The 56,547-nt window shown below is 64.9% G+C and carries 51 protein-coding genes and 1 pseudogene (2 of these 52 cut by a window edge); 21 read left to right on the forward strand and 31 right to left on the reverse strand.

Annotated features, from left to right (window positions below):
• Both GDN70_RS07465 and GDN70_RS07470 read left to right on the forward strand, forming a co-directional pair.
• On the forward strand, positions 1 to 827 hold the 3' portion of the coding sequence (locus tag GDN70_RS07465) for an alpha/beta fold hydrolase (RefSeq protein WP_152102346.1). It extends 202 nt beyond the left edge of the window; only the last 827 of its 1,029 coding nucleotides appear in the window; the start codon falls outside the window, past its left edge; the stop codon is at positions 825 to 827.
• On the forward strand, positions 824 to 1,771 hold the full coding sequence (locus GDN70_RS07470) for a fatty acid desaturase (RefSeq protein WP_152102347.1): 948 nt from the start codon (positions 824 to 826) through the stop codon (positions 1,769 to 1,771). The genes GDN70_RS07465 and GDN70_RS07470 overlap by 4 nt, the downstream gene beginning before the upstream one ends.
• 56 nt (positions 1,772 to 1,827) lie before the next feature.
• Here GDN70_RS07470 and GDN70_RS07475 read toward each other — a convergent pair whose 3' ends face one another.
• On the reverse strand, positions 1,828 to 2,076 hold the full coding sequence (locus GDN70_RS07475) for a hypothetical protein (RefSeq protein WP_028142163.1): 249 nt from the start codon (positions 2,074 to 2,076) through the stop codon (positions 1,828 to 1,830).
• Between the two features lie 138 nt (positions 2,077 to 2,214).
• Positions 2,215 to 3,195 carry a YafY family protein gene (locus tag GDN70_RS07480; RefSeq protein ID WP_028142162.1) on the reverse strand — a complete coding sequence of 327 codons (981 nt, stop codon included), beginning with the start codon at positions 3,193 to 3,195 and terminating at the stop codon, positions 2,215 to 2,217.
• 88 nt (positions 3,196 to 3,283) lie between these two features.
• On the opposite strand from GDN70_RS07480, the gene GDN70_RS07485 reads away from it, so the two are divergent.
• Positions 3,284 to 3,928 carry a glutathione S-transferase family protein gene (locus GDN70_RS07485; protein WP_152102348.1) on the forward strand — a complete coding sequence of 215 codons (645 nt, stop codon included), beginning with the start codon at positions 3,284 to 3,286 and terminating at the stop codon, positions 3,926 to 3,928.
• Between the two features lie 189 nt (positions 3,929 to 4,117).
• On the opposite strand, the gene GDN70_RS07490 is transcribed toward GDN70_RS07485, so the two are convergent.
• From GDN70_RS07490 to GDN70_RS07505, 4 genes are all read right to left on the reverse strand, one after another.
• Positions 4,118 to 4,903: an enoyl-CoA hydratase/isomerase family protein gene (locus GDN70_RS07490; RefSeq protein WP_038971314.1), complete on the reverse strand. Its 786-nt coding sequence runs from the start codon at positions 4,901 to 4,903 to the stop codon at positions 4,118 to 4,120.
• 12 nt (positions 4,904 to 4,915) lie between these two features.
• Positions 4,916 to 6,022 (reverse strand): cyclic nucleotide-gated ion channel, encoded by a 1,107-nt coding sequence (locus tag GDN70_RS07495; protein WP_038971315.1) that lies wholly within the window; start codon positions 6,020 to 6,022, stop codon positions 4,916 to 4,918.
• Positions 6,023 to 6,179: 157 nt separating this feature from the next.
• Positions 6,180 to 6,398, reverse strand: coding sequence for a hypothetical protein (locus tag GDN70_RS07500; RefSeq protein WP_028142158.1), 219 nt, complete (start codon positions 6,396 to 6,398; stop codon positions 6,180 to 6,182).
• Positions 6,399 to 6,618: 220 nt separating this feature from the next.
• Complete coding sequence (locus GDN70_RS07505) at positions 6,619 to 8,064, reverse strand: TAXI family TRAP transporter solute-binding subunit (protein ID WP_028142157.1); 1,446 nt, start codon at positions 8,062 to 8,064, stop codon at positions 6,619 to 6,621.
• A 404-nt stretch (positions 8,065 to 8,468) separates the two neighbouring features.
• Here GDN70_RS07505 and GDN70_RS07510 point away from each other — a divergent pair, with 404 nt between their 5' ends.
• Positions 8,469 to 8,816, forward strand: coding sequence for a DUF3307 domain-containing protein (locus GDN70_RS07510; RefSeq protein ID WP_049801962.1), 348 nt, complete (start codon positions 8,469 to 8,471; stop codon positions 8,814 to 8,816).
• A 272-nt stretch (positions 8,817 to 9,088) separates the two neighbouring features.
• A complete protein-coding gene (locus GDN70_RS07515) occupies positions 9,089 to 9,487 on the forward strand; it encodes a hypothetical protein (RefSeq protein ID WP_028142155.1) in 399 nt (132 codons plus the stop codon).
• Here the strand turns inward: GDN70_RS07515 and GDN70_RS07520 are convergent.
• A complete protein-coding gene (locus tag GDN70_RS07520; RefSeq protein ID WP_028142154.1) occupies positions 9,484 to 9,807 on the reverse strand; it encodes a YkgJ family cysteine cluster protein in 324 nt (107 codons plus the stop codon). The two genes, GDN70_RS07515 and GDN70_RS07520, sit on opposite strands and share 4 nt — an antisense overlap.
• A gap of 18 nt (positions 9,808 to 9,825) precedes the next feature.
• Positions 9,826 to 10,524, reverse strand: a complete 699-nt coding sequence (locus tag GDN70_RS07525; RefSeq protein ID WP_026202551.1) for a YafY family protein — start codon at positions 10,522 to 10,524, stop codon at positions 9,826 to 9,828.
• 112 nt (positions 10,525 to 10,636) lie between these two features.
• On the opposite strand from GDN70_RS07525, the gene GDN70_RS07530 reads away from it, so the two are divergent.
• Positions 10,637 to 10,897: a hypothetical protein gene (locus GDN70_RS07530; protein ID WP_018321420.1), complete on the forward strand. Its 261-nt coding sequence runs from the start codon at positions 10,637 to 10,639 to the stop codon at positions 10,895 to 10,897.
• Positions 10,898 to 10,935: 38 nt separating this feature from the next.
• Entirely contained in the window at positions 10,936 to 11,664 is a 729-nt protein-coding gene (locus tag GDN70_RS07535) for a glutathione S-transferase family protein (protein WP_152102349.1), read from the forward strand.
• A 151-nt stretch (positions 11,665 to 11,815) separates the two neighbouring features.
• On the opposite strand, the gene GDN70_RS07540 is transcribed toward GDN70_RS07535, so the two are convergent.
• The 9 genes and pseudogenes from GDN70_RS07540 to GDN70_RS07585 form a co-directional block, all read right to left on the reverse strand.
• Complete coding sequence (locus GDN70_RS07540) at positions 11,816 to 12,967, reverse strand: ABC transporter substrate-binding protein (RefSeq protein WP_038950093.1); 1,152 nt, start codon at positions 12,965 to 12,967, stop codon at positions 11,816 to 11,818.
• Between the two features lie 89 nt (positions 12,968 to 13,056).
• Positions 13,057 to 13,476 (reverse strand): thioesterase family protein, encoded by a 420-nt coding sequence (locus GDN70_RS07545; RefSeq protein ID WP_028142151.1) that lies wholly within the window; start codon positions 13,474 to 13,476, stop codon positions 13,057 to 13,059.
• A 12-nt stretch (positions 13,477 to 13,488) separates the two neighbouring features.
• On the reverse strand, positions 13,489 to 14,250 hold the full coding sequence (locus tag GDN70_RS07550; RefSeq protein WP_028142150.1) for an SDR family NAD(P)-dependent oxidoreductase: 762 nt from the start codon (positions 14,248 to 14,250) through the stop codon (positions 13,489 to 13,491).
• Between the two features lie 27 nt (positions 14,251 to 14,277).
• The gene (locus GDN70_RS07555; protein ID WP_152102350.1) at positions 14,278 to 16,161 is read right to left on the reverse strand and encodes a feruloyl-CoA synthase; all 1,884 of its coding nucleotides are present in this window, start codon (positions 16,159 to 16,161) and stop codon (positions 14,278 to 14,280) included.
• Positions 16,158 to 16,967 carry a crotonase/enoyl-CoA hydratase family protein gene (locus tag GDN70_RS07560; protein ID WP_095424653.1) on the reverse strand — a complete coding sequence of 270 codons (810 nt, stop codon included), beginning with the start codon at positions 16,965 to 16,967 and terminating at the stop codon, positions 16,158 to 16,160. The genes GDN70_RS07555 and GDN70_RS07560 overlap by 4 nt, the downstream gene beginning before the upstream one ends.
• A gap of 262 nt (positions 16,968 to 17,229) precedes the next feature.
• Positions 17,230 to 17,687 (reverse strand): annotated as a pseudogene (locus GDN70_RS07565) (DUF3237 domain-containing protein).
• Positions 17,688 to 17,699: 12 nt separating this feature from the next.
• Entirely contained in the window at positions 17,700 to 19,019 is a 1,320-nt protein-coding gene (locus GDN70_RS07570; protein ID WP_038971320.1) for a TRAP transporter large permease, read from the reverse strand.
• Between the two features lie 2 nt (positions 19,020 to 19,021).
• Entirely contained in the window at positions 19,022 to 19,531 is a 510-nt protein-coding gene (locus tag GDN70_RS07575; protein WP_018321429.1) for a TRAP transporter small permease, read from the reverse strand.
• Between the two features lie 225 nt (positions 19,532 to 19,756).
• Positions 19,757 to 20,773: a TRAP transporter substrate-binding protein gene (locus GDN70_RS07585; RefSeq protein WP_028142145.1), complete on the reverse strand. Its 1,017-nt coding sequence runs from the start codon at positions 20,771 to 20,773 to the stop codon at positions 19,757 to 19,759.
• A 263-nt stretch (positions 20,774 to 21,036) separates the two neighbouring features.
• On the opposite strand from GDN70_RS07585, the gene pobA reads away from it, so the two are divergent.
• Both pobA and GDN70_RS07595 read left to right on the forward strand, forming a co-directional pair.
• Positions 21,037 to 22,206, forward strand: coding sequence for a 4-hydroxybenzoate 3-monooxygenase (pobA, locus tag GDN70_RS07590; RefSeq protein WP_152102351.1), 1,170 nt, complete (start codon positions 21,037 to 21,039; stop codon positions 22,204 to 22,206).
• Positions 22,207 to 22,427: 221 nt separating this feature from the next.
• Positions 22,428 to 22,847, forward strand: coding sequence for a PaaI family thioesterase (locus tag GDN70_RS07595; protein ID WP_028142143.1), 420 nt, complete (start codon positions 22,428 to 22,430; stop codon positions 22,845 to 22,847).
• Between the two features lie 153 nt (positions 22,848 to 23,000).
• Here the strand turns inward: GDN70_RS07595 and GDN70_RS07600 are convergent, their stop codons facing one another.
• Complete coding sequence (locus tag GDN70_RS07600; protein ID WP_152102352.1) at positions 23,001 to 23,885, reverse strand: LysR family transcriptional regulator; 885 nt, start codon at positions 23,883 to 23,885, stop codon at positions 23,001 to 23,003.
• Between the two features lie 120 nt (positions 23,886 to 24,005).
• Here GDN70_RS07600 and GDN70_RS07605 point away from each other — a divergent pair, with 120 nt between their 5' ends.
• A complete protein-coding gene (locus GDN70_RS07605) occupies positions 24,006 to 24,635 on the forward strand; it encodes a pyridoxamine 5'-phosphate oxidase family protein (RefSeq protein WP_028142141.1) in 630 nt (209 codons plus the stop codon).
• A 176-nt stretch (positions 24,636 to 24,811) separates the two neighbouring features.
• On the opposite strand, the gene GDN70_RS07610 is transcribed toward GDN70_RS07605, so the two are convergent.
• Genes GDN70_RS07610 through GDN70_RS07620 form a run of 3 tightly spaced genes read right to left on the reverse strand, consistent with a single transcriptional unit; the run spans position 24,812 to position 28,357 of the window.
• Positions 24,812 to 25,543: an ABC transporter ATP-binding protein gene (locus GDN70_RS07610; protein ID WP_152102353.1), complete on the reverse strand. Its 732-nt coding sequence runs from the start codon at positions 25,541 to 25,543 to the stop codon at positions 24,812 to 24,814.
• On the reverse strand, positions 25,540 to 27,309 hold the full coding sequence (locus GDN70_RS07615) for an ATP-binding cassette domain-containing protein (RefSeq protein WP_050995605.1): 1,770 nt from the start codon (positions 27,307 to 27,309) through the stop codon (positions 25,540 to 25,542). Before GDN70_RS07615 ends, GDN70_RS07610 begins: the two co-directional genes overlap by 4 nt.
• A 7-nt stretch (positions 27,310 to 27,316) precedes the next feature.
• Positions 27,317 to 28,357 carry a branched-chain amino acid ABC transporter permease gene (locus tag GDN70_RS07620; protein WP_038950085.1) on the reverse strand — a complete coding sequence of 347 codons (1,041 nt, stop codon included), beginning with the start codon at positions 28,355 to 28,357 and terminating at the stop codon, positions 27,317 to 27,319.
• A 176-nt stretch (positions 28,358 to 28,533) separates the two neighbouring features.
• Here GDN70_RS07620 and GDN70_RS07625 point away from each other — a divergent pair, with 176 nt between their 5' ends.
• Entirely contained in the window at positions 28,534 to 29,070 is a 537-nt protein-coding gene (locus GDN70_RS07625) for a MarR family winged helix-turn-helix transcriptional regulator (protein WP_038950084.1), read from the forward strand.
• A gap of 119 nt (positions 29,071 to 29,189) precedes the next feature.
• Here GDN70_RS07625 and GDN70_RS07630 read toward each other — a convergent pair whose 3' ends face one another.
• From GDN70_RS07630 to GDN70_RS07670, 9 genes are all read right to left on the reverse strand, one after another.
• Entirely contained in the window at positions 29,190 to 30,473 is a 1,284-nt protein-coding gene (locus GDN70_RS07630) for a glycerate kinase (RefSeq protein WP_028142137.1), read from the reverse strand.
• A gap of 198 nt (positions 30,474 to 30,671) precedes the next feature.
• On the reverse strand, positions 30,672 to 31,901 hold the full coding sequence (locus GDN70_RS07635; protein WP_152102354.1) for an ABC transporter substrate-binding protein: 1,230 nt from the start codon (positions 31,899 to 31,901) through the stop codon (positions 30,672 to 30,674).
• 238 nt (positions 31,902 to 32,139) lie between these two features.
• Positions 32,140 to 33,366: an ABC transporter substrate-binding protein gene (locus GDN70_RS07640; RefSeq protein WP_028142135.1), complete on the reverse strand. Its 1,227-nt coding sequence runs from the start codon at positions 33,364 to 33,366 to the stop codon at positions 32,140 to 32,142.
• Between the two features lie 121 nt (positions 33,367 to 33,487).
• On the reverse strand, positions 33,488 to 34,723 hold the full coding sequence (locus tag GDN70_RS07645; RefSeq protein ID WP_028142134.1) for an ABC transporter substrate-binding protein: 1,236 nt from the start codon (positions 34,721 to 34,723) through the stop codon (positions 33,488 to 33,490).
• 30 nt (positions 34,724 to 34,753) lie between these two features.
• The gene (locus GDN70_RS07650) at positions 34,754 to 35,773 is read right to left on the reverse strand and encodes a branched-chain amino acid ABC transporter permease (protein ID WP_028142133.1); all 1,020 of its coding nucleotides are present in this window, start codon (positions 35,771 to 35,773) and stop codon (positions 34,754 to 34,756) included.
• 2 nt (positions 35,774 to 35,775) lie between these two features.
• On the reverse strand, positions 35,776 to 36,654 hold the full coding sequence (locus GDN70_RS07655; RefSeq protein ID WP_028142132.1) for a branched-chain amino acid ABC transporter permease: 879 nt from the start codon (positions 36,652 to 36,654) through the stop codon (positions 35,776 to 35,778).
• A gap of 13 nt (positions 36,655 to 36,667) precedes the next feature.
• Positions 36,668 to 37,381, reverse strand: coding sequence for an ABC transporter ATP-binding protein (locus tag GDN70_RS07660; protein ID WP_018318824.1), 714 nt, complete (start codon positions 37,379 to 37,381; stop codon positions 36,668 to 36,670).
• Entirely contained in the window at positions 37,378 to 38,175 is a 798-nt protein-coding gene (locus GDN70_RS07665; RefSeq protein WP_028142131.1) for an ABC transporter ATP-binding protein, read from the reverse strand. Before GDN70_RS07665 ends, GDN70_RS07660 begins: the two co-directional genes overlap by 4 nt.
• 66 nt (positions 38,176 to 38,241) lie before the next feature.
• Positions 38,242 to 39,108 (reverse strand): IclR family transcriptional regulator, encoded by an 867-nt coding sequence (locus GDN70_RS07670; RefSeq protein ID WP_028142130.1) that lies wholly within the window; start codon positions 39,106 to 39,108, stop codon positions 38,242 to 38,244.
• A 131-nt stretch (positions 39,109 to 39,239) separates the two neighbouring features.
• Between GDN70_RS07670 and GDN70_RS07675 the strand changes: the two genes are divergently transcribed.
• From GDN70_RS07675 to GDN70_RS07720, 10 genes are all read left to right on the forward strand, one after another.
• A complete protein-coding gene (locus GDN70_RS07675) occupies positions 39,240 to 41,336 on the forward strand; it encodes a 3-hydroxyacyl-CoA dehydrogenase NAD-binding domain-containing protein (RefSeq protein WP_091955910.1) in 2,097 nt (698 codons plus the stop codon).
• A 220-nt stretch (positions 41,337 to 41,556) separates the two neighbouring features.
• Complete coding sequence (gene pimA / locus GDN70_RS07680; RefSeq protein WP_152102355.1) at positions 41,557 to 43,239, forward strand: dicarboxylate--CoA ligase PimA; 1,683 nt, start codon at positions 41,557 to 41,559, stop codon at positions 43,237 to 43,239.
• A complete protein-coding gene (locus GDN70_RS07685; protein ID WP_028142127.1) occupies positions 43,236 to 44,423 on the forward strand; it encodes an acetyl-CoA C-acyltransferase in 1,188 nt (395 codons plus the stop codon). The genes pimA and GDN70_RS07685 overlap by 4 nt, the downstream gene beginning before the upstream one ends.
• A 150-nt stretch (positions 44,424 to 44,573) precedes the next feature.
• Positions 44,574 to 45,764, forward strand: coding sequence for a pimeloyl-CoA dehydrogenase large subunit (gene pimC, locus GDN70_RS07690; RefSeq protein ID WP_028142126.1), 1,191 nt, complete (start codon positions 44,574 to 44,576; stop codon positions 45,762 to 45,764).
• Between the two features lie 130 nt (positions 45,765 to 45,894).
• Positions 45,895 to 47,037, forward strand: coding sequence for a pimeloyl-CoA dehydrogenase small subunit (gene pimD, locus GDN70_RS07695; RefSeq protein WP_038950076.1), 1,143 nt, complete (start codon positions 45,895 to 45,897; stop codon positions 47,035 to 47,037).
• 127 nt (positions 47,038 to 47,164) lie between these two features.
• Positions 47,165 to 47,938 (forward strand): SDR family NAD(P)-dependent oxidoreductase, encoded by a 774-nt coding sequence (locus tag GDN70_RS07700; RefSeq protein WP_038971353.1) that lies wholly within the window; start codon positions 47,165 to 47,167, stop codon positions 47,936 to 47,938.
• Between the two features lie 176 nt (positions 47,939 to 48,114).
• Positions 48,115 to 48,438, forward strand: a complete 324-nt coding sequence (locus tag GDN70_RS07705; protein WP_240536329.1) for an endonuclease domain-containing protein — start codon at positions 48,115 to 48,117, stop codon at positions 48,436 to 48,438.
• A gap of 272 nt (positions 48,439 to 48,710) precedes the next feature.
• Complete coding sequence (gene glpK / locus GDN70_RS07710) at positions 48,711 to 50,216, forward strand: glycerol kinase GlpK (RefSeq protein WP_038971327.1); 1,506 nt, start codon at positions 48,711 to 48,713, stop codon at positions 50,214 to 50,216.
• Positions 50,217 to 50,398: 182 nt separating this feature from the next.
• A complete protein-coding gene (locus tag GDN70_RS07715) occupies positions 50,399 to 50,992 on the forward strand; it encodes an N-acetyltransferase (protein ID WP_152102356.1) in 594 nt (197 codons plus the stop codon).
• A gap of 307 nt (positions 50,993 to 51,299) precedes the next feature.
• Positions 51,300 to 51,929 carry a glutathione S-transferase family protein gene (locus tag GDN70_RS07720; RefSeq protein ID WP_152102357.1) on the forward strand — a complete coding sequence of 210 codons (630 nt, stop codon included), beginning with the start codon at positions 51,300 to 51,302 and terminating at the stop codon, positions 51,927 to 51,929.
• A gap of 831 nt (positions 51,930 to 52,760) precedes the next feature.
• Here GDN70_RS07720 and metH read toward each other — a convergent pair.
• Positions 52,761 to 56,547: the 3' portion of a methionine synthase gene (gene metH / locus GDN70_RS07730; RefSeq protein WP_095424663.1), read on the reverse strand. The gene runs 65 nt beyond the window's last position; only the last 3,787 of its 3,852 coding nucleotides appear in the window; the start codon falls outside the window, past its right edge; the stop codon is at positions 52,761 to 52,763.

Genomic DNA, 56,547 nt, shown 5'->3' on the forward strand with positions numbered 1-56,547 from the left:
CGCGCTACTTCATCGTCATCCCGAACCTGTTCGGCAACGGCCTGTCGTCCTCGCCGTCGAATACCGCGGCGCCGTTTCCCGAGGTGACCTATCACGATGCGATTACGGTCCAGCATCGGCTCCTCACCGAGCGTTTCGGCATTTCAAAGCTGGCCCTCGTCTATGGCTGGTCGATGGGCGGCATGCAGGCGTATCACTGGGCGGCGCTGCACCCCGACATGGTCGAGCGTGCAGCCGTGGTCTGCGGCAGTGCCCGCTGCGCGCCCTACAATTACGTTTTCCTTGAAAGCGTGAAGGCCGCGCTGACCGCCGATCCCGCCTTCCGCGACGGCCGCTTCGCCGAGAAACCGGTCGCCGGCTATCGTGCCATGGGGCGGGTCTATGCCGGCTGGGCGATGTCGCACGGCTTCTACCGCGATGAGCTCTGGCGCGAGGCCGGCTTCACCTCGCTGGAAGATTACCTCGTCCGCGTCTGGGACGCGACGTTTGCCCGGCGCGACGCCAATGATCTGCTGGCACAGATCGGCATCTGGCAGAACGGCGACATCAGCCGCTGTGCGAGCTTCGCTGGCGATTTCGATCGGGCGCTGGCGGCGATCAAGGCGCACATGCTGCTGATGCCGGGCGCGACCGACCGTTATTTCGATGTCCGCGACAACGAGGACGAGCTCGGCCGACTGGTCAACGCGAAATCCGCGGTGCTGCATCCGATCCCGTCGCTGCATGGCCATCGCGCCGGCAATCCCGTTGGCAATCCGCGCGACCAGGCCTTCATCAAGGCCGAAATCGCGGACCTACTTGGCAAGCAGGCAGGCAACCGATCATGACCGACACAGCCGTTTCAGAGTCCGGCCATCGCCTGAAGCCGCTAACGCCCGCCATGCTGCGCGAATTGTCGGCCCGCTCCGATGTCAGAGGCGCAGCGCAGAGCCTCGGCCATTATGGCGTGATCGTGCTGGTGGGCACGCTGATCTGGAAGGTTTCGTCGACCTGGGGCGTGCTCTGGGCGCTGCCGCTGATGGCGGTGCAGGGCTATGTCGTCGCCTTCCTGTTCATGGCGGTGCACGAGACCGCGCACAAGACCGCGTTCAAAAGCCGCAGCCTCAACCTCGTCGTCGGTTATCTCTCGGCCTTCCTCATCGGATTGCCTTACGAATATTACTGCCTGTTTCACTGGGATCATCATCGCTACACCCAGGATCCGGACAAGGATCCCGAGCTGATCGTCGGGGTGAAACCGACATCCGACACGCAGCTCGCGATCGCCTATAGCGGCCTGCTCCAGGTCGCCGGCCGTCTCCGGCTGATGCTCGGCCATGCGGTCACCGGAAAGGTCACCGTGCCCTGGATCCCCGAAAACAAGCGCGCCGTCATCGTGAGAGAGGCGCGTATCTATGTCGCGGTCTATGTCCTGCTGCTCGCGCTCTCGCTGTGGTTCTCGTCAGCGCTGCTGCTCTGGGTCTGGCTCGTCCCGCTTGTTATTGGGCAGTTGTTCCTGCGGCCCTATCTCTATGCCGAGCATACCGGCTGCGAGCGCACTCGCAGTGCTTTTCAGAACACCCGCACCACCTACACCGCTGCGGTGGTCAAATGGTTCGCGTGGAACATGCCCTACCATGTCGAGCACCACGCCTATCCCTCGATACCGTTTCACGCACTGCCGAAGCTGAACGAGATCGTCGACGGTGAGATCGTTTATCGCGGCCGCGGCTACATCCATACGACGCGCGAAACCTGGGCCTGGTTTCGCCGGAATCTGAGGAGCCGTTAACCAAACGCAAAACTCCGGCCGCAGCGCGACCGGAGCTTTGTTTGGAAGGCGAGATATCAGTAGATTCCGTACGCGCAGACATTCACGACGCGGACGCGCATGCCATGGCGGGTCCGAACGAGGCGCTCCTGGTAGCAGTTGCTGACGCCGGTGTTGACGTAGACGCCGCCGAAGCCCCAGCCCGGACCCCAGCCATGACCCCAATGGTGATGGTGGAAACCGCCAGCCGAGGCGGCGGTGGGCGCGAGAGCGGCAACGCCGAGCGAACCGGCGGCGATCAGGCCGAGAGCAAGCTTACGAAACATCTTCATTCTCCAGTGTGGCGCTAAGGCCGTTGTTGTGTCCCTGCATCTCGGTCGGGCCGAGACGCGAATGCGTTCACCCGGGAGGAGGAGAATCGTGTTTCAGGAATGTTTCGTGGGCTGCGGCGAAAGATGCCGGCCTCATGTTTTCCGCGCCGCGCGATAGCGCGCGGCCATCGCCTGCGTCAGTTCCGCCATCTTGTCGCGGAGGTCGGCGGGCTCCAGCACCTCGGCCTCGGGGCCGAGCCGCAACAATTCGGCCGCGGCGTGCCAGGACGTCTTGCCAGCAGGCACGCGCGCAATGCGCCAGCCGTCCACATCAGCGGTCTCCTCGAGCTGCGTGCGCGCCTTGATGTACGGCTGGCTCAGCGCGTCGAGCAGCTTGACGCCGAACGGCGACAACCGGACGATCGCGACATTGGGATGCATCTCGGCCTCGAGACGCAGCGTCGCGGCCTGCCAATAGGCGGCGAGATCGAAATCGGCGGGACGATCGAAGCCTTCGTCAAGCGCCGTGCAGTCGAGCACGCGCGCGACGCGATAGGTGCGCACGCTGGCGTCGACCTGGCCGGCGAAATACCAGCTCCCGCCCTTCAGCACGAGGCCGAGCGGCGCGAGGCGACGCTGCTTCTCCGCGCGCCAGCTCCGGTAGCGGATCTTGATCAGTGTCCCGCGCAGCACCGCGCCGGCAATCGTGCGCAGATGCTTCGGCTCTTCGGCCTCGCCGAACCAGCCCGGCGCATCCAGATGAAAGCGTTCCTGCATCCGGCTGGCATCCTGGCGCAGATGGACGGGCAGCGCCGCCATCAGCTTGTTCTGCGCGGCGATCATTGCCGCATCAAGCCCGAGCGCCGCCGCCGGGCCCGGCAAGCCCGCCAGGAACAGCGTCTCGGCCTCGCTCTGCGACAGGCCGTTCAGCCGCACGCGATAGCCGTCGAGCAGCCGATAGCCGCCCTCCGCGCCACGGTCGGCGTAAACCGGAACGCCGGACGCGGCGAGCGCGTCGATGTCGCGATAGATCGTGCGGACCGAGACCTCGCAGGCCTCCGCGAGTTCGGGCGCGGTGACTTGCCCCCTGGCCTGGAGGGTGGTGAGGATCGACAACATTCGGCTCGCGCGCATGGATTGCTTAAACCATACCTGACACAGGATGTCAGGTATGGCCCGCTACAAGCTGCCCCACCGCCCGCTGGCCCGATGGAGACCTGCCATGACCGATCCGAACCGCATCACGCTGTATTACTCGCCGCAAAGCCGCGCCACCGGCACGCGGGTGCTGCTGGAGGAGCTGGGCGCGCGCTACGATCTGCATGTCCTCAACATGAAGGCCGGCGAGCAGCGTCAGCCCGCTTTTCTCGCCATCAATCCGCTCGGCAAGGTCCCGGCGATCCGCCACGGCGATGCCCTGGTGACCGAGCAGGTCGCGATCACCATCCATCTCGCCGATCTCTTCCCGCAGGCAGGTCTGACGCCCGCCCTGAACGATCCGCTGCGCGGTCCTTATCTGCGCTGGATCGCCTATTACGGCTCATCCTTCGAGCCGGCGCTGATCGACAAGTTCATGCAGCGCGAGCCGGCGCCGATCACGCAGTCGCCCTATGCCGACTACGACACCATGCTCGGCGCGCTGGAAGCGCAGCTGTCGAAAGGGCCCTATTTGCTTGGCGAGCGGATGACGGCCGCCGATGTGTTGTGGGGCGTGGCGTTCAGCTGGACCATGATGTTCGGCATCGTACCGAAGAAGGACGTGTTCGTCCGCTATGCCGAACGCATGACCGCGCGGCCTGCATTCCAGCGCATCAATGCGGCGGACGACGAGATGGCGGCGCTGCATGCGAAGGCGGTTGGGGGCTGAGCAGGCGCCTCATTCTCCGCTGTCGTCCCGGGGCGCGCGTAGCGCGAACCCGGGACCCATAACCACAGGGAGATATTTTCCGAAGACTCGGAGTTAGCAGCCCGGCGCGGTAACCACTCCCTGTGGTTATGGGTCCCGGATCGGCGCGCGCTTAGGGCGCGCTTGTCCGGGACGACAGCGAGAGAAATTTCAAAACCTCGGCGCTCTCTTCTCCGCGAACGCCTTGATGCCTTCCTTGATCTCGTCGCCGCGCATGCTGTCGCGGTGGCGCTGGTCGGCGGCGTGGTCATCGAGCTCGCCGCGGGCGAATTCGTTGATCGCGCGCTTCATGCCGCGCATCGCCTGCGGGGCATTGCCGGCGAGGATGTTGGCGAGCTTGTCGACCTCCTCGTCGAGGAATTCCACCGGTACCATTGCGGTGAGATAGCCGATGCGCAGCATCTCCGGCGCGCTGATCTTCTGCGCCGTCAGGAACAGCTTCTTCGCATTGTCGACGCCGAGCCGGGTGACGTAGCGTTTGATGCCGCTCCTGTAGTAATGCAGCCCGAGCCGCGCCGCCGGCATGAACATCTCGGCGGTGTCGACGCCGATGCGGAAATCGCAGGCGAGCGCGAGGTCGGTCGAGCCGCCATAGACGCCGCCGTTGAGCCGGCAGATCGTCGGCACGCCCAGATCCTCCAGCCGGTTGACGACTACCTCGAACGCAGAGCCCGCGCTCTGCTGCTCGTTGGCGCTGACGGCGCGCTCGGCGACCGAATTGAGGTCATACCCGGCCGAGAAGGCGCGTCCGGTGCCGGTCAGCACCAGCACGCGGATGGCTGGGTCGGCCTCGATCAGGTCGAACAGTCTGACGAGGTCGTCGAGGTCTTCGGCCTGCAGCCGGTTGAGATGCTTGGGCCGGTTGAGGCGGATGGTGGCGCGGGCGCCGTCACGTTCGAGCACGGGGCCGGTGGCTGCGTCGGTGATGTCCGACATTCTTGTCTCCTTTTATCTGTTTTCGAGCGCGCGGCGTTTCGCCTCGGCGTCGATGGTCTCGGCGAGATCGGGATGCCGTGCCATCAGCACGCGGAAGTCGACGAGGTCGAGCACCAGAAGCCGCGACACTTTCGTGGTCGAGACGTTGGCGCCGCGCTTGTTGTTGCCGAGCAGCGCCATCTCGCCGAAGAAGGCGCCTTCGCCGAGCTGGACCTTCTTGCCGGGCAGTTCGACCTCGACCTCGCCCGCGGCGATGAAATACATGCAATCGCCCTGCGCGCCCTTGCGAATGATCATGGTGCGCGCCGGCAGCTCCATGGTCCGCAGCATGTGGGTGACGTCGGCAATCGCAGCGGGCCCGAGCGCTGCGAAGAATGGCACCTTGCTGACGGATTCCCAGGTCTTGAGGAAATTGTCGCGCCGCGTCTCGGCGGCAAATCCGGTCGCCAAAATACCGGTCCAGAGGCCGAACACGCCGAGGCCGGAGATCATCACCGCGGCCGCCACGATGCGGCCGAGCGGCGTGACCGGCACGACGTCGCCGTAGCCGGTGGTCGTGAGTGTGACGACGGCCCACCACAGCGCGGCGGGCACGCTGCCAAAAGTCTGCGGCTGCACGTCCCGCTCCAGGAAATATTCGGCGACGGAGGCGAGGAAGACCACCATCAGGAAGATCACGAGCACGCTGACCAGCGGGCCCGATTCCAGCACCAGCACGCGGCGAAGCTGCCGCAGGCCGGGGATGCCAGGAACCACCTTCAGCACCCAGAGCACGCTGAGCAGCCAGGCCGTCTCCGGCTCGGCGCCGAAGAGAAGCGCGACCGGCACCGCCAGCGCCCCGATCGCATCGACCAGTCCGGCGGAGGAGGACATGTACAGCGAGAGCCGCCCCTGCTGCGTCATGTGGCGCAGCCGCACCAGCCATTCGAACATGAAATAGGCGAGGCAGGTCCAGAGCAGGGCGTTGAACCAGCCGTGCGCCTCCTGGGCGCGCTTGTCCGACAGCAACACCATGCTGAGCACGCCGACGGTCACAGCCACATAGGCCGCCTTGGTCATGTTGCGGCCGGCCGTGGCGGCCGCGAACTGGGCCAGAGCGGAAATCAGCGGCTTGGACATGCGGAAAGGCGGCTCGATCTTGAGACAAGTCTTCGGGTCCCGGCGGGGACGCCGGTGTCAAAGTGCCCGCCCGGGCGGGGGCCGTCAACGACGGGCAGGCTGGGTGAACGGCGCTGCTGCGCCTGCCGGTCCGTGCCGCCGTCGCTGGCGTGGTGCCTTACCTGAAATGCGGCGGCTCGTCGTAGCCACGGCGGCTGCTGAAGAACAGCAGCACCATCAGCCCGACGCCGACAATGACGGAAAACCCCGCGCCCAGTGCCAGCGCCACATAGCCTTCCGTCGGGATCGGCTCACCTTCGACCGCCATTGCGGAATAGGCGAAGTAGCCGGCCGCCGCCAGCATTCCCAGAAGGACCATGATGAGGAGTGCACGCATGCTGCGGTCTCCGGTTGCAACCGGAAACCAACGGTTGCAGATGGGCTGGGTTCCAGACGAGCGGTCGTCACGATCTCTCTCTCGTGCCCCGGGCGCAGCGCAGCACGGAGTGATGCGCTGCAGAGCCGGGGCTCATCCAGCGCAAGCTGCGGTTCCTGGGTCCCGGCTCGGCGCCGCAACGCCTTCGGCATTGCAGCGGCGGCGCCAACCGGCGCGGCCGTCAGGCGCTCTGGGCAGTCTTCACCACCACGACATTGCTGTCGTCGTGCTGGGCAGGGCCGCCGCCCTGCACCGTCTTCTCGGTTTCGCCGGCATGGCGTTTCAGATAGTCGCGGCGCATGCCGATCTCGTCGCGGACGAACTCGTAACCGAGCTTGAAGGTGTCGAGCCCGTCGGTACTGATCGTGCCGTCCCTGAGACCGATGACGGCGCCGCGCAAGATGCCCTCCAGCTCGTCCTGGAGACATTCGAGCTGGTCCAGAGAGTGGGCGTGCTCGATCCGCTCGCCGATGTCGAGGATGGCGGTGGAGAGCTCGCTGGCCTTCTCCGGCGCGATGCGGGTGATCTTGGCGTAGATCGCCGCGAAGATCGAGCCGATGACGCTGAGCGCGGCGGCGCCCAGATACATCAGGTCGCTGTACTTATCCATGAACGATTTGGTGTCGTCGTTGATGTAGTCGGCCGCCCCCTGGTGCGCCATCACGAAGGCGTCCTTCTCGGTCGAGGCCGGCTCAATTCTGCTGGCAAAGCCGTTGTCGAGCCCGAGCGCGGATTTGTTCTCGTAGATGGTGCGTGCCAGCTCGCCCGCCGTGGATGGGGACATCCTGGATTGCGTGACCAGCAGCCATTCGAGCCCGACCGTGTCGAGGTCGTCGTCGGGAATTTGCGGCGAGGTCGACAGCGTGCCTGCTGTCAGCGTCTCGCTGGAAATGCCCGGGAGCTTGCGCGCCAGCGCCTTGGCCTCGTCGATCGCGTTGAGCGTGAAGCCGCCGCGCTTGGCGACCTGCTCATAGGCCTTGTCGCGCACCGCCCTGGAGGCATGAACGATGGCGATCACCGCGCCAAAGCCGTTTGACGGCGCAAACAGCTTGTCGAGCGTCGTGCCCTGCGGCGCCATCTGGATCCTGGCGGCGTCCGGACCGTCGGGGATGTCGAGGATGCCGCGGACGAAGGCGAGGGAGGATTCGTTCTCGGCGAGAACGGCGACCTTCTTTTTCTTCAGCTCGGCGATCGACTTGATCTTCTTGTTGCCGGGACCGAGCAGAAGCACGAGGTCGTGCTCGAGGATCGCGAGCGTGCGCGCCCGCAGCGGCACCTTGGCGTCGGTACGCAGCACGGCAAGATCGGCCTGCTTGCGGTCGAACTGCGCGAGCGCCTTGGCGTTGTCGGCGTTGTTGACGACCTTGATCCGGAAGCGCGAGGCGTTGCTCTTCAGCAGGGCGGCGAGCTTTGCCGCGAACAGCGCCTCGTCGCTGTTGGGAGCGCCGACGGCAAAGGTCAGCGTCTCCGAATTGTGCAGCATGGCACGGCCGCCCCAGACGGTGGCGAGCGACAGCAGCAGGGTCAGCACGACGTAGAGGAAGACCTGTTGCTGATTGGTCTTGATCACCTTGGGGCGCCGCGGCGGCGGCTCGATCGGGGATGCGGTGGGGCCTTCAGTACTCATGGCAGCACTCTGGCCTTATTCTCCGGTGACGGACGGCTCGCGGACGTGATCGCGGCGGGCGCCCTGCAATTCCTAAACGTCTGAAAAAAGAATGATATTCTGTACCGGCAATGATAGCGCGCCGGGACCGGAATGCAAATTTCGAGCCGAGGGTAACCTTACTCGACGCGGACGCGGCGAAAGGTCATCCTATCACCGGTTAGCCACACTTGGCGATTTTCCGGTTCCCCCCGGCTGCATTCCGCCGCGGGAGATGTCATAAATCGAAGGTCCCGGCGATTTGACCGGTCCAAGAAGAAGTTGCGCTGAACGCTCCAATTTTTCTTGTCACCTCAATGAGGGCGTCGGCTTTGTCGTTTCCACCCATGTCATCGGCGATTCCGGTCGAAGCGCTCATTGGCTGGATGTTGCTGCTCACCTTCAAGCACATCATCGCCGATTTCGTTCTCCAGACGGCCTGGATGGCGCACGGCAAGGACCAGAAGCACGGCTGGGCCCTGCCGCTTCTGGTGCATTGCCTGATTCACCTTGCGGTTGCGCTGCCCTTGATCCTGATCGTCGCGCCGAAATTCTGGTTCGTGGCCTTTATCGACTTCGTGATCCACATCACGATCGACCGCGCCAAGGGACTGGTCTCGGCGAATTTCGGCGTCGACCTTGCGCATCCCTGGTTCTGGACCCTGATCGGCGTCGACCAGGCCCTGCACCATCTCACCGGCTTCGGCCTCTCCATCTTCATGGCGGCGAACTGAGGGGAGTGGCCTCGGGGCGACGGTCGGGCCTGTATGGTTCGAGACGGCGCTACGCGCCTCCTCACCATGAGGGGATAGTCTGTCAGCAGTTCCAGACCTCATCCTGTGAGGAGCCCGCCGAAGGCGGGCGTCTCGAAGGATGGCCGCGGAGAGCTCCCCGCCGCCTCCGATTCGCGGCCCACGCGCAAGCACCCCGGGTGACTACCGGGCAGCGTGGTTAACCTTTCATTAGAGAATTGCGCTGCATCTTCCGCACACGAGGGAGAACTGCAATGTTTTCAAGCCGCGACACTTTTGAGAGCGATTTCTGCCCGGTTCGCGACGAGCTCCTTGGCGAGATGTATCGCGCCAGCGAGGGTGGCCTGCCGAGGCTGGTTGAGAGTGTTTCTCCTGACGCGCGCGCCAGGCTGGCGCTGTTCTGCTATCGCCGCAGCCATCTGCACTCGTTGGCGGTCGCGATCGCAGGGAGCTGCAACGAGCGCGACCTGATCGAAAACGGCGGCCGCGTCGGCTCGACGCTCTATGCGCTGTCGCGCGAAGGCACGGCGAAATCCTCGCCGTCGCTATCGGGCGGGCGCAAGCCGATCACGCTGTCGACCAAGCCGCTCTCGGTGCTCGCACCGCTGGACGACGAAATCGACGACGAAATCGGCGAAGCCGTTCCGGCCTAACTTGCTTCGATAGCCGGAAGCCCGAACTTCCGCCGCGCCATCGCGCATTCGGCGTCGCCGGGCATGCAGGTGCGGCACACCTCCGGCCGCATCGCATAGATGCCGCATGCGGTCGCGTTTCCGATATCCCCTTGCAAGGCCGAACAGCGATCGCCCTCGCAACGCATGCCGGATTGGCGGTCGTTGACCAGCGCTTCCGGAATCGCGGCAAGCTCTTCGTCGCTCTCGATCGAGAAGCGCGGCCAGTTCGCCGAATAGCCGCAGCAGGCGCCGCAACTCTGGCAAAAGCTCGACAGATCGACGGGGGAGTTCTCTTCCATCGTCCTCACATGTCCTTGTCAGGTGTCTTTGGGCGGGCCCCAGACCAGGCTCTGCCGCCATCTCGCGCGCAGCACGTCGCGCCGCTCCGGATATCTCTCGTCGAGATAGTTGGCGTCGACCACGCGGTCGGTGCGGAAGCTGCGGAAGTCGCCGCGTAGCTCGCACCAGGCTGCCAGCAGGCGCACGGCTTCGAGGTAGCCGACCGAGATCGGCCAGATCATGCGCTCGCTGGCGCGGCCCTGCTCGTCGCGATAGCGCAGCATGATCTTCTTGCCTTCGTGGATCTGGGTGCGCGTGCGTACCATGTCCAGGCGGTCCGGCTCCCTGTTCCAGCTCGGCCGAGCCCGGCTCGCCGGCTCCAGCACGAAAGGACGCAGGCGCTCGGGCACGGTGTCGGCGATCTTGGCCATCAGATCTTCGGCCGCGCGCGCGAGTGCCGAATCGGCATGGCCGGCGACCCATTGGGCGCCCAGCACCGCCGCCTCGATCTCGTCGGGCGTCAGCATCAAAGGCGGGAGATCAAATCCCTTTTCCAGGATGTAGCCCATGCCGGCTTCACCGCGAATCGGCACGCGCTGGCCGATCAGCGTCGCGATGTCGCGATAGATCGTGCGCTTCGAGGTCTCGAGCTCGGCCGCGATGGCGTCCGCCGTCAGCGGCTTACGCGTGCGCCTCAGCACCTGGATGATTTGAAACAGCCGGTCGGCGCGTCTCATGCTGGTCCCTTGTCGGTGATCTTTTCAGAAAGCGGCGCGCTGCTGCTGACAGGATGTTGGCAGCAGGGAGGTTCTATACCGGGACAACACATCGACTGAAGAGGATTTGTCCATGATCATTCCGACCCATTTCGGCCCGGCTATTCCGATGTTGCGGGCACAGGCGTGGTCCGCATCGGCGTTCGGCCGCCTCGTTTCGCTCGATCTCATGGCCGTCGACCTCCGGTTTGCCCTTGCGAGCGTGGTGGCACGCCCGCTGATCCAGGCCGCGGACGCGCTGGTCCGCCATGTGATGGGCCGTGCCTGGCGGGGGGCCCGTTTCGCAGAAGATATCACGGCTGCTGCCACCATGGTGGCAGCAGCCCGGCACTAGGTTCCGTCAACTTTTTCGGTGGTTCAGGAGAAGCTTTCATGATCACGCTCTACGGATTTGGCACCGGCTTCGGCCTGCCGGAAATCAGCCCCTTCGTCACCAAGACGGAGGTGCAGCTCAAGATGGCGGGACTGCCCTACCGGAAGGAGCGGGCAATGCCGCCCGCCTCGCCCAAGGGGCAGCTGCCCTTCATCGACGATGGCGGCGAGGCGGTGGCCGATTCCACCTTCATCCGCGCCCATATCGAGCGCCGATACGGCTTTGATTTCGATGCCGGGCTGTCGCTGACCGACCGCGCGCAGGCCTGGGCGTTCGAACGGATGATCGAGCACCACATCTACTGGGGGCTGGTCGGGGCGCGCTGGGTCGATCCGGTCAATTTCGCCAAGGGGCCTGCGCATTTCTTCGACGGCGCGCCGGAGCACAACCGCGAGAAGCTGCGCGAGGATGCGCAATTCCGCGTCGCCGAGAACTATCTGCTCTCGGGCCTCGGCCGCCATGGGCCCGATGACGATGTCGAGCTCGCTGTGCGCTCGCTGTTCGCGCTCTCGGTGCAGCTCGGCGACAAATCCTATCTGATGGGCAACAAGCCTTGCGGCGTCGACGCCACCGCCTTCGGTATGCTCGCCGGCATCCTCTCGCCGTTCTTCGAATCGACCCTGCGTGAGCGTGCCGAGGGCTTTCCGAACCTCACCGCCTATGTCGATCGCATGATGGACAACTACTACCCCGAATTCGCCTGGACCCCGCTGCGGCAGGCGGCTTGAGGCCGCCGTATCCGCGGGCTCGGTGCCCCTCTCCCGCAAGCGGGAGAAGGGGCGCACCGGCGCCTGGGGCCCGCAGCTCGATCTCAAATCCGAAAAACAAAAGAGCCGGCCCATCGGGCCGGCTCTCGTTGTCTCTCAACTTTCGCCGTGTCTATTTCACCAGCGAGTACTTGCCGTTCTTCACCGTCAGCAGGATGCGCGAGCGGTCGTCGAGGCCGTAGCGGTCCTTTTCGGTGAAGTTGTAGACGCCCTGGCTCGCCGCCAGCTCCTTCTCCGTCAGCAAGGCCTGGCGGATCGCTTCGCGGAATTCCGGCGTACCGGGTTTTGCGGTCTTCAGCGCGGTCGGGATGATGCGCTTGAGGATCTCAAAGGCGTCGTAGGAATGGCCAGCGAACTGGCTGCGGCTGTTCGGGCCGTACTTTGCCTCATACGCGGCGTTGAGCGCGAGACCCGGCTTCTTGGTGGCGGCTTCGTCCGGCTGGTCCTCGGGGTCCATCACCGGACCCGACGCCATCAGCACGCCTTCGGCCGCTTTGCCGGCGATGCGGATGAAATCCATGCTGGCGGCGCCGTGGGTCTGATAGATCAGGCCCTGATAGCCGCGTTCGCGCAACTCGGTCTGCGGCAGCGCGGCCGCGGTGCCCGACGCGCCGACCAGGATCGCATCCGGGTTGGCGGCGACCAGCTTCAGCACCTGTCCGGTCACCGACGTATCGGGACGGGCGAAGCGCTCCTCGTCGACGATGGTCATGCCCATCGGCACGGCCTGGGCTTTAAGGTCGTTGAACCAGAGGTCGCCATAGGAGTCGGAATAGCCGATATAGCCGAGCGTCTTCACGCCCTTGCTCTTCATGTGCTCGTACAGCACCTTGCCCACGATCGGGATCGGCTGCGGCATCGCCACCGACCACTTCATGCGCTCGGGCGTGATCGGGAAGGGCGCCAGGCCGAAATGCGGAATGCCGGCTTCGTTGGCGACGTTGGAGACCGCGATCGTCGGCGGCGTCAGCGCCGAGCCCATGATGATGTCGGCCTTGGATTCGGTCACGAAGCGGCGGGCGTTGGTGGTCGCGGTGGTGGGATCGCCGCCGTCGTCGAGCACGATCACCTTCAGCGGCACGCCGCCGATTTCCTTCGGCACGAATTCCAGCGCGTTGCGCTCGGGAATGCCGAGCGCGGCGCCGGGGCCGGTCGTGGTGGTGGTGATGCCGATGGTGATTTCGCTGGTCTGGGCCAGCGCGGGCAGCGCCGGCAGGGCAAGCGTCGCCGCGGTGATGGCGGCGGTCAAGTAAAAGCGTTTCATCTATTCCTCCCTTTACGTGTTTCTTTGAAAGCAGAAATCGGGGGGTAATTCAGCCCCCTCTTTTGGCGATGCGGCGATTAGCTCCGGACTTAACTCCCCGTGAATTTGGCTACCATTTCCGCCGGGAACGGTGCCGATTTCAGCTTGTCGGGGTTAACGGGATCGCGACCGACCAGGACGCGGGTCTCAAAACCCTCGATCGCCAGCGCGTCACCCTTGTAGACGTTGTGCTTCACCTCGAAGCTCGAACGCTTGATGCTCTCGATCTTCGTCTCGATGGTGATCCAGTCGCCATAGGTCGAGGGGATGTAGAACTTGGACCGCGTGTCGACCATGGGGATGCCCACCAGGCCGTACTTGCGGACCAGATCCTGCTTGGAGAATCCGGCGACCTCGAACAGGGTCGAGGTCGAATCGTCGAACATCGCGAAATAGCGCGGGTAGTAGACGATGTTGGCGGGGTCGCAATCGCCCCACTGGATCTGTACGTCGCGCCGGTTCACGAACATGTGTCGCGCGCCTTATTTCGGTGCCATACGCAGCGAGCCGTCGAGGCGCACCACTTCGCCGTTCAGGTAGGAGTTCTCGACCATGTGCAGCGCGAGCGCGGCGAACTCGTCGGCATGGCCGAGCCGGCGCGGGAAGGGGATCGCGGCGGCGAGCGAGTCCTGGGCTTCCTGCGGCAGGTTCGCGAGCAGCGGGGTCAGGAACAGGCCGGGCGCGATGGTCAGCACGCGGACGCCGAACTGCGCCAGCTCGCGCGCGATCGGCAGCGTCATGCCGACGATGCCGCCCTTGGAAGCCGAATAGGCGGACTGACCGATCTGGCCGTCATAAGCGGCAACGGAGGCCGTGTTGATGATGACACCGCGCTCGCCGGTCGCCTGCGGCTCCAGCTTGGACATCTCGGTGGCGGCCAGGCGCAGCATGTTGAAGGTGCCGATCAGATTGACCTTGATCACCTTGTCGAAATCGGCGAGCGCCATCGGGCCGTCGCGGCCGACGACGCGCTTGGCAACGCCGATGCCGGCGCAATTGACCAGCACGCGCGGCGCGCCAAGAGCCTTGGTCGCCTGCGCGATCGCAGCTTCAGCGGAAGCGGCGTCGGAGACGTCGCAGGTAATCGCCACGCCCTTGATCTCGGCGGCAACGGTCTCGGCGAGCTTGGCATTGAGATCGCAGACCGCGACCTTGGCGCCCTGCGCCGCAAGTTTTCGCGCGGTGGCGGCGCCAAGCCCCGATGCGCCGCCGGTGACGATGGCTGCCTGATCTTTCAACAACATGGCGTTCTCCTGTGGCTTATGTCCGGGTTAGCCGACCGATATCACACGGTCCGATGGATTGGCAGCGTAGAGCTCCTCGATCAATTCGATGCGGTGCTCGAGCACGGCGCGCTGGTTGATCGAACCCTTGTCGGTGACTTCGCCCTTGTCGATCGAGAGCGGCGCGTCCATCAGGATCGCGCGCGTGATCCGGGTCGAGGAACCCGTGGCTTGGCTGAGGAAACGGGTCAGGCGCTCGCGAAAAGCCTCGCGCACCAGCCGGTCGCGTGTTGCGACGACGAGATCGTCGGTCGGCAGCGTCGGATTGATCAGCCGGCAGCCATCGAGGTCGAGCACGACCAGCGCCGAGACCTCGTCACGATTGATGCCGGCGATGACGACGTCGCGCACCAGCGGGGCGCAGGCCGCCGTGAGGCGCGCGCGCAGCGGGCCGACGCTGACCCAGGTGCCGCTGGCGAGCTTGAAGTCTTCACCGACACGGCCGTCGAAATCGAAGCCTGCGTTGAGATCATCGGGATCGGCGGGCTTGAGCGCATCACCCATCATGTAAAATCCTTCCTCGTCGAAGGATTTTGCGCTGATGTCGGGCTGGCGCCAGTAGCCGGGCATGACGTTCGGCCCCTTGGCGCGCACTTCCAGCTTGCCGTTGTTCGGCACCAGTTTCGCGTCGTTGCCCGAAACAGGCAGGCCGACATGGCCGGAGCGGCTGGTGCGCGGATTGACCGACATGAAGAACGGCGCGGTCTCGGTCGCACCGAGCCCGGTCAGCATCGGAACCCGATAACCTTTTTCCTTCACCGCGAGCTCGTCGAGGCTGTTCCAGATGAATGGCGACAGCGCGGCGCCGGAGAAGAACATCGCGTGCAGCCGGTCGAAGAACTTTGCTCGCAGGCCCTGGTCGTCGCGCAAATAAGGTAGCAGCGATTCATAGCCCTTCGGCACGTTGAAATAGACCGTCGGCGAAATCTCCTGGAGATTGCGCACGGTCTCCTCGATGCCGCCGGGCATCGGCTTGCCGGCGTCCAGATACATCGAGCCGCCGTTATAGAGCGTCAGGCCGATATTGTGGTTGCCGCCGAAGGTGTGATTCCAGGGCAGCCAGTCGATGATGACGGGCGGCTCGTCCTTGAGGAAGGCGAGCGTCTCGCGCAACATCACCTGGTTGGCGCAGATCATGCGCTGGGTGTTGATGACGGCCTTGGGATTGCCGGTCGAGCCCGAGGTCAGCAGGAATTTCGCGATCGTGTCGGGGCCGATCTTGCCGTGGACATCGTCGAGATCGGCGCGGATCGGCGTTGCCATGAGGTCGGCGAGCAGGGTGACGTCGCGGCCTGGCACCTCGCCGTAGGACGCGGCGATCTCGGTCCCGAGCGAGACGTTGGCGGCAAGCGCATCGGCGAACTTGTCGGCATCCTCGGCGAAGACAAGGCCGGGCGTCAGCAGCTTCATCAGGTAAGAAAGCTTGCCGTAATCCTTCGACACCAGCGAGTAGGCCGGCGACACCGGGCAGAACGGAATACCGGCATAGAACGCGCCGAACGCCAGCAATGCGTGGTCGATCGAATTGCCGGAGAGGATGACGACCGGCCGCTCCGCCGACAGGCCGCGCGCAATCAGGCCGGACGCAATGTGACGGCTCGCGACCAGCAGCTCGGCGTAAGTGATCTTGCGCCAGCCGCGGCCGCCTTCGCGCTCGGCCATGAAGACGCGGTCGGGCGAGGTGCTGGCCCAGTGATGCAGGCGGTCGGTGAGGCGAACGGGATAGTCGCCGAGCGCCTGTTTCGGCCGCAGGTAAATCGTGCCGTCGTCGCGGCGTTCGATGTCGACGACGGGATCGCCGAATGAAATGGGCCGCAGCGGGAAAGTGCTCGCGCCGCGCTCCATGCTGGAAGAGGACGGCTGCGCGCTCATGACTTGGGCTTTACCTTTGCGGTCTTGTGTTCGAGGAATTCGCGGATCCTGCGCTTTGCCTCTTTGTCGCTCTGCGCGACGGTCGCCATCAGCGATTCCATCAGCAGGCCGGTCTGCGGATTGGCCTCCGCGATCATCGGCAGCGCCTGGAGAACGGCGAAATTCGTCAGCGGCGCGTTGGAGGCGACCTTGGTCGCAAGCTCCATCGCCTTGCCGAGCCCGTTGCCGGCCTCCGTGACATATTGCGCGAAGCCGTAGGAGGCGCCTTCGGTCGCGCTGTAGACGCGGCCCGTCAGCATCATGTCCATCATCCTGGCGACGCCGATCAATCGTGGCAGCCGCACCGAGCCGCCGCCGCCGACGAAGATGCCGCGCTGTCCCTCCGGAAGCGCGAAATAGGTCGAGGGCTCGGCGACGCGGATATGCGCCGAGCAGGCAAGCTCCAGCCCGCCGCCGATCACGGCGCCCTTCAGCGCCGCGATCACGGGGACCCGGCTGTACTGGATGCGGTCGAACACCCGGTGCCACATCTGGGAATGCAGCAGGCCGCCGGTCGCGTCATGCTCGGTCAGCTCGGAGAGGTCGAGGCCGCTGGAGAAATGGTCGCCGATGCCGTGGATGACGACCGCGCCGATATCCTCGGGCAGGGACGCAAAACACTCGCCGATTTCCAGGATGATGCCGTCGTTGAGCGCATTGCGCTTGGCCGGCCGGTTCAGACCCACGGTCAGAACCCGGTCCGCCCTCTCGATCCTCAATAGCCCGGAGGCGCCCGCGTCAGCGGTTCCGGCGTTTCCCTGTGTCATTTGCGTCCTTGTCAGAATAGTTATGTTGTATAACGAATTTCGGGGGAGTCAAGGTGGGGCGGCAGAATGCTGCTCCGCACACAATGTCGTCCCTGCCTAGCGCGCAATCGCGCACGGGACGCAGGGAGCCTTAACCCCAGGGAGAGATCTGGCGGAGACCCATTGTTCGGTATTCCGACCGCCGGCAACCGATAGATCACGCGGTATGGGTCCCGGCTTTCGCCGGGACGACGAGCGGAGAGCGTTGAAAGGCCGCCGCCCTTCACATCACCTGATGCACGTCGATCACGACGCGATCCGCATGGCGCGCGGCTGAGCCGACGAAAATGTGCTGCATCAGCCAGCGATAGTTCTCGTGCCCGGTCTCGAACCGCGGCACGGTGCGGAAATAGATCAGCTCGGGATCGACCGGCTCGCCGCGCTTGAGCTTCTGCAGCAGCTCGACCGGTCCGAAGCGCATGCCCTTGTTCTCGACATAGACAATGGCGCCGTCGTCGGTCTCGAAGGCGTACTTCGCCTCCAGGTCGATCAGCTCGTTGGGGCGGATGGTCTGGAAGTCGGCCCCGAACGGCAGCACCTTGCCTGATATCGCGCCCGTGACCTCACCGCCGATGATCGGGATGATGCGGCGAACACCGATGCCGGTCTCGCCGGCGCGACCTCGCCGATTTTGGCGGTGATGGTGAAGACGTACTTCGTCTCGAGCGTCGGTGTCGTCATCGCTTCACCCTGTCAATTCGCCATCATCCGCGTCGGCAGCCAGGTCGCCAGCAGCGGGAAGGCGATCAGGATCACGAGGCGGATCAGGTCGGTGACCACGAACGGAATCACGCCCTTGAAGATCGTGGAGAAGGAGACGTCCTTCACCACGCTCTTGATGACGAAGACGTTCATGCCGACAGGCGGGTGGATCAGGCCGAGCTCGACGGTCATGACGATGATGACGCCGAACCAGATCGGGTCGAAGCCGAGATGCGTGATGACGGGGAAGATGATCGGCACGGTGAGGATGATCATCGCCATGGCGTCCATCAGGCAGCCGAGCACGAGATACATCACCATGATCAGCGCCAGCACGCCGTAGCTGCCGAGACCGAGGCCGGTGAGGAATTCGGTCACTTTCTGCGGCGTCTGCGTCACCGTGAGGAAATAGCCGAAGATCAGCGCGCCGATCAGCACGGTGAAGACGGCGGCCGCGGTGCGCGTCGCCTGGAGCAGCGAGGCCAGGATCTTCTCGCGGTCGAGGCGGCCCGTCAGCACGCCGATGATGAACGCGCCGGCGGCGCCGACGCCGCCCGCCTCCGTCGGCGTGAAGCGCGGCAAATAGGGCAGGCCGTAGAGGCCGCCGATCACGAAGATGAACAGCAGCGCCGGCGCCCAGATCTCCTTCAGGCCGGCAAAGCGCTCGCGCCACGGCGTCACCTTGCCCTTGGGCAGGAAGTCGGGACGGAAATAGCCGATCAGGAAGATCGTGATCATGTACATGCTCATCGCCAGCAGGCCCGGGATGATGCCGGCGATGAAGAGCTTTCCGATGTCCTGCTCGGTGATGATGCCGTAGACGGCGAGCACCGTGGAGGGCGGCAGCATCGCGCCCAGCGTGCCGCCCGCCGCGATCACGCCGGTGGCGAACGATTGCGGATAGCCGAAACGGCGCATCTCGGGATAGGCGACGGCCGAGAAGGTCGCGGCGGTCGCAACCGACGAGCCGCAGATCGCGGCAAAGCCGCCGCAGGCGCCGACGGTGGCGATGCCGAGGCCGCCGCGCAAATGCCCGACGAAACCGTTGGCGGCGCGGAACAGCTCGCGGCTCATGCCGGAATTGGACACGAACGAACCCATCAGCAGGAACATCGGGATGACGCCGAAGGTGTAGTCGGTGACCGTGCGCATCGAGGTCTGGCCGACCAGCTTCAGGGCGGCCGTCCCGTTGACGAGATAGGCGAAACCGGACACGCCGACGAGGCCCATGGCCATGCCGACGGGCACGCGCAGCAGCATCAGGACAAACAGGGAAACGAAGCCGATTACGGCGACGGCATCGGTGCTCATGATTACTCCGTCGCCTTCAATTTGGGATCGTGCATATCTTCGGGGTGGAAGATCAGGCGGTAGGTGCGGATCGCGATCAGCAGCACGGCGCAGACGTCGCCGACCCAGGCGATCGCGAAGAACGGCCAGGTCGGCATGTGCATGTCGAAGGTCAGGACGTTGTCGTTGTAGGTGCCGCGCACCTTGTCGAACAGCGTCCAGGTCTGCACGGTCACGACGAACAGCAGCACCAGGGTTGCGAACACGTCGATCCAGCGCTGATGGCGCGGCCCGACATTGCCCCAGACGAGGTCCACCGTGATGTGGGTGCCGCGATAGGAGGTCGCGGCGATGCCCCAGAAGATGAGGATGCCGAGCAGCATGCGGCCGATGTCGAACGAATCAGGGATCGAATAATTCAGCGTGTTGCGGAGCAGCACCGACAGGAAGATGTCGAGCGCGACGATGCCGACGAAGCCGGCCGCGATCCATTCGATCGTGTCGATGATGCGGTCCATCCAGGAGCGCTTCATGGGTGTGTCCTATCGAGTGTCGTCATTCTCGCTCTCGACTCCGGCGGCGGCTCTTGCCTCTCCCCGCGTGCGGAGAGAGGCCGCATCGCATCGGAGATGCGATGCGGGTGAGGGGGACTCTCCGCGAGTCCATCTGTCACTCTTTTTGCGGACGCAGCCCCTCACCCCAACCCTCTCCCCGTAAGGACGGGGAGAGGGGGAGGAAGGACCGATCGCGTCGCGGCGTCACTCCGCCAACGCGTTGTACTTCTTCAGCGACGCCTTCAGCTCGCTAAGCGCCGCGTCCGGATCGGCGCCGGCCTTCTTGGCGCCCTCGGACCAGGTCTTCACCAGCGGCTCGGCGGCCTTCTTCCAGACGGCGGTCTGCTCGGGCGCCAGCTTGTAGACCTCGTGGCCGGATTCCGCCTTCACCTTGTCGATGCCCGCATCCTCGAACTTGCCCCAGTGCTCGCCGACCACGCCCGCCATTTCGACCGAGCAGTTCTTGTCGATCGCGGCCTTCTGCTTGTCGGACATCGCGTTGTACTTGTCCTTGTTGATCACGAACACGAAGGTCGTGGTGTAGAGCGGCGCCTCCATGTCGTATTTGGTCACCTTGTCGATGCCGAACAGCACCAGGGAACCCCAGGGGAAGGTGACGCCGTCGGCGACGCCGCGCTCGATGATGTCGCGGACCTCAGGCGCCGAGGACTGCACATTGGTGCCGCCGAGCGAGGTCACGAAGTTCGCCATGGTGGCATGCGCCGGGCGGATCTTCATGCCCTTTACGTCTTCAGGCAGCACGATCTTCTTGGTCTTGGAATGGAAGGAGGAGGGCGAGTGGACGAAGGCGAGACAGTATTTGACGTCCTTCATCTCCTTCTCGGCATATTTGCGATACCAGGCGTCCAGCCCCATCGAGCCGCCCTTGGCGTCCGAGATCAGGAACGGCAGCTCGCCGGCGCCGACGATCGGGAAGCGGCCGGGCTGGTAGCCGGGATTGACATAGGTGACGTCGGCGATGCCGTCGCGCGCCATGTCGTAATGATCGAACGCCTTGCCGAGCTGCTGGGCCGGAAACACCTTGCCCTTGATGGTGCCGCCGGAATCCTTCTCGACCGCGGCAGCCCAGTCTTCCAGCGACTTCTGCAGCGGATGCGAAGCCGGCACCCAGTGCGAGATCTTCAAATCGAAGGTCTTGTCCTGCGCGAAGGCAGGCGTCACGCTTGCGGCCAGCAGCAACGCCAGACAGGCTTTCCTCATCACACGTCTCTCCCTGTTTTCGATGGCGGGCTTCGATGGCCCGGTCTCGTTAATTAACATGTTATCTAATCGGCTGGCGCGTTCAAGCCGGAACTGGCGCGCACTTCGCCGCGCCGTCTGCGTCAGCCATGCTGCATGGATTTGTCGCTGCCCGGCGACGGCCCTCCCCTTTTGCCCAACCGTTATATGATATAATTATCGTGCGCGGAGCAACGCGACAAGCGAGCCGCGAGCAAAGCCTACAGGATCGGAAGGAGCAAGTATTGCGGACAAAAGTCGCAATCATCGGGGCCGGACCGGCCGGATTGTTGCTTGGGCAACTGCTGCACGCTTGCGGCATCGACAATGTCATTCTGGAGCGGCAGAGCCCGGATTACGTGCTCGGTCGAATCCGCGCCGGTCTGCTCGAGGAGGGAACCGTCGCGCTGCTCGATCAGATCGGCGCCGGGGCGCGGGCGCATGCCGAAGGCCTGGTGCATGAAGGCATCGAGCTCGCCTTTTCCGGCCGCCGTCACCGCATCGACATGAAGGGTGCGACCGGCAAGACGGTCATGATCTACGGCCAGACCGAGGTCACGCTCGATTTGATGAATGCGCGGAAGGCCGCCGGTCTGATCTCGGTTTATGAGGCCAAGGACGTTCAGCCGCATGATTTCGACGGCAGTCACCCGCGCGTAACCTGGGAGAAGGACGGCGTCACCCACACGCTCGATTGCGACTTCATCGCCGGCTGCGACGGCTTTCACGGCGTCAGCCGCGCCAGCGTTCCGACCTCGGCGATCGAGGAGTTCGAGCGGGTCTATCCCTTCGGTTGGCTCGGCATCCTGTCGGAGACGCCGCCGGTCAGCCATGAGCTGATCTACTCCAACCACGCGCGCGGCTTTGCGCTTTGCACCATGCGCTCGACCAGACGCAGCCGTTACTATGTGCAGTGTTCGCTCGACGACCATGTCGACCAATGGCCGGACGAACGCTTCTGGGACGAATTGAAGCGCCGGCTCGACCGGGAGGCGGCCGACAGCCTCGTCACGGGCCCCTCGATCGAGAAGAGTATTGCGCCCCTGCGCAGCTTCGTCGCCGAGCCGATGCGCTTCGGCCGGCTGTTCCTGTGCGGGGACGCCGCCCACATCGTGCCGCCGACCGGCGCCAAGGGACTGAATCTCGCCGCCAGCGACGCACATTATCTGTCGGGCGCGCTGCGCGAATTCTACGACGAGAAATCCAGCGCCGGCATCGACGCCTATTCCACCACGGCGCTGGCGCGGGTCTGGAAGGCGGTGCGCTTCTCCTGGTGGATGACCTCGATGCTGCACAAATTCCCCGACACCGGCACCATCGGCGCGCGCATCCAACTCGCCGAGCTCGACTACGTCACGCAGTCGCAGGCCGCGATGACGTCGCTGTCGGAGAATTATGTGGGGTTGCCGTTTTAAGACAGTCCGTAGGGTGGGCAAAGGCGCTCTTGCGCCGTGCCCACCACCTTCCCATGATTGCGAACGCGCGTGGGCACTCTTCGCTTTGCCCACCCTACGGCGCCGTCATTGTGGCGCCTTCCGTTTCAAACACTCGCGCAAATTCCGTTTGAAACTTTGTAATTGATGCAACCGTCACGTCTATCGCGTTCAATGCCGGCGACCAGCAACGCGAGACCGCCATGACCTCTCCCGACATCCCCACCGGCTTCGAGCCGCATTTCCGCAAAGCGCCGCTCACCGATCCCTGGGAGCCGCTCTATTCGAAGAAGTCCGACAAGGGCGTCACCGTGGGGCTGCGTCTGGCGACGCCGCACACCAACGCGCGCGGGCTGATTCACGGAGGGCTGATCGCCGCGCTGGCCGATGCCGCCATGGGCTATAGCTGCGCCCAGGCAACGGGCTGGACCACGTCGTTCGTGACGATCTCGCTGTCGGTCGACTATGTCGGCGCCGCCGAGATCGGCCAATGGCTCTCGGTCGAAGGTGAGGCGATCAAGACCGGCTCTACGATCTGTTTTGCACAATGCCTGGTCAAAGCCGACGATGCCGTGATCGCGCGCGCCAGCGGCACGTTTCGGGTGGTGCCGAAGAAGGGGTGACGCTCTCGCTCTCCGTGTCCCGGACGCGGTGCGGCGCGAAGTGCCGCTCCGCAGAGCCGGGAGACCCATGCCTCGGCATGATATCGCGCCGCCTTTTGGGCCCCGGCTCAGCATCGCATCACTGCGTGCTGCGATGCGTCCGGGGCACGAGAGCTACCCAAACCTCCACTCCGCCGTCTCCACCACGAGATCGACGAACGCGCGCACCTTGGCCGAGAGCAGCCGCGAGGTCGGGTAGATGATGTGGATCGGCAGCGCCGGCTGCTCGTACTTCGCCAGCACGATTTTCAGCCGTCCGCGCTTCAGCCCCTCGGCGGCCTGATAGGCCAGCACGCGCGTCACCCCGCCGCCGGCTTCGGCATATTGCAGGGCGGCGTCGGCGCTGTTGCTGATGAAGCGGGGCGATGGCGTGACCTCGATGTCGCGGCCGTCCTGCACGAAGTGCCAGCTGGCGAAGGGCCCGAACTGAATGGTCTGGTGTCCGAGCAACGCCTCCGGCGTCTTCGGCTCGCCGTGGCGTTTCAGGTAGCCCGGCGTCGCCACCACGATCCGCCGCATCGCGCCGACCTGGCGCGCCACCAGCGAGGAATCGGCGAGATGACCGATCCGCACCGCGACATCGACGGCGTCCTCCACGAGATTGACGAGATGGTCGGACAAGCGCAATTCCCCGCCGACCTCGGGATAGCGCTTGAGATAGTCGGTCATGACCGGCCCGACATGCAGCCGGCCGAAGCCGACCGGGGCCGATACCACCAACCGTCCGCTCGGCCGGTGGCGCTCCTCCCGCGCGGAGCCGTCGGCCTCCTCGACATCGGCGAGGATGCGCCGCGCGCGCTCCAGATAGCGCGTGCCGACGTCGGTCAATCTCACCTGCCGGGTGGTCCGCTGCAACAGCCGGGCGCCGAGATGCTCCTCCAGCGCCGCGATCAGCCGCGTTACCGCCGAGGGCGACAGGTGCAGCTTGCGCGCCGCCGGCGCAAAGCCGCGCAGATCGGCAACGGTGACGAAGACGTGCATGGCTTCGAGGCGGTCCATCTCATTATTGCGTATATCGCAACGATGAAGTGTCAAGCCGGTAGATTGTTTTGGCCGCCGGGAGGTACATTTTATCGAGGATAAACGCAGACATGCGCCGGGATTTCAGGAGATGTTCCGATGACGGCAACTCACACCTACGCCAGCGACGTGGCGTTCACGCCGGCGGTGAAATCGATCCAGACCCGAAAGGGATCACGCGAAGGCTATGCTCACGCCGAGCAGCGCGGCTGGCGCACCGAGGTCGATGAGAATCTCGCGTCGTTCCTGGCTGACGCCGACAGTTTCTATTTCGCCACTGCCTCGGCCGACGGCCAGCCCTACATCCAGCACCGCGGGGGTCCCAAAGGGTTCTTGAAAGTGCTGGACAAGCAGACGCTGGCCTTCACGGACTACGCCGGCAACCGGCAATACATCACGCAGGGAAACCTGTCCGAGAATCCCAAGGCCTACATCTTCGTGATGGACTACGCCCATCGCCGCCGGGTCAAGATCTGGGGCGAGGCGCGCGTGGTCGAGGACGACGAGGCGCTGACGACATCGCTGATGCCGAAGGGTTACCGCGCGCGGCCGGAGCAGGTGATCCTGTTCAAGATCGCAGCCTGGGACACCAATTGCCCGCAGCACATTCCGCAGAAGTTCGACGCAGGCGATGTGGCAGCGGCGTTGGCGGTGAGGGACGCGAGGATTGCAGAGTTGGAGGCCGAGGTGGCGGCGTTGAAGGGCGGTAAGGTGACAGGAGCTACGTAACGCCGCGCGCTTACCCTCCCCTGGAGGGGGAGGGTCGGTCGCGCGGAGCGCGAGCGGGGTGGGGTGATCTCTCAACACGGGCAGTGTTCTACGCGGAGGGACCGTCACCCCACCCCGCTTCGCACATCGCTGCGCTCTTTGCGAAGCGACCCTCCCCCTCCAGGGGAGGGTAAGAATCAGATCACGCTCTCACCTTCGTGCTGGAAGCCGAGATAGCTGGCCGCAACCCGCTCGTTCGCGGCGATATCGCTGGCCTTGCCGGAGAGCACGAACTCGCCGAGCTCCATCACATAGGCCTGGTCCGCGATCTTCAGCGCGGCCTGCGCGTTCTGCTCGACCAGCAGCACCGAGACGCCGCTGGCGCGGAGTTCGGTGACGATGCGGAAGATGTCGGCGACGATGATCGGGGCGAGGCCGAGGCTCGGCTCATCCAGCATCAGCAGCTTCGGCTCGAACATGAGCGCGCGCCCCATCGCGAGCATTTGCTGCTCGCCGCCGGAGAGCGTGCCGGCGAATTGCTTGCGACGCTCCTTCAGTCGCGGAAACAGCGTGTAGACGCGTTCCATCGAGGCTCTCGCCTTGCTTCGCTCGATGCGGAAGGCGCCGAGCTCGAGATTGTCCTCGACATTCATGGTCACGAACAATTCGCGGTGCTCCGGGACGAGGCCAAGTCCCATCGCGACGCGGTCCTCGATGTCGAGCCTGGCGAGATCCTGGCCGGCAAAGGTGACCCGGCCTTTCAGCGGCAGGATGCCCATGATGGCGGAGAGCAGCGTGGTCTTGCCGGCGCCGTTGGCGCCGACGATGGTGACGATCTCATTCGCGCCGACCTCGAGCGAGACCGAGCGCACCGCCTCCACCTTGCCATAGGCGACATGGGCGTCGGTGACCGACAACAGCGCGCTCATGCCGCCACTCCGAGATAGGCCTTGATCACTTCGGGATTGGTCTTGATCGTGGCGGGGGTGCCTTCGGCGATCTTGGTGCCGAAATCGAGCACCACGATGCGGTCGGCGAGGTTCATCACGAAGCCCATGTCGTGCTCGACCAGGAGGACGCTCATGCCGCCGTCGCGCAAGTCCCGCAGCAGCTTGGCGAGCTGCTGCTTTTCCATGTGGCGCAGGCCGGCGGCCGGTTCGTCGAGCAGCAGCAGCATCGGATCGACGCAGAGCGCTCGGGCGATCTCGACGATGCGCTGCTGGCCGAGCGAGAGGCTGCCTGCGAGCTGATGCATCTGGTCGGCAAGGCCGACACGCTCGATCTGGCGGGCGGCCTCCGCGAGCAGTTTGGCTTCGTCGGCGCGGTCGAGCCGCAGCATCGAGGCGATCGGCCCGGAATGGCCGCGCAGATGCGCGCCGATCGCGACGTTCTCCAGCACGGTCATGTCAGGGACCAGCTTCACATGCTGGAAGGTCCTGCTGATGCCGAGCTTGACGATCTCCTGCGGCGGCGCCTTGTCGACCTTCTTGCCGAGCACCGAGACCGAGCCTGACGTGGCCGACAGCACGCCGGTGATCAGGTTGAAGGTCGTGCTCTTGCCGGCGCCGTTCGGGCCGATCAGCGCGACGATCTCACGAGCCTGGACGTCGAAGGAGACGTTGTTGACGGCGACCACGCCGCCGAACTGTTTTCGCGCCTTGTCGACCTGGAGCAGGATATTGGACTCGCCGGGCGCGCGCGGACGCTGCTCCAGCTTCAGAGAGGTGTCCGGCTTCTTGCCGCTGGTCCGCTCCGGCAGGAACGACATCAGCCAGGGCCAGAGGCCGCCGGGCGCAAGTTGCAACAGCGCCACCAGCATGATGCCGAACACGATGGTCTCGACCTGGCCGGAGCCGGGCAGGATCAGCGGCAGATAGCTCTGCAGCACCTCTTTCAGGACCACGACGATCGCCGCGCCCAAAACGCCGCCCCAGACATAGCCGGCGCCGCCGACCACCGCGATGAAGAGATATTCGATGCCGGCCTGCGCGCCGAACGGCGTCGGGTTCACCGCGCGCTGGAGATGCGCGTAGAGCCAGCCGGAGAGGCCGGCGAGCACGGCGGCATGGATGAACACCAGCAATTTGGCGCGCGGCGTGTGCACGCCGAACGCCTCGGCGGCGACATGGCCGCGCCGTAGCGCGCGGATGGCGCGTCCGGTGCGGGAATCCAAGAGGTTCATCGTCAGCAGCGCCGAGAGGATCACGGCGACCCAGATCGCGTAATAGATCGAGCCGGGCGAGAGCATCTTGAACGTGCCGATCGACAGCGGCGGGATCGCCGAGATGCCGTCGTTACGGCCGAGAAACTCCAGCTTGCTGAAGAGATAGAACAGCCCGAGCCCCCAGGCGAGCGTGCCCAGCGGCAGATAATGGCCGGAGAGACGGACGGTGATCAGCCCGAGCAGCACCGCCAGCGATCCGCTGACCAATAGCGACAGCGGCAGCGTCAGCCAGGGCGACAGGCCGTAGGCCGTCGACAGCACCGCGGTGGTGTAGGCGCCGAAGCCGACGAAGGCTGCCTGTCCGAACGAGGTCAGGCCGCCGACGCCGGTCAGCAGCACGAGGCCCATCGCGACGAGGGCCGCGAGGCCGATATTGTCGAGCAGCACGATCCAGAACGGCGGCATGCCGGGGACGAACGGAATCACGGCCATGACGGCTGCGAAGACGATGATGGGAAGGCGGCTCTGCATTTCAGCCTCAGTCCTTCTCTTCTTCGACGGCGGGCGCGGCGAGCGAGCGCAGCAGCAACACGGGGATCAGCAGCATGAAAACGATCACCTCCTTGTAGTTGGAGGCATAGAAGGACGAGAACGCCTCGACGAGGCCGACGACCAGCGCCGCGGCGGCGGTGAGGGGATAGCTGACGAGGCCGCCGATGATCGCGGCGACGAAGCCCTTCAGGCCGATCAGGAAGCCGCTGTCATAGTAGAGCGTCGTGATCGGCACGATCATGATGCCCGACAACGCCCCGATGACGGATGCCAGCAGAAAAGCGATCTGCCCCGACAGCGTGGTGCGGATGCCGACGAGCCGCGCCCCTAACCGGTTCACGGCGGTTGCGCGCAGCGCCTTGCCGTAGAGTGTCAGGCCGAAGAACAGCCAGAGGGCGACGATGAAGGCGATGGTGATGCCGTAGACGGTGAGGCTCTGGCCGGTGAAGCGCAGCGAGCCCGCGGTGAACGCGCCGGACAGCACGGCAGGTCCGCGCTGGCCTTCGGCGCCGAAGAACAGCAGGCCGAGGCCCTGCAGTGCCAGATGGACGCCCACGGATGCGATCAGCAGCACCAGCACGGAGGTGTGTGCCAGCGGCTGGAATGCGACGCGGTAGAGATAGAGGCCGATCATTGCCACGATCATCAGCGACAGCGCGATCGAGACCGCGACCGGCGGCTTCTGGGCTGCGAAGTAAACCGTCAGCGCCAGCACGATGGCTGGCAGCACGATATTGGTGAGGACGCTGCGCACGATCAGGCGGCCGTGCAGCGCCTTGCGCGCGACGAACAGGTCGAAGGCGAAAGCGCCGATGCCGAGCGCCAGCGCGAGCTTTGCCGTGCCCGGCATCTGGCCCGCGGCCAGCGAGGCGTAGGTCAGCGCGCCGTAGGTGACGAATTCGCCCTGGGGAATGAGGATGACGCGGGTGACGGCGAACACCAGCACCAGCGCCAGGCCGAGCAGCGCATAGATCGCGCCATTGGTGATGCCGTCCTGCACCAGGAACAGCATGATGGTGGTATTCAAGACCGGACGCTCCCCCTAAAGATTACGGACCGGTCCCCTCGATCGCGGTGGACGGTCCGCTCACAGCCATTGAAAAACGCATGCGATATTTGATATGGTCCATAACAATTATCAAATATAACATCAAGGGTGGGAACGATCCCTCCCGAATTTAGCGGGATTACGAGCACGAGGCGATGACCGTTTCCAAAGCCGCTGAAAAGTCCTCCGAAAAGCCTGCCGACTCGGCCAAGGGCCGCAAGGATGCGGCCGAGGCGCAAGGCCAGGGGGCCGCTGGCGAAGCGCTCCAGCTCGGCGAGCTCTCGGAACAGCTCGGCTATGTGCTGAAGCGGGCGCAGCTCAAGGTGTTCGAGAACTTCCTGCGCTGCATGGCCTCGCTCCAGCTCACGCCGGCGCAGTTCTCCGTGCTGCTGCTGGTCGAGAAGAATCCCGGCCGTAACCAGACCGAGATCGCCTCCACCCTCGGCATTCTCAGGCCGAACTTCGTGGCCATGCTCGACAATCTCGAGAGCCGCGACCTTTGCGCGCGGATCCGCTCCACCAACGACCGCCGCTCGCACATCCTGGTGCTGACCGACAAGGGCAAGGCGGTGCTGGCCCGCGCCAAGAAGCTGGTCGCCACCAAGCACGAGGCCCGGCTGAACGAGTTGCTCGGGCAGGCCAACCGCGAAGCTCTGATCGCGATGCTCGCGAAGGTCGCGAACGAGTTCTGAGGCGGCGCTCCACGTCCGCGTCATGCCCAGGCTTGGCCCGGTGTCCACGTTTTTGGGCAGCGAGGGAAGGCGTGGATGGCCGGGTCAAGCCCGGCCATGACGGGGGAGAAATCTCAGCCTCAATCCACCAAAATCACCCTGATGTCGTTCACGTTGGTCAGCGTCGGGCCCGGTAGCAGCAGGTCGCCGGTCGCCTCGAAGAACGTCGTGGCGTCGTTGTTGTCCAGGTACGCTTGCGGCTGAAGCCCCTGCGCCTTCATCTTTGCGAAGGTCGTCGCGTCGATCAGCGCGCCGGCGGGGTCGGTGGGGTTGCCGGCGCCGCCGTCGGCGCCGTCGGTGTCGCCGGCCAGCGCCGAGATGTCAGGCGTGTCCTTGAGCAGAGCGGCGAGCGCCAACGCGTATTCCTGGTTCGGCCCGCCACGTCCATTGCCGCGCACCGTGACGGTGAGCTCGCCGCCGGAGAGGATCGCGAGGCGCTTGCCTTGCGCGCGCGCTTGCAGCGCCAGGCTGGCGTGAGCGGCGGCGACCTCGCGCGCCTCGCCTTCGAGATCGGCGCCGAGGTCGATGGTCTCGTAACCGGATTCGCGCGCGAGCTTCACCGCGGCGTCGAGCGACTGCTTGGGCCGCGCGATCAATTCGAAATGCGCGCGCGAAAAGGCGGCATCGCCGGGCTTGCAGCTTTCGTTGGCGGGATCGTCGAGCGCGCGGCGCACGGCATCGTCGATGTCGAGCTTGTATTTCGCGACGATGGCGCGCGCATCGGCCAGCGTGGTCGGATCAGGCACGGTCGGGCCGGAGGCGATCGCGGAAGCGTCGTCATGCGGCACGTCGGAGATCGCGAGCGTCACGATCTGGGCGGCGTTCTTGCCGGCACGCGCAAGGCGTCCGCCCTTGATCCGCGACAGGTGTTTGCGCACGACGTTCATCTCACCGATCGGCGCGCCCGAGCGTAGCAGCGCCTTGTTGACCGCCTGTTTCTGCGCGAAGCTGATACCGTCGCTGGGCGCGATCCAGTTCGCCGAGCCGCCGCCGGTGAGCAGCACCAGGAGCAGATCGTCCGGCCCGGCCTCGCCTGCGAGCGCGAGCGTGTCGGCCGCGCCCTTGAGGCCAGCCTCATCCGGCACGGGATGCCCGGCCTCGACCACGCGGATGCGGCGCGTCGGCACGCCGTAGCCATGGCGCGTGGTGGCGATGCCGACGAGCCGCTCCGGCGCCAGCTTGAGCGTGTCGAGATAATGCCGTTCGGCTGCCGCGGCCATGGCGCCCGCGCCCTTGCCGGCGGCGAGGCAGATCACGCGTCCTCTTGGCGCGGGCCCCAAATGCGGCGCCAGCACCACATTGGGATGGGCAGCGGCAACGGCGGCGTCGTAGAGCGCGCGGAGCAGGGGACGGCGGTCGGTCATGACGATGGCCTTCGGCAGACGGAACAAACTGGCGACACACGCCGCCGTTCACCTGCCTAGCGCATCGGCGGCCAAAGCGTAAGCCGGCTGTGTCATCATTCGAATATGCAATCGCGTGATCATAATCGCCGCGTAGCAAGAAGCCCTCCGCGATGATTTCGCGGAGGGCCCTTTTGAACACTGCGATCCAGCTGGAGGCTAGCCGCCGGCGTCAGCGCTGATGACGTCGCCGAACAGATCCCACTTCTCGCCCTTGAACCTCATGAGCTGAAGCGAGCTGATCGGTGCGAAGTCGTTCGCGCCGGTGTTGATCTTGATGCCGGGCAGCAGCACCTCGGTGCGGAAGTCCTTCAGGCTCGCCGCCTGCTTCATGACGTTCTCGCGCGTGAGATTGTCGCCGCACTTCTTCAGCACTTCCACCAGCGTCTGCGCCACGCCGTAACCGACGATGGTGCCGCCGTCGAGCTTGTCACCTTCAGGGAAGTATTTCGTCATGAACTCCAGGAAACCCTTCATGCCGGCGTCGTCCTTCCACTGAGGATCCGACACGTCCTTCAGGTAGGCAGCCGAAATGATGTCCTGCGAATTCTCGAAGCCGGCGGGCTTGATTACGCTGCCGACCGAGGCCGAGACGTTGTTGAGGAAGTGGGTCGGCTTCCAGCCGATTTCGGAGATCTTCTTGATCGCCTGGGCCGCGAACTTCGGTGTGGTGATGTTGATGAAGACGTCGGCGCCGGTCGCCTTCATCTTCACGATGTGATTGTCGATCGTCGGCTCGGAGGTCTCGTAGCTTTCCTCCAGCACGATCATGCTCGCGGCCTTGGCGCCGAGCCCGTCTTTCAGGCCCTTCAGGTAGTCCTTGCCGTAATCGTCGTTCTGGTAGAGCACGCCGATCTTGGCATTCGGCATCTCCTTCAGGATGTATTTCGCGTAGATCTGCGTCTCGCTCTGGTAATTGGGCTGCCAGCCCATGGTCCAGGGGAAGTTCTGCGGATCATTCCATTTGGTGGCGCCGGTCGCGACGAACAGCTGCGGCACCTTCTTCGAGTTCATGTATTTCTGAATGGCCGAGTTCGGCGGCGTGCCGAGTGAATTGAAGATCAGCAGAACCTCGTCGCTCTCGACCAGCTTGCGTGCCTGCTCCACCGTCTTCGGCGGCGAATAGGCGTCGTCGTAGGAGACGAAATTGATCTTGCGGCCGTTGATGCCGCCCTCTTCGTTGATCTTCTTGAAATAGGCGGCTTCGGTCCGCCCGATGATGCCGTAGGCGGAGGCCGGTCCGCTGTAGGGCATGATGTTGCCGATCTTGATCTCCGTATCGGTCGCGCCGGTATCGTATTTCTTCTGGGCCGATGCGGTGGAGGCCGAGGCCGCAATGAGCGCAAGCGCCAGCGATGCGGCTGCAAGTTTGCCGGTGACAGCGGGCATTCCTATCTCCCTATTTTCTTGGTGTGTATGCGCCCCTTTTCTTGTCTCGATTTTCTTGGCGACGCTGCCGCAATTCAATACGATTTGGCTGATGCCTTCAACAGAAAGCCCCCGGGACGGCGTCGCGGGGGCTGCGTCTTTAGTAGTCAGGGACGGCCGGCTCTCGTGTGCGACTGCGAGAAGGTCCGGCTGTCTTGAGTTGTTTAACCAATCTGGAGCGATTTTGGGTTGCGCCGCTTCAGTGGCCCATCTCGCTCGAGATGATGTCGCCGAACAGCTCCCATTTCCGGCCCTTGAAACGCATCATCTGCAACTGCTCGATCGGGGCGAAATTGTCCGGCGCCGTGTTGATCCTGATGCCGGGCAGCAGCGTGTCGGGCTCGAAATCCTTCAAGGAGGCTGCCTGCCTCATGACGTTCTCGCGGGTGAGGTCGTCGCCGCACATCTGCAGCACTTTGACCATGGTCTGCGCGGCGGCATAGCCGAACACGACGCCGGCATCGAGCTTGTTGGCCTTGGGATCATATTGCGCGAGGAAGTTATAGAATTTCTTCATGCCGTCGTCGGCATTCCACTGCGGATCGGAGCCGTCCTTGGTGTAGCTCGCCGACAGCAGGCCTTGCGAGATCTCCAGGCCCGCCGGCTCGATCACGCCGCCGACGGAGGCCGAGACGTTGGAGACGATGTGGACCGGATGCCAGTTGATCTCCGCCGCCTTCTTGATCGCCTGCGCGGCGAATTTCGGCGTGGTGATGCTGATGAACACGTCGGCGCCCGAGGCCTTCAGCTTCACGACGTGCTCGTCGATGGCGGGCTCCGACGTGTCGTAGGCCTCTTCCAGCACGATCATCGAGGCCTTGGGCCCGAGGCCATCCTTTAGCCCCTTCAGATAATCCTTGCCGAAATCGTCGTTCTGGTAGAGCACGCCGATCTTGCCGTCCGGCTTCTCCTTCATGATGTATTTGGCGTAGATCCGCGCCTCGCTCGCGTAGCTGGGCTGCCAGCCCATGGTCCAGGGATATTGCCTGGGATCGTTCCACTTCGAGGCGCCGCTCGCCACGAACAATTGCGGCACCTTCTTCTCGTTCATGTATTTGCGGATGGCGCCGTTGGTGGACGTGCCGAGCGAGCCGAAGATCAGCAGCACCCCGTCGCTCTCGACCAGCTTGCGCGCCTGCTCCACCGTCTTCGGCGGCGAATAGGCGTCGTCATAGGAGATGAACTTGATCTTGCGCCCGTTGATGCCGCCCTCGGCATTGACCTTGCGGAAATAGGCTTCCTCGGCCTTGCCGATCGCGGCGTAGGCCGAGGCCGGGCCGCTATAGGGCATGATGTTGCCTATTCTGATCTCGGTATCGGATGCGCCGCTGTCGTACTTCTTCTGCGCCAGTGCCGGGCTGCTCATCGCAGTGCACAAAGCGAGCCCGGTCCAGAGGGCCGCAACCTGAAAACGAACGGCGGACATTGTTCTCCTGCCCCGAGTTGGATCGGCGCCGCATTGAACAAGATTGGCGCCTGCCGTCAACAAAAAGCCCCCGCGATCGCTCGCGGGGGCTTCTCGAGGGTCGGACTATTGCGTCAGCGTGTCACTCGGAGGCGACGTCGCCGCTGATGATCTCGCCGAACAGTTCCCACTTCTCACCCTTGAAGCGCTGCATCTGCAGCTGCGCAATCGGGGCGAAGTCGGTAGCGCTGGTGTTGATCTTGACGCCGGGCAGGAGCGTATCCGGCGCAAAATCCTTCAGCGAAGCCGCCTGCTTCATGAGATTGGCGCGGGTGAGATCGTCACCACACATCTCCAGGACCTTGGCCAGGGTCGAGGCCGCGCCGTAGCCATAGACCATGCTGGTGTCGGACTTGTCGGCACCCGGCATGTACTTGTCGACGAACTCGTTCCACTTCTTCATGCCGGGGTCGTTGGCCCACTGCGGATCGGTGGAGTCCTTGGCATAGGCCGCCGACAGCACGCCCTGTGCATTCTCGAAGCCGGCGGGCTTCATCACGCTGCCCACCGAGATCGAGACGTTGGTGAGGATCTGGAGCGGCTTCCAGCTGAGCTCGGCCGTCTTCTTGATGGTCTGCGCCGCGAATTTGGGCGTCGCATAGATCAGCAGCACGTCGGGATTGGCGGCCTTGATCTTGACGATATGGCCGTCGATCGACGGCTCGGACACCTCATAGCTCTCTTCCATGATGATCATGGACGCGCCCTTGGCGCCGAGACCGTCCTTGGTGCCCTTGAGGTAGTCTTTGCCGAAATCGTCGTTCTGATAGAGGATCGCGACCTTGGCGTCGGGCTTCTCCTTCATCAGCCATTTCGCGTAGATCTGGGCTTCGCTCTGGTAGGAGGGCTGCCAGCCGATGGTCCAGGGGAAGTTCTTCGGATCGTTCCACTTGGTGGCGCCGGTGGCGACGAAGAGCTGCGGGATTTTCTTGGCGTTGAGGTACTTCTGGATCGCGCTGTTCGAGGGTGTGCCGAGCGGATTGAACACGGCCAGCACCTCGTCGCTCTCGACCAGCTTGCGGACCTGCTCGACTGCCTTCGGCGGCGAATAGCCGTCGTCATAGGTGACGAAGTTGATCTTGCGGCCGTTGATGCCGCCCTTGTCGTTGATCATCTTGAAATAGGCTTCTTCGGTCTTGCCGATGATGCCATAGGCCGACGCCGGACCGCTGTACGGCATGATGTTGCCGACCTTGATCTCGGTGTCACTTGCGCCGGTGTCGTATTTCTTCTGGGCGAGTGCCGCGCCGGAGGTGAGAGTGATGGCCGCCGTTGCCGTGACCAGCGCGGCGGCTCGCAGTGTTCTTCCAAAATGCAATTCGGTCTCCTTGCTTAATTTAACGGGACTTCAGTTCTTTTTGAGCTTGCCGACGAGTTGCTGGCCAATGATCGCGATCTGCCTTGCGCCGTGCGGCACGAGGTAGATGACGAGGAACAGCAGCACACCGAACACCGCGCCGGAGAGGCCCTTGGAGATGCTCTCCGCCATGTTCGGCACGAAGATGATGAAGGCCGCACCGACGAACGAGCCGGGCAGCCAGCCGACGCCGCCGACCACCATGCCGAGGAACAGCGAGATCGCGAGCGTGATGGTGTAGCTGTCGGGAGCCACGAACTGCACCGCGATGGCGCCGAGCGAGCCAGCAATGCCCGTGATCGCCGCCGACACGCCGAAAGCCAGCGTCTTGTAGAGTGCGACGTTGACACCCATCGAGGACGCCGCGATCTCGTTGTCGCGGATCGCCATGAAGGCGCGGCCCGACCTCGAGCGCAACAGGTTCACCGAGAGCATGTAGATCGCGATCGTGACGATGAGCGTGAAGTAGTACAGCCACGTGTCCTGCGACATCGGCAGGCCGAACGGCGCATCCGGCTTGGTGACGACGAGGCCCTGCACGCCGCCGGTCCAGTGTTCCAGGAAGTTCAGCTTCAGCAGCTGCGGCATCGCGGTCGCGAGTGCGAAGGTCGCGAGCGCGAGATAGACGCCCGACAGCCGCAGCGCCGGTTTTCCGAACAGGTACCCGAAGCCGAAGCAGACCACGGCGGAGATCGGAATGGTCAGCGCGTAGTTGATGTTGGCGTGCTCCATCAGCACCGCCGACGTATAGGCGCCGACGGCGTAGAACGCGCTCTGGCCGAGCGAGAACTGGCCGGAGCCGCCGGTCAGGATGTTCAGCGCCAGCACGGCGAGCCCGTAGATCAGGAGCATCGTCATCTGGAAGATGACGAAGTTCTTGACGAACATCGGCACGATCAAGAGCGCCGCGAGCACCACCAGCGAGGTGCCGGTGCCCAGCGTCATGGCCCGCTTCGGAACGGCCTCGACCGCCTGGTGGCCTTCTGCAACGACTTCTTCTGCAGCGCTCATGATCAAACTCGCTTGACGATGTGCCGACCGAACAGGCCGGCGGGTTTGACGACCAGGACGGAGATGATCAGCGCGAGCGCGATCGGGAGTTTCAGCTCGTTGCCGACGCCGGGGATGTAGGTGCCGGCGAGGTTCTCGAAGACACCGACCAGGAAGCCGCCGACCACGGCGCCGAACGGGCTGGTCAGTCCGCCGAGCACGGCCGCGGCAAAGCCGTAGATCAGCACGCCGCCCATCATGTTCGGCTCGAGGAACACGACCGGCGCGATCAGCATGCCGGCGATCGAGCCGATCGCGGTCGCCATGCCCCAGCCGAGCGCGATCATCCAGGAGGTGTTGATGCCGACGAGGCGGGCCGATTCAGGCACGGAGGCGGCCGCGCGCATGGCAAGACCGATCCGCGTGTACTGGAAGAAGAAATAGAGCCCGAGCAGCAGCAGTATGGTGACGCCGATCATGCCGGCCTGGTGGGTCGAGATCAGCTGGCTGCCGAGGAACGGCGCGGAGCCGAACGGGGTCGGATATTGCTTGATGGTGAAGTCCCAGATCAGGCCCGCCGAGGAGTTGATGATCGCGAACAGCGCGATGAAGCCGGCGACGTTGGTCAGCACCGGTGCCTTTGTCAGCGGCTTGAACAGGATCCGCTCGATCGCGATGCCGGCGACGAAGGAGAAGGCCAGCGTGATCACGAAGGCGGCCCAATAAGGCACGCCCCATTGCATCAGCTGCCAGGAGATGAAGGTCGAGAACATCGCCATCTCGCCCTGCGCGAAGTTGAGATGGTCGATGGCCTGGTAGATCATGACCACGGCGAGCGCCATGCAGGCGTAGATCGCGCCCGTGGCAATGCCGGCCAGGACCTGGTTGGTGAACAGCTCCATTGTCCCGGCTCCCTCAGTAACCCAGATAGGATTTGCGGATTTCTTCGTTGTTCGCGATGTCCTTGGCGTTGCCCGACATCACGATGCGGCCGGTCTCGATCACATAGGCCTGGTCGGCGAGCTCCAGCGCGAGCTGGGCGTTCTGCTCGACCACCAGGATCGACACCTTGTCCTCGCGGTTGATCTTGCCAAGGATGCCGAACAGGTCGCGCACCACCAGCGGCGCGAGGCCGAAGGAGGGCTCGTCCAGCAGCATCAGCCGCGGCCGCAGCATCAGGGCGCGGGCGACCGCGAGCATCTGCTGCTCGCCGCCGGAGAGCGTGCCGGCCTGCTGGGTGTGGCGCTGCTTCAGCACCGGGAAATGCGCATACATGCGCTCGATGTCGGAGACGATGCCGGCGCTGTCCTTGCGGGTGATGGCCCCGAGCTGGAGATTCTCCTCCACCGTCATGGTGGTGAAGGTTCCGCGGCCCTGCGGCACATGGGCGATGCCGAACCGCACGATGCTCTCGGTGGAGCGGTTGTTCAGCGGCTTGCCGTCGAACTCGATGCCGCCGGTGGAGCGCACCATGTTGCAGATCGCGCGCAGCGTGGTGGTCTTGCCGGCGCCGTTGGCCCCGAGCAGCGTCACCAGCGAGCCCTCGTTGAGCGAGAAGGACAGGCCATGGAGCGCCTGGACCTGGCCGTAATAGGCGCGCAGGTCCTTGACGTTGAGCAATGTCGTCATTGGTCCTTGCTCCCGAGATAGGCCTTGATGACGTCGGGGTCCGCCTGCACCTGGGCCGGCGTGCCTTCCGCGAGCTTCTTGCCGAAATTCAGCGCAACGACATGGTCGGCGATCGACATCACCAGGCCCATGTGATGCTCGACCAGCAGCACGGTCATGTGCCGGTCGTCGCGAATGCGGCGAATGAGGTCGCCGAGCACGTAGACCTCTTCGTGGTTGAGGCCACCGGCGGGCTCGTCGAGCAGCAGGATTTTGGGATCGGCTGCCAGTGCGCGCGCCAGCTCGACGCGCTTCTGCGTGCCGAAGGGCAGGCCGGAGACCACGGTGTGGGCGACGTCCTCGAGGTCGAGATAGGCAAGGATCTCGTGCACCTTCTTGTTGACGCTGGTTTCGCTGCGGCGAACCCAGGCAAGCTTCAGGGAGTCGCTGATGATGTCGCTCGAGGTCCTCGAATGCGCGCCGACGCGGACGTTGTCCATCACCGAGAGATTCGGAAACAGTGCCACGTTCTGGAAGGTGCGGCCGATGCCGATCTCGGCGATCCGGTGCGGCGGCCGCCTCAGGATGCTCGCGCCCTCCATCAGGATGTCGCCGGATGACGGCTGGTAGAGCCGGGACAGGCAGTTGAAGAGCGTGGTCTTGCCGGCGCCGTTGGGGCCGATCAAGCCGAGGATCTGGCCCTTGTGCATGTCGAAGGACACGCCGTTGAGCGCGATGATGCCGCCGAACACGACGCTGACGTCGCGAACCGCGAGCAGGGGCGATGTCCCCTGCGCGAGCTGTGCCTGCGTCATCTCGTCTCGCTCACGTCATTCAGTGAGCGAAGGGGCGATGCGAACCGCTCCCGATGATGACAAAGGCTATCTGAATCCCTCGGCCACACGCGCAACTTTTCCTCCTGATTTCAGCTTTTTGCTGACGTCTTTTTTGGAATGCGGCATTAGACCCCCGAGCGCCGCTTCGATGTTCCTTACCATTGCTAAGAGACGCGGTCCAATGTCGTTGATCAAACGCTCTTCCGTGAAGCGGAATGCGGGCGCGCCGCAATTGAATGCGTAGGGACCGGTTCCGTCGTTGAGCCTGAGTGCGACGCCGGCGGCGCCGATGTCGTCGTGCCAGTCGCCGACGGAGATCGCAAAACCGTATTTCGCGACGGTTTCGCCGGAACGTTCCAGCCCGTCGCGCATCTTGGGCCAGCGGCTGCCGTAATGTTCGCGCAAGAGGCGCGACAGGTCTGCGCGGTCCGCGTCGTCGAGCGCCCAGAAATAGGCGCGGCCCATCGCGCTGGTTGCAATCGGCACGCGGGAGCCGACGTCAAGTTGAACCCCGACGGTCTCGCTGCCGCGGCTTTGCCCGAAATAGATCATGCTGTGACGGTCGCGGCCGCCGACGGCGACGGCGCCGCCGGTCGCGCGCATCACGTCCTCGCGGAACGGCTCGGACAAATGCCGAACGCCGAGATTGGCGAGCGCGGCGTAGCCGAGCGACATCGCCGCGGGTGTGAGCTGGTACTTCTCGAAGCGGGGAACCGGCGCAAGATAGCCCAGCTTGGTCAAGGTGTAGGTCAGCCGCGACACGGTCGGCTTCGGCAGATTGGTGCGAGCCGCAATCTCCTGATTGCCGAGAAGGCCGTCATTGGGGTGGAATGCGCGCAATACGTCCAGTCCGCGGGAAAGCGCGACGACGAAATTCCGATCGGTCGCAGTCTTCTTTCCTGTACGCTTCATCCCTGATCTGCTTCTTGCGCGGAGTCGTTGACAAGCCACGTGCTTCAAAATAACCCTGCCGTCAAGATGCGGAATTAAATTCCGCACCGCGAAATCGAACAAAAGTAAATCCCCACCAAGGAGGGAACACCGTGAGCGAAGTGGTCAAGCTTGAGCGTCATGACGAGGTCGGGATCGTCACGGTCGACAGCCCTCCGGTCAATGCTCTGAGTGCCGCGGTCCGTGGCGGCATCCTCGAGTGCATCAAGGCCGCAATTGCCGATCCCGCCATCAAGGGCATCGTGCTGACCTGTGCCGGCCGCACCTTCATCGCCGGTGCCGACATCACCGAGTTCGGCAAGCCGCCGAAGGCGCCGGCCCTCAACGACGTGCTGTCCGAGATCGAGAATTCGCCCAAGCCCGTGGTTGCCGCGATCCACGGCACCGCGCTCGGCGGCGGCCTCGAGGTCGCGCTCGCCTGCCATTTCCGCGTCGCGGTGAAAGAGGCCAGGCTCGGCCTGCCCGAGGTGAAGCTCGGACTGCTGCCGGGCGCCGGCGGCACCCAGCGCCTGCCGCGCGCGGTCGGTCCCGAACTCGCTGTCAAGATGATCGTCGGCGGTGATCCCATCGGTGCTGCGGAAGCGCTCAAGAACGGCCTGATCGAGGAAATCATCGAGGGACCGGCATCGGGCGGCGAGGCCTTCGTGCGCAAGCTGCTGGCCGAGAAGCGTCCGCTGCGGCGCCTGCGCGACGACGATTCCAAGATCGCGGCGGCCAAGGCCGACCGCTCGATCTTCACCAATGCAGTCGCCGCCATGACCAAGAAATCGCGCGGCCTGGAGGCGCCGTTCGCTGCCGCCGACGCCGTGGGCTACGCCATTGACCTACCTTTCGACGAAGGCCTGAAGAAGGAGCGCGAGGGTTTTCTGAAGCTCGTCGCCAGCGATCAGTCGAAGGCGCAGCGTTATGCGTTCTTCGCCGAGCGCGAGGCTGCCAAGATTGCGGGCGTTCCTGACGGCACCAAGTCGCGTCCCGTGAACCGGGTCGCCATCCTCGGCGCCGGCACCATGGGCGGCGGCATCGCGATGTCCTTTGCCAATGCCGGCGTTCCCGTCACCCTGATCGAGACCGGCGAGGAGCAGCTCAAGCGCGGCATGGGCATCATGCAGAAGAACTGGGAAGCGACCGCCGCGCGCGGCGGCATCCCGGCCGATGCGCCCGCCAAGCGCATGGCGCTGATCAACGGCGTCGTCGGCATCGAGAATGTCGGCGATGCCGACCTCGTCATCGAAGCGGTGTTCGAGACCATGGCGGTGAAGAAGGAAGTGTTCGGCAAGCTCGACCAGTACGTCAAGCCCGGCGCCGTGCTCGCCTCCAACACCTCGTATCTCAACATCGACGAGATCGCGAAGTCGACCAAGCGTCCGCAGGACGTGCTCGGCATGCACTTCTTCTCGCCGGCTAACGTGATGAAGCTGTGCGAGATCGTGCGCGCCGACAAGACCGCGCCGGACGCGCTGGTCACCGCGGTGAACATTGCGCGCAAGATCGCGAAAGTGCCGGCCGTGGTCGGCGTCTGCGACGGCTTTGTGGGCAACCGCATGCTGGCCCAGCGCGGCAAGCAGTCGGAGAAGCTCTTGTTCGAAGGCGCGCTGCCGCAGCAGGTCGACGCTGTGGTGACGAAATTCGGCATGCCGATGGGACCGTTCGCGATGGGCGACCTCGCCGGCCTCGACATCGGCTGGCGCTCGCGCAAGGATCGCGGCATCAAGTCGGAGATCGCGGACGCGCTGTGCGAAGCCGGCCGCTTCGGCCAGAAGACCGGCAAGGGCTACTACAAGTACGAAGCCGGCAGCCGCTCGGCGCTGCCCGATCCGGAGGTCGAGAAGCTGATCGACGAGACGCTTGCCCGTCTCGGCCGCAAGAAGCGCGTCGTCAGCGACGACGAGATCCTCGAGCGCATGATGTATCCGATGATCAACGAGGGCGCGAAGATCCTCGAAGAGGGCATCGCGGCGCGTCCTTCCGACATCGACGTGGTCTGGCTCTATGGCTATGGCTGGCCGATCTACCGCGGCGGCCCGATGTTCTGGGCCGACAGCGTCGGCCTCAAGCACATCGCCGATCGCCTCGCCTTCTACGCCAAGGAGACCAACGATCCGAGCCTCGAGCCCGCGCCGCTGCTGAAGAAGCTCGCGGCCGAAGGCAAGACGTTCGCCTCGCTGGCGGCGGCGTCGAAGGCGGCTTGATCGGTTTGGCAGCTGCTGCAATGTCGCGCTCCGGGCAAAGCTCTCTCCGTTCCCTCCCCCCATGTGGGGGAGGGGCAGGGAGGGGGGTGGCCCCGGGCGAGGTCAGTGTTCGTGGCTACCCCCTTCCCCAACCCTTCCCCACAAGGGGGAAGGGAGCCCGTCCGCCGGTGTCCACCTCACACGACCCGGCGATTACCGTTTTGCAGAGTATCGATCGCCAATGACCCATCCCGGCGAACAGTTTTATCCCGAGGGCGTGCGGTGGGACGACACCATCGTCCAGGGCTCGCTGCCTGACCTCTTGTCGAAAGCCGCCGCCGATTACGGCCCGCGCACCGCGCTGGAATTCCGCGATCGCCCGATCACCTACACCGAGCTCGCAGCTCAGGCCGAGCGTGCGGCGGCGGCGTTCCTGCGCGCCGGCTGCGGCAAGGGCACGTCCGTTGCGCTGTTCCTCGGCAACTCGCCGGACCATCCCGTCAATTTTTTCGGCGCGCTGAAGGCAGGCGCCCGCCTCGCGCATCTCTCCCCGCTCGACGGCGAGATCGCGCTGACCCACAAGATCTCCGATTCCGGCTCGCGCCTGCTCGTCACCTCCAACCTCGCCGCCCTGCTGCCGACCGCGCTGAAGTTCCTTGAAAAGGGGCTGATCGACCGCCTCGTCGTCTGCGAGGACGATCATTGGGGCAAGGTCGGCACGCCGCAGGCGGCGATCCCGGATGATCCCCGCATCGTCACCTTCAAGGCCTTCACCGAGGGCGCGACCGCGCCGGCGGCGTGGCCCGTCGTCATGGCCGACGACGTCGCCCTGCTGCAATATACCGGCGGCACCACCGGCCTGCCCAAGGGCGCGATGCTGACCCACGGCAATCTCACCTCGGCGGTGTCGATCTACGACGTCTGGGGCAAGCCATCGCGCGCCGCGCGGGGCGAGACGATCGAGCGCGTGATCTGCGTGCTGCCGCTGTTCCACATCTACGCGCTGACCGTGGTGCTGCTGTCGTCGCTCAGCCGCGGCAATCTGATCTCGCTGCATCAGCGTTTCGACGTCGAAGCCGTGATGCGCGACATCGAGGTCAAGCGCGCGACCTATTTTCCGGGCGTACCGACGATGTGGATCGCGATCGCCGCGCTGCCGGATCTGGACAAGCGCGACTTCTCCTCGCTCGCCACCATCGGCTCCGGCGGCGCGCCGCTGCCGGTGGAGATCGCGAATTTCTTCGAGCGCAAGGTCGGCAAGAAGCTGCGCAGCGGCTGGGGCATGACCGAGACCTGCTCGCCCGGCACCGGCCATCCGCCCACCGGCCCCGACAAGCCCGGCTCGATCGGCCTGATGCTGCCCGGCATCGAGCTCGACGTCGTCGCGCTCGACGATCCCAAGCGCGTGCTTGCGCCGGGCGAGGTCGGAGAGATCCGCATCAAGGGCCCGAACGTCACCAAGGGGTACTGGAACAAGCCGGAGGGATCCACGGACGCCTTCGTCGACGGCCGCTTCCTCACCGGCGACATCGGCTATGTCGATACCGACGGCTATTTCTTCCTGGTCGACCGCAAGAAGGACATGATCATCTCCGGCGGCTTCAACGTCTATCCGCAGATGATCGAGCAGGCGATCTACACCATTGCTGGTGTGCACGAGGTGATCGTGCTCGGCATTCCCGACCAGTACCGCGGCGAGGCCGCCAAGGCCTTCATCAAGCTGAAGCCGGAGGCAAAGCCGTTCTCGCTCGACGAGCTGCGCGCGCAGCTCGCCGGCAAGCTCGGCAAGCACGAATTGCCGGCCGAGGTCGAATTCGTCGACGATCTGCCGCGAACGCCTGTCGGAAAATTGTCGCGCCACGAATTGCGCCAGCAGCAGAAACCGTCACAATCCACTAAACCCGCATCAGGAGCTCGTTCTTGACCGACGCCGTCATCGTTTCCACCGCCCGCACCCCGATCGGCAAGGCCTATCGCGGCGCGCTCAACGCCACCGAGGGCGCAACCCTGCTCGGCCACGCCATCGGCGAAGCCGTCGCGCGCGCCAAGGTCGATCCGAAGGAGATCGAGGACGTCGTGATGGGCGCGGCGCTGCAGCAGGGTTCGACTGGCGGCAACATCGCGCGCAAGGCGCTGCTGCGCGCCGGCCTTCCCGTCACCGTCGCCGGCACCACGATCGACCGGCAATGCGCCTCGGGCCTGCAGGCGATCGCGCTCGCCGCGCGCTCGGTGATTTTTGACGGCGTCGAGATCGCGGTCGGCGGCGGTGGCGAGTCGATCAGTCTCGTGCAGAACGACAAGATGAACGGCTTCCACGCCCAGGACCCTGCGCTGCTCAAGATCAAGAGCGAGGTCTACATGCCCATGATCGACACGGCGGAAGTCGTTGCCAAGCGCTACGGCATCTCGCGCGAGAAGCAGGACGAATATTCGCTGGAGAGCCAGCGCCGCACTGCGGCCGCCCAGCAGGGCGGCAAGTTCAAGGAGGAGATCGCGCCGATCACGACGCAGATGGCGGTCACCGACAAGGCCACCGGCGCCGTGTCGATGAAGGACGTCACGCTGTCGCAGGACGAGGGCCCGCGTCCCGAGACGACGATCGAAGGCCTCGCCGGCCTCAAGCCCGTGCGCGGCGAGGGATTCACCGTTACCGCCGGCAATGCCAGTCAGCTCTCCGACGGCGCCAGCGCCTCCGTCATCATGAGCGACAAGGAAGCCTCCAAGCGTGGCCTCAAGCCGCTCGGCATCTTCCGCGGCTTCGTCTCGGCCGGCTGCGAGCCGGACGAGATGGGCATCGGCCCGGTCTTCGCCGTGCCGCGCCTGCTCAAGCGCCACGGCCTCACCGTCGACGACATCGGTCTCTGGGAGCTGAACGAAGCCTTCGCGGTGCAGGTGCTGTATTGCCGCGACAAGCTCGGCATCGACCCCGAGAAGATCAACGTCGACGGCGGTGCGATCGCGGTCGGCCATCCCTACGGCATGTCCGGCGCGCGCCTCACCGGCCACGCTTTGATCGAAGGCCGCCGCCGCAAGGCAAAGTACGCGGTTGTCACCATGTGCGTCGGCGGCGGTATGGGCGCGGCAGGGCTGTTCGAGGTGCTGCAGTAAAACGTTTCTGTCATTCCGGGGCGCCGCAAAGCGGCGAGCCCGGAATCCGTAACCACCAATCGGGGATATGGATTCCGGGCCTGCGCCTTACGGCGCATCCCGGAATGACGGCGGATTTGGTAAGAACAAAACTGTTCACAGGAGGATCCGATGGATCTCGCATTCACGAAAGAAGAGCAGGCGTTTCGCGAGGAAGTGCGGCAGTTCTTCCGCGACAACGTGCCGCCGGATACGCGGCGCAAGATGGTCGAGGGGCGTCACCTCAGCAAGGACGAGATGGTGAATTGGTGGCGCATCCTCAACAAGAAGGGCTGGGGCGTCAGCCATTGGCCCAAGCAATATGGCGGCACCGGCTGGACCAGCGTGCAGCACTACATCTTCAACGAGGAACTGCAGTCCTATCCGGCGCCGCAGCCACTCGCCTTCGGCGTCAGCATGGTCGGCCCGGTCATCTACACCTTCGGGAACGAGGAGCAGAAGAAGCAGTACCTGCCGCGCATCGCCAATGTCGACGACTGGTGGTGCCAGGGCTTCTCCGAGCCGGGTTCGGGCTCCGACCTCGCCTCGCTCAAGACCAAGGCCGAGCGCAAGGGCGACAAGTGGATCATCAACGGCCAGAAGACCTGGACCACGCTGGCCCAGCACGCCGACATGATCTTCTGCCTGTGCCGCACCGATCCCGGCGCCAAGAAGCAGATGGGCATCTCCTTCATCGTGTTCTCGATGAAGTCGAAAGGCGTCACGGTGCGCCCGATCCAGACCATCGACGGCGGCGTCGAGGTCAACGAAGTGTTCTTCGACGACGTCGAGGTGCCCTACGAGAATTTGATCGGCGAGGAGAACAAGGGCTGGGACTACGCAAAATTCCTGCTCGGCAATGAGCGCACCGGCATCGCCCGTGTCGGCGTCTCCAAGGAGCGGCTGCGCCGCATCCGCGATCTCGCCGGCAAGGTGGAATCCGGCGGCAAGCCGATCATCCAGGACGCCGCTTTCCGCGAGAAGCTCGCCGCCTGCGAGATCGAGCTGAAGGCGCTCGAGCTCACCCAGCTGCGCGTCGTGGCGGATGAAGGCAAGCACGGCAAGGGCAAGCCCAATCCGGCCTCCTCGGTGCTGAAGATCAAGGGCTCCGAGATCCAGCAGACCACCACCGAGCTCTTGATGGAAGTGATCGGACCGTTCGCCGCGCCCTACGACGTGCACGGCGACGACGGCTCGAACGAAGCCATGGACTGGACCGCCCAGATCGCGCCGAGCTACTTCAACAACCGCAAGGTCTCGATCTACGGCGGCTCCAATGAGATCCAGCGCAACATCATCGCCAAGGCGGTGCTGGGGCTCTAGGCGTCATTCCGGGGCGCGCGCAGCGCGAGCCCGGAATCCATAACCACGATCGGGAGTATGGATCCCGGGCTCGCGCGACGCGCGCCCCGGGATGACGAAGCAAAAATTCCGGGTACGAGGAACCAAAGAAATGGATTTTGATCTGAACGAGGAGCAGCGGCTTCTCAAGGACAGCATCGACGGCCTGCTGACCGATTCCTACGATTTCGAGAGCCGCAAGAAGTACATGAAGGAGAAGGGCGGCTGGAGCAAAGCGGTCTGGCTCAAGCTCGCCGAGCAGGGCCTGCTCGGCCTGCCCTTCAGCGAGGCCGATGGCGGCTTCGGCGGCGGCGGCGTCGAGACCATGATCGTGATGGAAGCGCTCGGCAAGGCGCTGGTGCTCGAGCCGTATCTGGCAACGGTCGTGATCGGCGGCGGCTTCCTGCGCCATGCCGGCACCGACGCGCAGAAGGCGGCGCACGTGCCCGGCATCATCGACGGCAGCAAGACGCTGGCGTTTGCCCAGCTCGAGAAGAACTCGCGCTACGATCTCTTCGACGTCGCGACCACCGCGAAGAAGAAGGGCGACGGCTTTGTCGTCGACGGCGAGAAATTCGTCGTGCTCAACGGCGAGAACGCCGACACGCTCGTTGTCACCGCCCGCACCAAGGGCGAGCGTCGCGACAAGACCGGCATCGGCGTGTTCCTGGTTCCTGCCAATGCCAAGGGCGTGACCAGGAAGTCCTACCCGACCCAGGACGGCCTGCACGCCGCCGACATCACCCTCACCGGTGTCGAGGTCGGCGCTGATGCCGTGCTCGGCAATCCCGACGATTCGCTCGCGCTGATCGAACGTGTCGTCGACGAAGCCCGCGTCGCGCTCTGCGCCGAGGCGGTCGGCCTGATGGACGAGGCGCTCAAGACCACCGTCGAGTACATCAAGACGCGAAAGCAGTTCGGCGTCGCGATCGGCTCGTTCCAGTCGCTGCAGCACCGGGCATCCGACATGTTCGTGGCGGCCGAGCAGGCGCGCTCGATGTCGATGTTCGCGACCATGGCGAACGACTTCGAGAACGCCAAGGAGCGCAGCAATGCGATTGCCGCGGCCAAGGTGCAGATCGGCAAGTCGCTGAAATTCGTCGGACAGCAGGCGATCCAGCTGCACGGCGGCATCGGCATGACCATGGAGGCGAAGATCGGCCACTACTTCAAGCGCCTCACCATGATCGAGAACTCGTTCGGCGACACCGACTACCACCAGCGCCGCGTCGCTGATGGTGGCGGGTTGATCTAGCCTCGCTGTCATCCCGGGGCGCGCGTAGCGCGAACCCGGGATCCATCGGGCGGCAATACGCGCGGTGAAATGGATTCCGGGTTCGCGCTATGCGCGCCCCGGAATGACCAGGAAGAAGGAGCCGACAATGAAGAACACCCCGTTCGATCTCACCGGCAAGGTCGCGGTCGTCACCGGCTCCAGCCGCGGCATCGGCCGCTCCTCCGCGGAACTGCTCGCCAAGCTCGGCGCCAAGGTCGTGGTGTCCTCGCGCAAAACCGACGCCTGCCAGGAGGTCGTCGACGGCATCAAGGCGGCCGGCGGTGACGCCACCGTCATCCCCTGCAACATCGCGCGCAAGGCCGAGGTCGAGGCGCTGATCGCGGGCGCCGCGAAGCATTACGGCAAGGTCGACATCCTCGTCTGCAACGCAGCGGTGAACCCTTACTACGGTCCGCTGCTCGACATCACCGATGAGGCTTTCGACAAGATCATGGGGAGCAACGTCAAGAGCAACATCTGGCTCTCCGCGCTCGCGATCCCGCAAATGGCGGAACGCGGCAGCGGCTCCGTCGTCATCATCTCCTCGATCGGCGGCTTGCGCGGCTCCACCGTGATCGGCGCCTACGGCATCTCGAAAGCGGCCGACTTCGCGCTGTGCCGCTCGCTCGCCGGCGAGTGGGGCCCGAAAGGCGTCCGCGTCAACTGCATCGCGCCCGGCCTCGTCAAGACCGATTTCGCCCGCGCGCTGTGGGAAGACGAAGCCAACCTCAAGCGCCGCACCGCCACCACGCCGCTGCGCCGCATCGGCGAACCCGACGAAATCGCCGGCGCGGTCGCCTATCTCGCCTCGGATGCGTCGAGCTTCATGACCGGACAGACCATCGTCATCGACGGCGGCGTGACCACGGCGGCGGTGTAGACTCTAGCGACTTGTAATTGTAGTGAAGTGGCGCTTCACTTCACCCTCCCCTGGAGGGGGAGGGTCGCTCGCGCTAAGCGCGAGCGGGGTGGGGTGAAGCCACAAGAATGGTCTCAACATCAATCCGACGCGCCGCCGCGAAGAGGCTTAGGGCGAACGCGACGCCGCACGAGCGGATACTATGGCGTGCGCTCAAAGGCCTCCCGATGGACGGATCGCACTTCCGCCGACAAGCGCCGATCGGCCCCTACGTCGTTGACTTCTTCTGTCCGGCCAAGCGGCTCATCATCGAGCTCGATGGCGGGCATCACAACGAAGACGATACGGCTGCCCGCGACCTCGAGCGCCAACGCTGGCTCGAGAACGAAGGCTACCGCGTCATCCGCTTCTGGAATTCTGAGATCGGGAGCGACCTGACCGCCGTACTCGAACGCATCTATGTCGAGTTGTACGGATCGCGTGAAGCTGAAATCACACCTTTGAAGCACCGTCGCACGTAGCGGTGCGCGTCTCTTCTCTTACCCTCCCCTGGAGGGGGAGGGTCGATCGCGCGTAGCGCGAGCGGGGTGGGGTGATCTCTCCGCTCGGGCAGTGTTCGATGAGGAGAGACCGTCACCCCACCCCGTCTCGCATTTCGCTGCGCTCAATGTGAGCCGACCCTCCCCCTCCAGGGGAGGGTAAGAGGAGACCCGCCTTGACCTCGGACCGGCAATCCCGTTTCTTTGCCGCGACACAATGACCCCCTCAGGGAAAACGCCAAGGGTAAGCCGCCATGTCTTTCGTCCTCGCCATCGACCAGGGCACCACCTCCTCGCGCGCGATCGTGTTTCGCGGCGATATTTCCATCGCGGCGAAGGCGCAGCAGGAGTTTCCGCAGCATTTCCCGGCCTCGGGCTGGGTCGAGCACGAGCCCGAGGACATCTGGACCTCGACGGTGATGGTCTGCCGCGAGGCGATCGAGCAGGCCGGCATCGCCGCGAAGGACATCGCGGCGATCGGCATCACCAACCAGCGCGAGACCACCGTGGTGTGGGACCGCGCCACGGGGCAGGCCGTGCACCGCGCCATCGTCTGGCAGGACCGCCGCACCGCCGACATCTGCGCCAAGCTCAAGGCCGACGGCCGCGAGCCCGTGATCTCGCAGAAGACCGGCCTGATCATCGACCCCTATTTCTCCGGCACAAAGGTGGCCTGGATCCTCGACCACGTCCCCGGTGCCCGCGCCCGCGCCGCGCGCGGCGAATTGATGTTCGGCACCGTCGACTGCTATCTGCTCTGGCGCCTCACCGGCGGCAAGGTGCATGCCACCGACGCCACCAACGCCTCGCGCACGCTGCTGTTCAACATCCACACCGGACAGTGGGACGACGAGCTGCTGGAAATCATCGGCGTGCCGCGCTCGATGCTGCCCGAGGTGAAGGACTCCTCGGCCCGCTTCGGCGAGAGCACGCCGGATCTGTTCGGTGGCGCGATCGCCATCTCCGGCATCGCCGGCGATCAGCAGGCGGCGACCATCGGCCAGGCCTGCTTCCGTCCCGGCATGATGAAGTCGACCTACGGCACCGGCTGTTTTGCCTTGCTCAACACCGGCACCACGCCGGTCGCGTCGAAGAACAAGCTGCTCACCACTGTCGCCTACCAACTCGATGGCAAGCGCACTTACGCGCTCGAAGGCTCGATCTTCGTCGCAGGCAGTGCGGTGCAATGGCTGCGCGACGGCCTCGGCATCATCAAGCACGCCGCCGAAACCGGACCTCTTGCCGATCAGTCGGACTCCATGCAGAGCGTCTATCTCGTCCCCGCCTTCGTCGGCATGGGCGCGCCCTATTGGAATCCGCGCGTCCGCGGCGCGCTGTTCGGCCTCACCCGCAACACCGGCCCCGCCGAACTCGCCCACGCCGCACTTGAAAGCGTCTGCTACCAGACCTTTGACCTCTGGGCCGCGATGCGCGCCGACTGGCCAAGCTCGGAAACCGCCAGCGTCGTGCTCCGCGTCGACGGCGGCATGACCGCCTCCGACTGGACCATGCAGCGCCTCGCCGATCTGCTCGACGCGCCGGTCGATCGCCCCGTGATCCAGGAGACGACAGCGCTGGGCGCCGCCTACCTCGCTGGCCTCCAGGCCGGCGTCTATCCCGAGCCCACAAAGTTCGCCGACAATTGGCGCCTCGAGCACCGCTTCAAGCCGAACATGAGCCAGGCCACGCGCGAGCGAAAGCTCGCGGGGTGGGCGCGCGCGGTGAAGGGCGTGCTGGCGAGCGACGAGGGGGAGGGGTAGTACGCCTCTCTTTCTCCGAGTCGTCCCGGCGAAGGCCGGGACCCATACTCCGCAGCAGATGTTGTGAACGGGACCCGTCGTTCCAGCCTCGCAAAGTAATCCACATTCGTGGTTATGGGTCCCGGCCTTCGCCGGGACGACATCGGATATGTAGCTCGCACTCGGCTCCACAGGAAACCGCAATGATCCTCCCCGACGGCTATTCGGACGTCCCCACCGGCAAGATCGCCGCCGTCGTCACCCACCTTGAGATGACCGCGCCTCCCGCACGCCGTGACGATCCTCCCGGTGTGTGGGTCCTGCGCAAGGTCGATGCGCCCGCGCTCGACTGGTACCGCGATCTCCACCGCCGCGTCGGCGAGGAATGGCTGTGGTTCTCCCGGGCGCGGATGAACGACACAGAGCTCGCCGCGATCATCCACGCAACGGGCGTCGAGGTCTATGCACTCGCCGTGGACGGACGCGACGAAGGCCTGCTGGAGCTGGATTTTCGCGAGGCCGGTCAGTGCGAGCTGGCCTATTTCGGCGTCACCGCGCCTCTGATCGGCACGGGAGCGGCCCGCTTCCTGATGAACCGCGCGCTTAACCTCGCTTGGTCGCGCGACGTCCGCCGCGTCTGGGTCCACACCTGCACGCTCGATCACCCATCCGCCGTCGCCTTCTACCAGCGCTCCGGCTTCCGCCCGTTCCGCCGCCAGATCGAGATCGCCGACGATCCGCGCCTCGACGGCACCGCGCCGCGCGACGCGGCGAAGCATGTGCCTGTTATCGGGTAGCGCGTGAGCAATGTAGCTCAGATGAGCGGCTGGTCCGTCGCCGCATCTCGCTCTAGCGCATGTTGGCCAAGATCGTCCGCTGCTACACGCTCCGCCGTCATCCTGAGGTGCGCGCTCTTGCGAGCAGGACGAGCGAGAGGAGAGATCGCAGATTCATGAGAGGAGCTCCGGCTGGTACATTGTCTATTGATCTCTCGTTGTTGCGTCACGCGCAATGCTCCGGTTCCAAGATAGTTGTTGCAGGCAGCGTGCATTGGCGGTGAACTGGACGGCCCTGCCACGTCCAACCGCTGGAAGAGCGAGAACCATGTTCCTGATCGGCCAATATGATTCCCCCTTCGTCCGCCGCGTCGCGATCGCGCTGCGGCTTTACGGCCTTCCTTTCGAGCACAGGCCGTGGTCGACCTTCGGCGACGCCGACAAGATCGCGCCGTACAATCCGCTGCGCCGCGTGCCGACGCTGGTGCTCGACAACGGCGAGGCGCTGATCGAAAGCACGGTGATCCTGGACTATCTCGACGAACTCGTCGGCGAGGACAAGGCGATGCTGCCGCGCAGCGGCACCGAGCGGCGCAGGCATTTGCGCATCTGCGCGCTCGCTTCCGGTCTCGGTGACAAGGCGGTGAGCCTGCTCTACGAGCGCGTGCTGCGGAAGGAGCAGCTCGCGCTGTGGGTCGCGCGCTGCCAGGCGCAGATTGCGGACGTGCTCGCCGTGCTCGAGGCCGAGCGCGCCAAGGTGACGACGCCGTACTGGCTGGGCGATCGGATCAGCCACACCGACGTTGCGGTTGCCTGCGTCGTCCGCTTCACCCGCGAGGCGCATCCGCAGCTGTTCGAGGCGTCGCGCTATCCGGCGCTCGCGGCACATGGCGAGCGCTGCGAGGCATTGGCGCCGTTCCAGGAGATCGTGCAGCCACTGGCCCCGCCGAAGGGGTGAGGCCCCGGTGCTCGGCCCCAAGCTACCAGATCGTGGGTTGCCTGACGGGCAAAACACGCCAGCGCTGGGTCAATCAGCGTCGATCGAAATATTCCACTTTACCGAAATTCGGTTTCGGCGTATGTGTCGCCCACCCTGATCCGGCGAAAGGGGCGGTCGTACGTCGTCACGAGCCGCGGATCGGGGAGCGGTGGACGCGGCAGCGTCGTGCACGAGAGGCGGGAGCAGGGCGGGATGAACCCCGTGAGATCCAGGCTTCGTGCGGACGAGCGACGCTGATGCGTACGGCCAAATCGCGTGGTCCTAGCTGTCGTTGCTACAGTCAAGCCTTGCGGAGGTGCGCCAAGCCCGACCGGGCGAAGCGCATCGCCAATCCGCGAGGTGACGGAGGCAAGCAGGAACTCGTCTCCGGGGAGAGCGCGCCATATGCCGTCAGACCATCGCGCAGGGAAGGCCGGCGTTTCGGCTTCACCTGTTGATCCGTTGTGCATTGCGTGTGCATCTCATCGCACGACGGACCGTGGGTGCCAGCCGGCGCCCGGCCTTCCCTGCGCCCTTTCGCTATGAGGGCGTGACGCGAAGCGCAAAGCTCGGGCGGAAGCGCCGCGAGGATGCAAAGGTGTGTCTATTAAACAAAGGACTCGCGCCCCGGACGCAGCGCAGCGGTCCGGCGATGCGCAGCATCGTCCGGGGTGGTGCGCTGCAGAGCAGGGGCCCATCTTGCCGCGTGCCGTGCGGCTCCTGGGTCCCGGCTCGGCGCCACGTCGCTTGCGCGATGCCGCGCCGTCCGGGACACGGAGGCCTTCGCCATGAAGGGGAGAGCGCGAGCCCCTATCCCGCGCCAGCGCGCTTCTTCTGCCAGACCAGGTGCACCGCGCAGGTGCAGCCCGGCGGATGCGAGGCGAGATCCTTCGACGTCTCGTCATTCGCCGCCGTTGCCGCAAAGGCCTTGTCGCTGTCCTCTCGCGACGGGATGTAGTTCAGCACCGGCGCGAGCCAGCGCTCGGTTTCCGCGACGCTCATGCCCTTGCGTGCGGCATAGTCCTCGACCTGGTCGCGCTCGATCTTGCCGACGCCGAAATAATAGCTCTCGGGGCTGGCGAAATAGAGCCCGGACACAGAGGAGCCCGGCCACATCGCAAAGCTCTCGGTCAGCTTCACCCCGCAGGTTGCTTCCGCATCGAGCAGCTCGAACAGCGTCGCCTTCTCGGTGTGGTCGGGCTGCGCGGGATAGCCGGGCGCGGGGCGGATGCCCTGATACTTCTCGAGGATCAGCTCGTCGTTGGAGAGCGTCTCGTCCGGCGCGTAGGCCCAGAATTCGCGGCGCACGCGGGAATGCATGCGCTCGGCGAAGGCCTCGGCGAGACGGTCGGCCAGCGCCTTGCACAGGATCGAGGAGTAGTCGTCATTCGCCATCTTGAAGCGGTCGGCGACCGCATCCTCGCCGATGCCGGCCGTGACGACGAAGCCACCGACATAGTCGGGCACGCCCGCGGGCGCGACGAAGTCGGCGAGCGCAGCATTAAACCGACCTTCGCGCTTCTCGAGCTGCTGGCGCAGCGTGTGCAGCGTCGCGATCTTCTTGGTCCGGCTCTCGTCGGCGTAAACAGCGATATCGTCGCCGTCCGCGTTCGCCGGCCAGAAGCCGATCGTCGCGCGCGCCCGGAACCACTTTTCCTTGACGATAGTGTCGAGCATTTTTCGCGCGTCGTCATAGAGCGAGCGCGCGACCTCGCCGACCTTGGCATCGTCGAGGATGGCGGGGAAGCGCCCCGCGAGCTCCCAGGTCTGGAAGAACGGCGTCCAGTCGATGCAGTCGACCAGTTCGGTGAGGTCATAGTCGTCGAAGCTGCGGATGCCGAGGAAGGTCGGCTTCACCGGCTTGTTCTTGGCAAAGTCCACCGGCACGCGGTTGGCGCGGGCGGCAGCAAGCTTCAGGCGCTTCTTGTCGGCCTGCGCGCGCAGATGTGCCTCCGAGATTTTTGCGTATTCGGCACGCACCTCGGCGGCATAGGCTTCGCGCTTCTCGGGCGAGAGCAGCGAGGACGCAACGCCGACGGCGCGGCTGGCGTCGTTGACATGCACGACGGGGCCGGCCCGATAGCTCGGGTCGATCTTGACTGCGGTGTGCACGCGGCTCGTGGTGGCGCCGCCGATCAGGAGCGGCAGCTTGAGGCCCTCGCGCTGCAATTCGCCGGCGAAGAACGCCATCTCGTCGAGCGAGGGCGTGATCAGGCCGGAGAGACCGACGATGTCGGCCTTCTCCGCCTTCACGGTCTCGACGATCCTGGCGGCGGGCACCATCACGCCGAGGTCGATGACCTCGAAATTGTTGCACTGGAGCACGATGCCGACGATGTTCTTGCCGATGTCGTGGACGTCGCCCTTGACGGTCGCGAGCACGATCTTGCCGGCGGACGAGGAGCCCTCAGTGCCGATGCCGTTGGCGAGATTGCGCGCCTTCTCTTCTTCCATGAACGGCATCAGCCAGGCCACCGCCTGCTTCATCACGCGCGCGGACTTCACCACCTGCGGCAGGAACATCTTGCCGTCGCCGAAGAGGTCGCCGACCACGTTCATGCCGGCCATCAGCGGGCCCTCGATCACGTCGAGCGGACGCGAGGACGCCTTGCGGGCCTCCTCGGTATCCTGCTCGATGAACTCGGTGATCCCATGCACCAGCGAATGCGACAGCCGCTTCGCCACCGGCCATTCGCGCCAGGCGAGATCGGCTTCCTTGGTCTGGGTCTTGTTGCCGCGGAATTTTTCCGCGAGTGCCAGCAGGCGCTCGGACGCGCCCGGGTCGCGGTTGAGCACGACGTCTTCGCAAGTTTGGCGCAGCTCGGCATCGATGTCGTCATAGACGATCATCTGCCCGGCATTGACGATGCCCATGTCCATGCCGGCCTTGATGGCGTGATACAGGAACACCGAGTGCATGGCCTCGCGCACCGGCTCGTTGCCGCGGAACGAGAAGGAGAGGTTGGAGACGCCGCCCGAGATATGCGCGCCGGGCAGGTTCTGGCGGATCCAGCGCGTCGCCTCGATGAAATCGACGCCGTAATTGTTGTGCTCCTCGATGCCGGTCGCGATCGCGAAGACGTTCGGATCGAAGATGATGTCCTCGGGCGGGAAGCCGACCTTGTTCACCAGGATGTCGTAGGCGCGCTTGCAGATCTCGGTCTTGCGCGCGAACGTGTCGGCCTGGCCGACCTCGTCGAACGCCATCACGACCACAGCCGCACCATGACGGCGGGCGATCTTGGCCTCAAAGATGAACTTCTCCTCGCCTTCCTTCATCGAGATCGAGTTGACGACCGGCTTGCCCTGCACGCATTTCAGGCCGGCTTCGATCACCGAGAACTTGGAGGAGTCCACCATCACGGGGACGCGGGCGATATCGGGCTCGGCGGCGACGAGATTGAGGAACGTCACCATCGCGGCTTCAGAGTCGAGCAGGCCCTCGTCCATGTTGACGTCGATGATCTGCGCGCCGTTCTCGACCTGGTCGCGCGCGACCTGCAGCGCCGCCGTGTAGTCGCCGGCCGTGATCAGCTTGCGGAAACGGGCCGAGCCGGTGACGTTGGTGCGCTCGCCGACGTTCACGAACGGGATCGCGTCGGTCAGGATGAAGGGCTCGAGGCCGGAGAGCCGCAGGCGCGGTTCGATCTCCGGCACGATGCGCGGCTTGTGCGGGGCGACGCTAGCTGCGATCGCGGCGATATGCTCCGGCGTGGTGCCGCAGCAGCCGCCGACGATGTTGACGAGGCCGGACGCAGCGAACTCGCCGACCAGGCGCGCCATATATTCCGGCGTCTCGTCATACTGGCCGAATTCGTTGGGCAGGCCGGCGTTCGGGTAAGCGCAGACCAGCGTGTCGGCGACGCGGCCGATATCGGCGATATGGGCGCGCAGATCTTCGGCGCCGAGCGCGCAGTTGAAGCCGATCGTGACGGGTTTTGCGTGTCGCACCGAATTCCAGAACGCCTCCGGCATCTGGCCCGAGAGCAGGCGGCCGGATTTGTCGGTGATGGTGCCCGACACCATCACGGGCATGTCGATGCCGCGCGCTTCGGTGATCTCGGCGATCGCATAGAGCGCCGCCTTGGCGTTCAGCGTGTCGAAGATGGTCTCGACCAGCAAGAGGTCGACGCCGCCGTCGAGCATGCCGTTGATCTGCTCGCCATAGGACTTGCGCAGATCGTCGAAGGTGACGGCGCGGTAGCCGGGATTGGAGACGTCGGGGGAGATCGAGGCGGTGCGGTTGGTCGGGCCGATGGCGCCCGCGACGAAGCGCGGCTTGCCGTCCTCGGCCTCGACGCGCCGCGCGGCATTGCCGGCGAGGCGGGCGCCTTCGCGCGCCATCTCGTAGACGATGTCGGTGAGGTCGTAATCGGCCTGCGCGATCGACGTCGTGGAGAAGGTGTTGGTCGCGACGATGTCGGCGCCGGCGCGCAAATACGCCGCGTGGATGTCCTCGATTGCCTGCGGCTGGGTCAGAATCAACAGATCGTTGTTGCCGCGCAGGTCGCGATGAAAGTCCTTGAAGCGCTCGCCGCGGAAGGCGGCCTCGTCGAACTGCAGGTTCTGGATCATCGTGCCCATGGCGCCGTCGAGC

Origin of the sequence: Bradyrhizobium sp. TM102, assembly GCF_009176685.1 — a bacterium.
Classification (GTDB): Bacteria; Pseudomonadota; Alphaproteobacteria; order Rhizobiales; family Xanthobacteraceae; genus Bradyrhizobium; species Bradyrhizobium ottawaense.

What these genes read in the sequence shown, in the direction of transcription:
- GDN70_RS07550 (WP_028142150.1), bottom strand. Translation starts at nt 14,250, where the DNA reads ATGTTGTTGAAAGATCAGGCAGCCATCGTCACCGGCGGCGCATCGGGG.
- GDN70_RS07510 (WP_049801962.1), top strand. Translation starts at nt 8,469, where the DNA reads ATGTTGCTGCTCACCTTCAAGCACATCATCGCCGATTTCGTTCTCCAG.
- GDN70_RS07500 (WP_028142158.1), bottom strand. Translation starts at nt 6,398, where the DNA reads ATGCGTGCACTCCTCATCATGGTCCTTCTGGGAATGCTGGCGGCGGCC.
- GDN70_RS07525 (WP_026202551.1), bottom strand. Translation starts at nt 10,524, where the DNA reads ATGAGACGCGCCGACCGGCTGTTTCAAATCATCCAGGTGCTGAGGCGC.
- pimC (WP_028142126.1), top strand. Translation starts at nt 44,574, where the DNA reads ATGGATCTCGCATTCACGAAAGAAGAGCAGGCGTTTCGCGAGGAAGTG.
- GDN70_RS07520 (WP_028142154.1), bottom strand. Translation starts at nt 9,807, where the DNA reads ATGGAAGAGAACTCCCCCGTCGATCTGTCGAGCTTTTGCCAGAGTTGC.
- GDN70_RS07630 (WP_028142137.1), bottom strand. Translation starts at nt 30,473, where the DNA reads ATGACCGACCGCCGTCCCCTGCTCCGCGCGCTCTACGACGCCGCCGTT.
- GDN70_RS07485 (WP_152102348.1), top strand. Translation starts at nt 3,284, where the DNA reads ATGACCGATCCGAACCGCATCACGCTGTATTACTCGCCGCAAAGCCGC.
- GDN70_RS07660 (WP_018318824.1), bottom strand. Translation starts at nt 37,381, where the DNA reads ATGACGACATTGCTCAACGTCAAGGACCTGCGCGCCTATTACGGCCAG.
- GDN70_RS07720 (WP_152102357.1), top strand. Translation starts at nt 51,300, where the DNA reads ATGTTCCTGATCGGCCAATATGATTCCCCCTTCGTCCGCCGCGTCGCG.
- GDN70_RS07600 (WP_152102352.1), bottom strand. Translation starts at nt 23,885, where the DNA reads ATGGACCGCCTCGAAGCCATGCACGTCTTCGTCACCGTTGCCGATCTG.
- GDN70_RS07560 (WP_095424653.1), bottom strand. Translation starts at nt 16,967, where the DNA reads ATGACACAGGGAAACGCCGGAACCGCTGACGCGGGCGCCTCCGGGCTA.
- GDN70_RS07575 (WP_018321429.1), bottom strand. Translation starts at nt 19,531, where the DNA reads ATGAAGCGCTCCTGGATGGACCGCATCATCGACACGATCGAATGGATC.
- GDN70_RS07570 (WP_038971320.1), bottom strand. Translation starts at nt 19,019, where the DNA reads ATGAGCACCGATGCCGTCGCCGTAATCGGCTTCGTTTCCCTGTTTGTC.
- GDN70_RS07665 (WP_028142131.1), bottom strand. Translation starts at nt 38,175, where the DNA reads ATGACGCAGGCACAGCTCGCGCAGGGGACATCGCCCCTGCTCGCGGTT.
- GDN70_RS07585 (WP_028142145.1), bottom strand. Translation starts at nt 20,773, where the DNA reads ATGAGGAAAGCCTGTCTGGCGTTGCTGCTGGCCGCAAGCGTGACGCCT.
- GDN70_RS07540 (WP_038950093.1), bottom strand. Translation starts at nt 12,967, where the DNA reads ATGAAACGCTTTTACTTGACCGCCGCCATCACCGCGGCGACGCTTGCC.
- GDN70_RS07515 (WP_028142155.1), top strand. Translation starts at nt 9,089, where the DNA reads ATGTTTTCAAGCCGCGACACTTTTGAGAGCGATTTCTGCCCGGTTCGC.
- GDN70_RS07555 (WP_152102350.1), bottom strand. Translation starts at nt 16,161, where the DNA reads ATGAGCGCGCAGCCGTCCTCTTCCAGCATGGAGCGCGGCGCGAGCACT.
- GDN70_RS07610 (WP_152102353.1), bottom strand. Translation starts at nt 25,543, where the DNA reads ATGAGCGCGCTGTTGTCGGTCACCGACGCCCATGTCGCCTATGGCAAG.
- GDN70_RS07605 (WP_028142141.1), top strand. Translation starts at nt 24,006, where the DNA reads ATGACGGCAACTCACACCTACGCCAGCGACGTGGCGTTCACGCCGGCG.
- GDN70_RS07635 (WP_152102354.1), bottom strand. Translation starts at nt 31,901, where the DNA reads ATGCCCGCTGTCACCGGCAAACTTGCAGCCGCATCGCTGGCGCTTGCG.
- GDN70_RS07470 (WP_152102347.1), top strand. Translation starts at nt 824, where the DNA reads ATGACCGACACAGCCGTTTCAGAGTCCGGCCATCGCCTGAAGCCGCTA.
- GDN70_RS07640 (WP_028142135.1), bottom strand. Translation starts at nt 33,366, where the DNA reads ATGTCCGCCGTTCGTTTTCAGGTTGCGGCCCTCTGGACCGGGCTCGCT.
- GDN70_RS07490 (WP_038971314.1), bottom strand. Translation starts at nt 4,903, where the DNA reads ATGTCGGACATCACCGACGCAGCCACCGGCCCCGTGCTCGAACGTGAC.
- GDN70_RS07670 (WP_028142130.1), bottom strand. Translation starts at nt 39,108, where the DNA reads ATGAAGCGTACAGGAAAGAAGACTGCGACCGATCGGAATTTCGTCGTC.
- GDN70_RS07530 (WP_018321420.1), top strand. Translation starts at nt 10,637, where the DNA reads ATGATCATTCCGACCCATTTCGGCCCGGCTATTCCGATGTTGCGGGCA.
- GDN70_RS07475 (WP_028142163.1), bottom strand. Translation starts at nt 2,076, where the DNA reads ATGTTTCGTAAGCTTGCTCTCGGCCTGATCGCCGCCGGTTCGCTCGGC.
- GDN70_RS07595 (WP_028142143.1), top strand. Translation starts at nt 22,428, where the DNA reads ATGACCTCTCCCGACATCCCCACCGGCTTCGAGCCGCATTTCCGCAAA.
- GDN70_RS07535 (WP_152102349.1), top strand. Translation starts at nt 10,936, where the DNA reads ATGATCACGCTCTACGGATTTGGCACCGGCTTCGGCCTGCCGGAAATC.
- GDN70_RS07505 (WP_028142157.1), bottom strand. Translation starts at nt 8,064, where the DNA reads ATGAGTACTGAAGGCCCCACCGCATCCCCGATCGAGCCGCCGCCGCGG.
- GDN70_RS07495 (WP_038971315.1), bottom strand. Translation starts at nt 6,022, where the DNA reads ATGTCCAAGCCGCTGATTTCCGCTCTGGCCCAGTTCGCGGCCGCCACG.
- pimA (WP_152102355.1), top strand. Translation starts at nt 41,557, where the DNA reads ATGACCCATCCCGGCGAACAGTTTTATCCCGAGGGCGTGCGGTGGGAC.
- GDN70_RS07480 (WP_028142162.1), bottom strand. Translation starts at nt 3,195, where the DNA reads ATGCGCGCGAGCCGAATGTTGTCGATCCTCACCACCCTCCAGGCCAGG.
- pimD (WP_038950076.1), top strand. Translation starts at nt 45,895, where the DNA reads ATGGATTTTGATCTGAACGAGGAGCAGCGGCTTCTCAAGGACAGCATC.
- GDN70_RS07615 (WP_050995605.1), bottom strand. Translation starts at nt 27,309, where the DNA reads ATGCAGAGCCGCCTTCCCATCATCGTCTTCGCAGCCGTCATGGCCGTG.
- GDN70_RS07715 (WP_152102356.1), top strand. Translation starts at nt 50,399, where the DNA reads ATGATCCTCCCCGACGGCTATTCGGACGTCCCCACCGGCAAGATCGCC.
- GDN70_RS07650 (WP_028142133.1), bottom strand. Translation starts at nt 35,773, where the DNA reads ATGAGCGCTGCAGAAGAAGTCGTTGCAGAAGGCCACCAGGCGGTCGAG.
- glpK (WP_038971327.1), top strand. Translation starts at nt 48,711, where the DNA reads ATGTCTTTCGTCCTCGCCATCGACCAGGGCACCACCTCCTCGCGCGCG.
- GDN70_RS07700 (WP_038971353.1), top strand. Translation starts at nt 47,165, where the DNA reads ATGAAGAACACCCCGTTCGATCTCACCGGCAAGGTCGCGGTCGTCACC.
- GDN70_RS07545 (WP_028142151.1), bottom strand. Translation starts at nt 13,476, where the DNA reads ATGTTCGTGAACCGGCGCGACGTACAGATCCAGTGGGGCGATTGCGAC.
- GDN70_RS07625 (WP_038950084.1), top strand. Translation starts at nt 28,534, where the DNA reads ATGACCGTTTCCAAAGCCGCTGAAAAGTCCTCCGAAAAGCCTGCCGAC.
- GDN70_RS07655 (WP_028142132.1), bottom strand. Translation starts at nt 36,654, where the DNA reads ATGGAGCTGTTCACCAACCAGGTCCTGGCCGGCATTGCCACGGGCGCG.